General features: G+C 66.6%; 59 protein-coding genes and 2 pseudogenes (2 of these 61 running past the window's edge). 21 read left to right on the top strand and 40 right to left on the bottom strand.

Translation table 11 applies throughout. The features are described 5' to 3' along the window. The 9 genes from ACFO5K_RS25455 to ACFO5K_RS25415 all read right to left on the bottom strand — a co-directional run. Positions 1–99, bottom strand: partial view of an adenylate kinase gene (locus ACFO5K_RS25455; protein ID WP_378568063.1) — the beginning only. It extends 462 nt beyond the left edge of the window; 99 of the gene's 561 nt are visible here — the first part of the coding sequence; the start codon lies at positions 97–99; its stop codon lies off the left edge, out of view. Beyond that, a complete protein-coding gene (gene secY / locus ACFO5K_RS25450) occupies positions 96–1,418 on the bottom strand; it encodes a preprotein translocase subunit SecY (protein WP_378568061.1) in 1,323 nt (440 codons plus the stop codon). The genes ACFO5K_RS25455 and secY overlap by 4 nt, the downstream gene beginning before the upstream one ends. Positions 1,419–1,580: 162 nt before the next feature. Beyond that, positions 1,581–2,024 carry a 50S ribosomal protein L15 gene (rplO, locus tag ACFO5K_RS25445; protein ID WP_378568059.1) on the bottom strand — a complete coding sequence of 148 codons (444 nt, stop codon included), beginning with the start codon at positions 2,022–2,024 and terminating at the stop codon, positions 1,581–1,583. Position 2,025: 1 nt separating this feature from the next. Next, the gene (gene rpmD / locus ACFO5K_RS25440) at positions 2,026–2,205 is read right to left on the bottom strand and encodes a 50S ribosomal protein L30 (protein WP_071931163.1); all 180 of its coding nucleotides are present in this window, start codon (positions 2,203–2,205) and stop codon (positions 2,026–2,028) included. Positions 2,206–2,207: 2 nt separating this feature from the next. Continuing rightward, positions 2,208–2,861 carry a 30S ribosomal protein S5 gene (gene rpsE / locus ACFO5K_RS25435; protein ID WP_378568056.1) on the bottom strand — a complete coding sequence of 218 codons (654 nt, stop codon included), beginning with the start codon at positions 2,859–2,861 and terminating at the stop codon, positions 2,208–2,210. A 31-nt stretch (positions 2,862–2,892) separates the two neighbouring features. Then, positions 2,893–3,300, bottom strand: a complete 408-nt coding sequence (rplR, locus tag ACFO5K_RS25430) for a 50S ribosomal protein L18 (RefSeq protein WP_378568054.1) — start codon at positions 3,298–3,300, stop codon at positions 2,893–2,895. A gap of 2 nt (positions 3,301–3,302) precedes the next feature. Further along, a complete protein-coding gene (gene rplF / locus ACFO5K_RS25425; protein WP_378568052.1) occupies positions 3,303–3,842 on the bottom strand; it encodes a 50S ribosomal protein L6 in 540 nt (179 codons plus the stop codon). Between the two features lie 15 nt (positions 3,843–3,857). Beyond that, positions 3,858–4,256: a 30S ribosomal protein S8 gene (rpsH, locus tag ACFO5K_RS25420; protein ID WP_378568050.1), complete on the bottom strand. Its 399-nt coding sequence runs from the start codon at positions 4,254–4,256 to the stop codon at positions 3,858–3,860. Positions 4,257–4,479: 223 nt separating this feature from the next. Then, entirely contained in the window at positions 4,480–5,232 is a 753-nt protein-coding gene (locus tag ACFO5K_RS25415) for a YoaK family protein (protein WP_378568048.1), read from the bottom strand. A 324-nt stretch (positions 5,233–5,556) separates the two neighbouring features. Between ACFO5K_RS25415 and ACFO5K_RS25410 the strand changes: the two genes are divergently transcribed. Continuing rightward, positions 5,557–7,116 carry an alpha/beta hydrolase gene (locus ACFO5K_RS25410; RefSeq protein WP_378568046.1) on the top strand — a complete coding sequence of 520 codons (1,560 nt, stop codon included), beginning with the start codon at positions 5,557–5,559 and terminating at the stop codon, positions 7,114–7,116. A gap of 6 nt (positions 7,117–7,122) precedes the next feature. Here the strand turns inward: ACFO5K_RS25410 and ACFO5K_RS25405 are convergent, their stop codons facing one another. Continuing rightward, on the bottom strand, positions 7,123–7,365 hold the full coding sequence (locus ACFO5K_RS25405) for a hypothetical protein (RefSeq protein ID WP_378568044.1): 243 nt from the start codon (positions 7,363–7,365) through the stop codon (positions 7,123–7,125). Positions 7,366–7,565: 200 nt separating this feature from the next. Between ACFO5K_RS25405 and ACFO5K_RS25400 the strand changes: the two genes are divergently transcribed. The 5 genes from ACFO5K_RS25400 (at position 7,566) to ACFO5K_RS25380 (ending at position 10,633) form a co-directional block, all read left to right on the top strand. After that, positions 7,566–7,802, top strand: coding sequence for a hypothetical protein (locus ACFO5K_RS25400; RefSeq protein WP_378568042.1), 237 nt, complete (start codon positions 7,566–7,568; stop codon positions 7,800–7,802). Between the two features lie 407 nt (positions 7,803–8,209). Continuing rightward, positions 8,210–8,548, top strand: a complete 339-nt coding sequence (locus ACFO5K_RS25395) for a WXG100 family type VII secretion target (protein WP_378568040.1) — start codon at positions 8,210–8,212, stop codon at positions 8,546–8,548. Continuing rightward, complete coding sequence (locus ACFO5K_RS25390) at positions 8,548–8,847, top strand: WXG100 family type VII secretion target (RefSeq protein ID WP_378568335.1); 300 nt, start codon at positions 8,548–8,550, stop codon at positions 8,845–8,847. Before ACFO5K_RS25395 ends, ACFO5K_RS25390 begins: the two co-directional genes overlap by 1 nt. 5 nt (positions 8,848–8,852) lie before the next feature. Beyond that, positions 8,853–10,280, top strand: a complete 1,428-nt coding sequence (locus tag ACFO5K_RS25385) for a hypothetical protein (protein WP_378568038.1) — start codon at positions 8,853–8,855, stop codon at positions 10,278–10,280. After that, positions 10,277–10,633 carry a DUF6086 family protein gene (locus tag ACFO5K_RS25380; RefSeq protein ID WP_378568333.1) on the top strand — a complete coding sequence of 119 codons (357 nt, stop codon included), beginning with the start codon at positions 10,277–10,279 and terminating at the stop codon, positions 10,631–10,633. The genes ACFO5K_RS25385 and ACFO5K_RS25380 overlap by 4 nt, the downstream gene beginning before the upstream one ends. 159 nt (positions 10,634–10,792) lie before the next feature. Here ACFO5K_RS25380 and ACFO5K_RS25375 read toward each other — a convergent pair. Continuing rightward, positions 10,793–11,029: pseudogene (locus ACFO5K_RS25375) on the bottom strand (IS5/IS1182 family transposase); the annotation flags it as partial. A gap of 21 nt (positions 11,030–11,050) precedes the next feature. On the opposite strand from ACFO5K_RS25375, the gene ACFO5K_RS25370 reads away from it, so the two are divergent. Beyond that, positions 11,051–11,251 carry a hypothetical protein gene (locus tag ACFO5K_RS25370; RefSeq protein WP_378568036.1) on the top strand — a complete coding sequence of 67 codons (201 nt, stop codon included), beginning with the start codon at positions 11,051–11,053 and terminating at the stop codon, positions 11,249–11,251. A gap of 24 nt (positions 11,252–11,275) precedes the next feature. Continuing rightward, positions 11,276–11,404 (top strand): annotated as a pseudogene (locus ACFO5K_RS25365) (hypothetical protein); the annotation flags it as partial. Positions 11,405–11,489: 85 nt separating this feature from the next. Here ACFO5K_RS25365 and ACFO5K_RS25360 read toward each other — a convergent pair. From ACFO5K_RS25360 to rplN, 4 genes are read right to left on the bottom strand one after another with little or no spacing between them, the layout of a single operon-like run. Further along, entirely contained in the window at positions 11,490–11,675 is a 186-nt protein-coding gene (locus ACFO5K_RS25360; protein ID WP_056818387.1) for a type Z 30S ribosomal protein S14, read from the bottom strand. 4 nt (positions 11,676–11,679) lie between these two features. Beyond that, positions 11,680–12,243, bottom strand: coding sequence for a 50S ribosomal protein L5 (gene rplE / locus ACFO5K_RS25355; RefSeq protein WP_150404096.1), 564 nt, complete (start codon positions 12,241–12,243; stop codon positions 11,680–11,682). A gap of 2 nt (positions 12,244–12,245) precedes the next feature. Then, positions 12,246–12,563, bottom strand: a complete 318-nt coding sequence (gene rplX / locus ACFO5K_RS25350; protein ID WP_056818391.1) for a 50S ribosomal protein L24 — start codon at positions 12,561–12,563, stop codon at positions 12,246–12,248. A gap of 2 nt (positions 12,564–12,565) precedes the next feature. Then, the gene (gene rplN, locus ACFO5K_RS25345) at positions 12,566–12,934 is read right to left on the bottom strand and encodes a 50S ribosomal protein L14 (protein ID WP_378568032.1); all 369 of its coding nucleotides are present in this window, start codon (positions 12,932–12,934) and stop codon (positions 12,566–12,568) included. 303 nt (positions 12,935–13,237) lie between these two features. On the opposite strand from rplN, the gene ACFO5K_RS25340 reads away from it, so the two are divergent. Together ACFO5K_RS25340 and ACFO5K_RS25335 are read left to right on the top strand one after the other, a co-directional pair. After that, positions 13,238–13,669: a hypothetical protein gene (locus tag ACFO5K_RS25340; RefSeq protein ID WP_378568029.1), complete on the top strand. Its 432-nt coding sequence runs from the start codon at positions 13,238–13,240 to the stop codon at positions 13,667–13,669. 60 nt (positions 13,670–13,729) lie between these two features. Then, on the top strand, positions 13,730–14,080 hold the full coding sequence (locus ACFO5K_RS25335) for a hypothetical protein (protein WP_378568026.1): 351 nt from the start codon (positions 13,730–13,732) through the stop codon (positions 14,078–14,080). A gap of 370 nt (positions 14,081–14,450) precedes the next feature. On the opposite strand, the gene ACFO5K_RS25330 is transcribed toward ACFO5K_RS25335, so the two are convergent. From ACFO5K_RS25330 to ACFO5K_RS25320, 3 genes are all read right to left on the bottom strand, one after another. Then, positions 14,451–14,771 (bottom strand): hypothetical protein, encoded by a 321-nt coding sequence (locus tag ACFO5K_RS25330; protein WP_378568023.1) that lies wholly within the window; start codon positions 14,769–14,771, stop codon positions 14,451–14,453. Between the two features lie 192 nt (positions 14,772–14,963). After that, complete coding sequence (locus tag ACFO5K_RS25325; RefSeq protein ID WP_378568021.1) at positions 14,964–15,296, bottom strand: hypothetical protein; 333 nt, start codon at positions 15,294–15,296, stop codon at positions 14,964–14,966. 474 nt (positions 15,297–15,770) lie between these two features. Continuing rightward, a complete protein-coding gene (locus tag ACFO5K_RS25320) occupies positions 15,771–17,618 on the bottom strand; it encodes an ABC transporter ATP-binding protein/permease (RefSeq protein ID WP_378568018.1) in 1,848 nt (615 codons plus the stop codon). A 194-nt stretch (positions 17,619–17,812) separates the two neighbouring features. Between ACFO5K_RS25320 and ACFO5K_RS25315 the strand changes: the two genes are divergently transcribed. Together ACFO5K_RS25315 and ACFO5K_RS25310 are read left to right on the top strand one after the other, a co-directional pair. After that, positions 17,813–18,787 carry an ABC transporter substrate-binding protein gene (locus ACFO5K_RS25315; protein ID WP_378568015.1) on the top strand — a complete coding sequence of 325 codons (975 nt, stop codon included), beginning with the start codon at positions 17,813–17,815 and terminating at the stop codon, positions 18,785–18,787. Positions 18,788–18,824: 37 nt separating this feature from the next. Continuing rightward, a complete protein-coding gene (locus tag ACFO5K_RS25310) occupies positions 18,825–20,174 on the top strand; it encodes a SagB family peptide dehydrogenase (protein ID WP_378568012.1) in 1,350 nt (449 codons plus the stop codon). Positions 20,175–20,298: 124 nt separating this feature from the next. Here the strand turns inward: ACFO5K_RS25310 and ACFO5K_RS25305 are convergent, their stop codons facing one another. Genes ACFO5K_RS25305 through ACFO5K_RS25285 form a run of 5 tightly spaced genes read right to left on the bottom strand, consistent with a single transcriptional unit; the run spans position 20,299 to position 35,328 of the window. Next, positions 20,299–24,846 carry an amino acid adenylation domain-containing protein gene (locus ACFO5K_RS25305; protein ID WP_378568009.1) on the bottom strand — a complete coding sequence of 1,516 codons (4,548 nt, stop codon included), beginning with the start codon at positions 24,844–24,846 and terminating at the stop codon, positions 20,299–20,301. A 58-nt stretch (positions 24,847–24,904) separates the two neighbouring features. Further along, positions 24,905–30,052, bottom strand: a complete 5,148-nt coding sequence (locus ACFO5K_RS25300; protein WP_378568006.1) for an amino acid adenylation domain-containing protein — start codon at positions 30,050–30,052, stop codon at positions 24,905–24,907. A 14-nt stretch (positions 30,053–30,066) separates the two neighbouring features. Further along, positions 30,067–33,273: a nocobactin polyketide synthase NbtC gene (gene nbtC, locus ACFO5K_RS25295; protein ID WP_378568003.1), complete on the bottom strand. Its 3,207-nt coding sequence runs from the start codon at positions 33,271–33,273 to the stop codon at positions 30,067–30,069. Beyond that, entirely contained in the window at positions 33,266–34,579 is a 1,314-nt protein-coding gene (locus ACFO5K_RS25290) for a beta-ketoacyl [acyl carrier protein] synthase domain-containing protein (protein ID WP_378568000.1), read from the bottom strand. The genes nbtC and ACFO5K_RS25290 overlap by 8 nt, the downstream gene beginning before the upstream one ends. Next, a complete protein-coding gene (locus tag ACFO5K_RS25285; RefSeq protein ID WP_378567997.1) occupies positions 34,576–35,328 on the bottom strand; it encodes a thioesterase II family protein in 753 nt (250 codons plus the stop codon). The genes ACFO5K_RS25290 and ACFO5K_RS25285 overlap by 4 nt, the downstream gene beginning before the upstream one ends. 252 nt (positions 35,329–35,580) lie before the next feature. On the opposite strand from ACFO5K_RS25285, the gene ACFO5K_RS25280 reads away from it, so the two are divergent. After that, positions 35,581–36,240: a GNAT family N-acetyltransferase gene (locus ACFO5K_RS25280; RefSeq protein ID WP_378567994.1), complete on the top strand. Its 660-nt coding sequence runs from the start codon at positions 35,581–35,583 to the stop codon at positions 36,238–36,240. A 75-nt stretch (positions 36,241–36,315) separates the two neighbouring features. On the opposite strand, the gene ACFO5K_RS25275 is transcribed toward ACFO5K_RS25280, so the two are convergent. Further along, positions 36,316–37,605 carry a SidA/IucD/PvdA family monooxygenase gene (locus ACFO5K_RS25275; protein ID WP_378568331.1) on the bottom strand — a complete coding sequence of 430 codons (1,290 nt, stop codon included), beginning with the start codon at positions 37,603–37,605 and terminating at the stop codon, positions 36,316–36,318. 105 nt (positions 37,606–37,710) lie between these two features. Between ACFO5K_RS25275 and ACFO5K_RS25270 the strand changes: the two genes are divergently transcribed. Further along, positions 37,711–38,418 carry a siderophore-interacting protein gene (locus tag ACFO5K_RS25270; protein WP_378567991.1) on the top strand — a complete coding sequence of 236 codons (708 nt, stop codon included), beginning with the start codon at positions 37,711–37,713 and terminating at the stop codon, positions 38,416–38,418. Positions 38,419–38,491: 73 nt separating this feature from the next. Here the strand turns inward: ACFO5K_RS25270 and ACFO5K_RS25265 are convergent, their stop codons facing one another. Beyond that, positions 38,492–40,228 (bottom strand): ABC transporter ATP-binding protein, encoded by a 1,737-nt coding sequence (locus tag ACFO5K_RS25265; protein ID WP_378567988.1) that lies wholly within the window; start codon positions 40,226–40,228, stop codon positions 38,492–38,494. Further along, positions 40,225–42,063, bottom strand: a complete 1,839-nt coding sequence (locus ACFO5K_RS25260; RefSeq protein WP_378567985.1) for an ABC transporter ATP-binding protein — start codon at positions 42,061–42,063, stop codon at positions 40,225–40,227. The genes ACFO5K_RS25265 and ACFO5K_RS25260 overlap by 4 nt, the downstream gene beginning before the upstream one ends. A gap of 132 nt (positions 42,064–42,195) precedes the next feature. Here ACFO5K_RS25260 and ACFO5K_RS25255 point away from each other — a divergent pair, with 132 nt between their 5' ends. The 5 genes from ACFO5K_RS25255 to ACFO5K_RS25235 all read left to right on the top strand — a co-directional run bounded on the left by ACFO5K_RS25255 (position 42,196) and on the right by ACFO5K_RS25235 (position 47,722). After that, complete coding sequence (locus ACFO5K_RS25255) at positions 42,196–42,777, top strand: putative glycolipid-binding domain-containing protein (protein WP_378567982.1); 582 nt, start codon at positions 42,196–42,198, stop codon at positions 42,775–42,777. An 83-nt stretch (positions 42,778–42,860) separates the two neighbouring features. Then, positions 42,861–43,802 (top strand): RluA family pseudouridine synthase, encoded by a 942-nt coding sequence (locus ACFO5K_RS25250; protein WP_378567979.1) that lies wholly within the window; start codon positions 42,861–42,863, stop codon positions 43,800–43,802. A 130-nt stretch (positions 43,803–43,932) separates the two neighbouring features. Next, positions 43,933–44,664, top strand: coding sequence for a CPBP family intramembrane glutamic endopeptidase (locus ACFO5K_RS25245; protein WP_378567977.1), 732 nt, complete (start codon positions 43,933–43,935; stop codon positions 44,662–44,664). A gap of 344 nt (positions 44,665–45,008) precedes the next feature. Next, positions 45,009–45,842: an SDR family oxidoreductase gene (locus ACFO5K_RS25240; protein ID WP_378567974.1), complete on the top strand. Its 834-nt coding sequence runs from the start codon at positions 45,009–45,011 to the stop codon at positions 45,840–45,842. Between the two features lie 158 nt (positions 45,843–46,000). Beyond that, a complete protein-coding gene (locus ACFO5K_RS25235; RefSeq protein ID WP_378567971.1) occupies positions 46,001–47,722 on the top strand; it encodes a hypothetical protein in 1,722 nt (573 codons plus the stop codon). On the opposite strand, the gene ACFO5K_RS25230 is transcribed toward ACFO5K_RS25235, so the two are convergent. The 14 genes from ACFO5K_RS25230 to rpsJ all read right to left on the bottom strand — a co-directional run bounded on the left by ACFO5K_RS25230 (position 47,712) and on the right by rpsJ (position 53,648). Beyond that, on the bottom strand, positions 47,712–47,924 hold the full coding sequence (locus ACFO5K_RS25230) for a hypothetical protein (RefSeq protein ID WP_378568329.1): 213 nt from the start codon (positions 47,922–47,924) through the stop codon (positions 47,712–47,714). The genes ACFO5K_RS25235 and ACFO5K_RS25230 overlap by 11 nt on opposite strands. Next, positions 47,903–48,100, bottom strand: a complete 198-nt coding sequence (locus ACFO5K_RS25225) for a hypothetical protein (protein WP_378567968.1) — start codon at positions 48,098–48,100, stop codon at positions 47,903–47,905. The genes ACFO5K_RS25230 and ACFO5K_RS25225 overlap by 22 nt, the downstream gene beginning before the upstream one ends. Further along, positions 48,097–48,258, bottom strand: a complete 162-nt coding sequence (locus ACFO5K_RS25220; protein ID WP_378567965.1) for a hypothetical protein — start codon at positions 48,256–48,258, stop codon at positions 48,097–48,099. Before ACFO5K_RS25220 ends, ACFO5K_RS25225 begins: the two co-directional genes overlap by 4 nt. Before the next feature lie 110 nt (positions 48,259–48,368). Next, positions 48,369–48,647 carry a 30S ribosomal protein S17 gene (rpsQ, locus tag ACFO5K_RS25215; RefSeq protein ID WP_378567963.1) on the bottom strand — a complete coding sequence of 93 codons (279 nt, stop codon included), beginning with the start codon at positions 48,645–48,647 and terminating at the stop codon, positions 48,369–48,371. Further along, positions 48,644–48,883, bottom strand: coding sequence for a 50S ribosomal protein L29 (gene rpmC, locus ACFO5K_RS25210; protein ID WP_019045024.1), 240 nt, complete (start codon positions 48,881–48,883; stop codon positions 48,644–48,646). Before rpmC ends, rpsQ begins: the two co-directional genes overlap by 4 nt. After that, positions 48,883–49,299, bottom strand: coding sequence for a 50S ribosomal protein L16 (rplP, locus tag ACFO5K_RS25205; RefSeq protein ID WP_043647584.1), 417 nt, complete (start codon positions 49,297–49,299; stop codon positions 48,883–48,885). Before rplP ends, rpmC begins: the two co-directional genes overlap by 1 nt. A 3-nt stretch (positions 49,300–49,302) precedes the next feature. Further along, on the bottom strand, positions 49,303–50,097 hold the full coding sequence (gene rpsC / locus ACFO5K_RS25200; protein ID WP_378567960.1) for a 30S ribosomal protein S3: 795 nt from the start codon (positions 50,095–50,097) through the stop codon (positions 49,303–49,305). Continuing rightward, positions 50,098–50,511 carry a 50S ribosomal protein L22 gene (gene rplV, locus ACFO5K_RS25195; protein WP_378567957.1) on the bottom strand — a complete coding sequence of 138 codons (414 nt, stop codon included), beginning with the start codon at positions 50,509–50,511 and terminating at the stop codon, positions 50,098–50,100. Next, entirely contained in the window at positions 50,508–50,789 is a 282-nt protein-coding gene (gene rpsS / locus ACFO5K_RS25190) for a 30S ribosomal protein S19 (protein WP_019045020.1), read from the bottom strand. Before rpsS ends, rplV begins: the two co-directional genes overlap by 4 nt. Positions 50,790–50,804: 15 nt before the next feature. Further along, positions 50,805–51,641, bottom strand: coding sequence for a 50S ribosomal protein L2 (gene rplB, locus ACFO5K_RS25185; protein ID WP_378567954.1), 837 nt, complete (start codon positions 51,639–51,641; stop codon positions 50,805–50,807). A gap of 33 nt (positions 51,642–51,674) precedes the next feature. Beyond that, a complete protein-coding gene (gene rplW, locus ACFO5K_RS25180) occupies positions 51,675–51,980 on the bottom strand; it encodes a 50S ribosomal protein L23 (protein ID WP_230812246.1) in 306 nt (101 codons plus the stop codon). Further along, positions 51,977–52,666 carry a 50S ribosomal protein L4 gene (rplD, locus tag ACFO5K_RS25175; protein ID WP_378567951.1) on the bottom strand — a complete coding sequence of 230 codons (690 nt, stop codon included), beginning with the start codon at positions 52,664–52,666 and terminating at the stop codon, positions 51,977–51,979. Before rplD ends, rplW begins: the two co-directional genes overlap by 4 nt. Continuing rightward, the gene (gene rplC, locus ACFO5K_RS25170; protein WP_378567947.1) at positions 52,663–53,328 is read right to left on the bottom strand and encodes a 50S ribosomal protein L3; all 666 of its coding nucleotides are present in this window, start codon (positions 53,326–53,328) and stop codon (positions 52,663–52,665) included. The genes rplD and rplC overlap by 4 nt, the downstream gene beginning before the upstream one ends. Positions 53,329–53,342: 14 nt before the next feature. After that, positions 53,343–53,648: a 30S ribosomal protein S10 gene (rpsJ, locus tag ACFO5K_RS25165; RefSeq protein WP_003938093.1), complete on the bottom strand. Its 306-nt coding sequence runs from the start codon at positions 53,646–53,648 to the stop codon at positions 53,343–53,345. A 505-nt stretch (positions 53,649–54,153) separates the two neighbouring features. Between rpsJ and ACFO5K_RS25160 the strand changes: the two genes are divergently transcribed. Both ACFO5K_RS25160 and ACFO5K_RS25155 read left to right on the top strand, forming a co-directional pair. Further along, entirely contained in the window at positions 54,154–54,630 is a 477-nt protein-coding gene (locus ACFO5K_RS25160) for a hotdog fold domain-containing protein (protein ID WP_378567944.1), read from the top strand. Positions 54,631–54,694: 64 nt separating this feature from the next. Then, positions 54,695–55,303, top strand: the 5' portion of a protein-coding gene (locus ACFO5K_RS25155; protein ID WP_378567941.1) for an ABC transporter ATP-binding protein. The gene runs 270 nt beyond the window's last position; only the first 609 of its 879 coding nucleotides appear in the window; the start codon lies at positions 54,695–54,697; its stop codon lies beyond the right edge, outside the window.

Here is a 55,303-nt window from a genome sequence, read left to right as displayed (position 1 = left end):
GTCACCGGTGGAGATGTGCGGAACGCCCAGCTTCTCCGACAGCAGGACAGCCTGAGTACCTTTGCCGGCACCCGGCGGACCGAGCAGAACAACTCTCACTTGAGGAACCCTTCGTAATTTCGATTCATCAGCTGGCTCTCGATCTGCTTGACCGTGTCGAGACCCACACTGACCATGATGAGCACCGCGGTACCGCCGAACGGCAGGTTCGCAACCGCACCCGAATTGCCCATGTCGAGGAACACGTTCGGGAGCACGGCGACCGTACCGAGGTAGATCGAGCCGGGCAGGGTGATGCGGCTCAGAACGTAATTGAGATAGTCGGCGGTCGGCTTGCCCGGACGATAACCCGGAATGAAGCCGCCGAACTTCTTCATCTCGTCGGCGCGTTCCTCCGGATTGAAGGTGATCGCGACGTAGAAGTAGGTGAAGAACACGATCATCGCGAAGTACACGGCGATGTACACCGGGTTGGACGGGTTCACCAGGTACGTCTGGATGATCTCCTGCCACCAGCTCGGCTCGGTGGCCGTTGCCGACCCGGTGAGCTGCGAGATCAGGTTGGGCAGGTACAGCAGCGAGGACGCGAAGATCACCGGGATGACACCGGCCTGGTTGACCTTCAGCGGCAGGTAGGTCGACGACCCGCCGTACATCTTGCGACCCACGACGCGCTTGGCGTACTGCACCGGGATCCGGCGCTGACCCTGCTCGACGAAGACCACGGCCACGATGATTCCCAGCACGGCCACACAGACCACACTGAAGACGAGGCCACCGCGGGTGTCGAGGATCGACTTGCCGTCGATCGGGATGCGCGCGGCGATACCGGCGAAGATCAGCAGCGACATGCCGTTACCGACACCACGCTCGGTGATCTGCTCACCGAACCACATCACCAGCGCCGCACCGGCGGTCATCACCAGCACGATGATGACCATGCCGAAGATGCTGGTGTCGGCCAGGATGTCCTGCTGACAGCCCTGCAACAGCTGACCACGCGCGGCCAGTGCGACCAGACCCGTGGACTGCAGCACCGCCAGCGCGATGGACAGATACCGGGTGTACTGCGTCATCTTGGTCTGGCCGGCTTGGCCTTCCTTGCGCAACTCCTCGAAGCGCGGGATGACGACGGTCAGCAGCTGAACGATGATGCTCGCGGTGATGTAGGGCATGATGCCGATCGCGAACACCGAAAGCTGCAGTAGCGCACCACCGGAGAAAAGATTGATGAGCTGGTAGATACCGGCGGACTCGCCACCGGAAACCAGATCGACACAGTCCTGGACCGCGCGGTAGTCGACGCCGGGGGACGGCAGCGCGGCACCCAACCGGTACAGCGCGATCAACCCCAGCGTGAAGAGGATCTTCCGCCGTAAGTCCGGAGTCCGGAAGGCCGATACGAAGGCGGAAAGCACAGATCCTCCTGGCGAACGACATGGTCATGCCATGCGACTTCGGTTCTTGCGGGAAACGTCAGCCGATGACGAGCTTGGCAGACAACACTTGTTGAGACTCTAACAGTGACACCGGACGAGTACGCGACTCGTCCGGTGTCAGCTGTCGACTACACAGTACCGTCAGGCCAGTTCGGTGACGGTGCCACCGGCGGCGGCGATCTTCTCCTTGGCGGAGCCGGTCACCTTGTCGGCGGTCACCTGGACCGCCACACCGATCTCACCATCGCCGAGAACCTTCACCAGCTCGTTCTTGCGAACGGCGCCGGCGGCGACGAGCTCGGCCTTACCGACCGTGCCGCCCTCGGGGAACAGCTCCGCGATCCGGCCGACGTTGACGACCTGGTACTCCACCCGGAAACGGTTGGTGAAACCACGAAGCTTCGGCAGTCGCATCTGCAGCGGCATCTGGCCACCCTCGAACGCCGCGGGGACGTTCTTGCGTGCCTTGGTGCCCTTGGTACCGCGACCAGCGGTCTTGCCCTTGGAACCCTCACCGCGACCCACACGGGTCTTCTCGGTCTTGGAACCCGGCGCAGGACGCAGGTGGTGCAATTTGATGGTCATGTCAGACCTCCTCAACTGTTACGAGGTGGCGCACGACATTGATCAGACCGCGGTTCTGAGCGTTGTCCTCACGAACCACCGACTGGCGGATCTTCCGCAGGCCGAGGGTCCGCAGGCTGTCGCGCTGGTTCGCCTTGGCGCCGATCGTGCTCTTGATCTGGGTCACCTTGAGATCAGCCATGGTCAGGCTCCCTGTCCCGCACGCGCACGCAGCATGCCCGCCGGAGCGACGTCCTCGAGCGGCAGACCGCGACGCGCGGCAACCTCTTCGGGACGCTGGAGCATCTTGAGCGCGGCGACCGTCGCGTGAACGACGTTGATCGCATTGTCGCTACCGAGCGACTTGGCCAGAATGTCGTGAATGCCGGCGCATTCGAGCACGGCACGCGCCGCGCCACCGGCGATCACACCGGTACCGGGCGAAGCCGGACGCAGCATGACCACACCGGCCGCCGCCTCACCCTGAACCGGGTGGACGATGGTCGAGCCGATCATCGGGACGCGGAAGAAGCTCTTACGAGCCTCCTCGACACCCTTCTGGATGGCCGCGGGAACTTCCTTGGCCTTGCCGTAGCCGACGCCGACCAGACCGTTGCCGTCACCGACGATCACGAGGGCGGTGAAGCTGAAGCGACGACCACCCTTCACGACCTTGGAGACGCGGTTGATCGCGACTACGCGCTCGAGCTGGTTCTTCTCGGCCGCGTTGTCCCGGCGGTCGCCGCCACCGCGACGATCGCCGCCGCCGCCACGACGGTTGCCCTCGGGGCCACCGCTGGTGTTGTTGTTGGGTCCGGCGGGTCCGCTGCCGCCGTCACGCCGCTGACGTCCCGGCATCAGACGTTCCTTCCGTTCGAAATATCAGTCATCAGAACTTCAACCCACCTTCACGAGCGGCATCGGCCAGCGCCGCGATGCGGCCGTGGTAGTCGTGACCACCACGGTCGAACACGACGGTGTCGATACCGGCTGCCTTGGCACGCTCGGCGATCAGCTGACCGACCCGGGCACCCTTGGCGGACTTGTCGCCGTCGAGCGCACGCACATCGGCCTCGATCGAGGACGCGGCGGCGATGGTCTTGCCGACCGAGTCGTCGATGAGCTGAGCGTGCAGGTGCCGCGAGGAGCGGTTGACCACCAGGCGCGGACGCGTGGTGGTGCCTTCGACCTTCTTACGCAGACGGAAGTGACGGCGAGTCTTCGACAGACGACGCTTCGTCGAGACGTCCTTGCCCAGCGGAATCCGCTTGGCCTTCTGGTTAGCAGTTTGCGCCATGATCACTTACCCGTCTTTCCGACCTTGCGGCGAATGACCTCGCCGGCGTAGCGGATGCCCTTGCCCTTGTACGGGTCGGGCTTACGCAGTCCGTGGATGACAGCGGAGATCTGACCGACCGCCTGCTTGTCGATGCCGGACACCGAGAACTTGGTGGGCGATTCCACCGCGAAGGTGATGCCCGACGGCGCCTCGATCGGCACCGGGTGGCTGTAGCCGAGGGCGAACTCGAGGTTCGCGCCCTTGGCCTGCACGCGGTAACCGACGCCGAAGATTTCCATCTTCTTCTCGTAGCCCTTGGTGACGCCCTCGACCATGTTGGCGATCAGGGTGCGGCTCAGGCCGTGCAGCGAACGGTTGGCGCGCTCGTCGTTGGGACGGGCCACCAGGATCTGGTTGCCTTCGCCCTGCGAAACGGTGATCGGCTCGGCGACGGTGTGCGACAGGGTGCCCTTGGGCCCCTTCACCGTGACGACCTGGCCGTCGATGCTGACGTCGACGCCGGCCGGAATATCGATGGGGTGTTTACCAATACGCGACATTAGTCCAGACCTCCCTTACCAGACGTAGGCGAGGACTTCGCCCCCGACGCCCTGTTTGGCCGCTTGCCGGTCGGTGAGCAGGCCGGTCGACGTGGAGATGATCGCCACGCCGAGGCCACCGAGGACCTTGGGCAGGTTGGTGGACTTCGCGTACACACGCAGACCCGGCTTCGACACGCGGCGCAGGCCCTGCAGGCTGCGCTCACGGCTCGGGCCGTACTTCAGATCGACGACGAGGGACTGGCCCACGGTCGCGTCTTCGGTGCGGTAATCGGCGATGTAACCCTCGCGCTTCAGGATCTCGGCGATGTTCGCCTTGAGCTTGGAGTGCGGAGCCTTCACCTGATCGTGGTACGCCGAGTTGGCGTTGCGCAGACGTGTCAAGAAGTCTGCGATCGGATCAGTCATGGTCATGGTTTGACCTCGACACCTTTCTCGCTGCGGTTCCCATGCAGCACCGTCCGCGCTCGCGCGCGCCGGCCGTGGGCCTACAACAATTCGGCTGGTCCGGGCGGCACTTGCCGACCGGATGAGTTCTCTTACGAGCTCTCGGCGCCTGGCACGGATCCGCCCACGACCAGCGTGTAGCGGACACAATTCTGCCCAGGCAACCGGTCTAGTGTAGGCAATGCCGTGGTCAGGACAAAATCCGGGTTCCGCGCACCGGAGCGCGCCGGGCGCCGGTGCGGTCCCGGAACGTGATCAAGATCGCCGAGGCCGAGACGCCGGTGGCCACGATCAGCATCATCTCACCGCCGACCAACATGCTCAGCAAGCCACCGAGGAAGGCGCCGAGCGCGAAAGCCGCGTACTGCAGGCCGTACCCGAGCCAATCGCGCGAACTACCGCCGCTGACATGACTTTCGACGCCTTGACTCAGTTTCACGACGGTGCCGGTCACATAACTGAGCGGGACGCTCACCTCACCGTTCTTCACGAACGCGGTGTTCAGCGCGCCCACCGCGAAAGCGACGAACGCGATGGGGATGAACCCCACCTCCTGTCCGCCGGTGCGGTCGAGTACATGGTCGACGACGGCGGCCACAGCCAGGGCCACGGTGGTCACCACCGAGGCGCCGTAGTGCCCACTGCGCCACAGGCGCCTGCGCAGCCACGAGGCCACGAACACCCCGAGCCCGAAGGACAACAGCAGGGTGATGGCACCGGTGGCCAGCAGCCGGTCATTGTCGAACCAGCCCAGGACGGCCCGCTCGGTATTTCCGGTCATGAATGTGACGAAATATCCGGCGGAATGCGTATAAGCGGCGGCGCCGATGAAACCGGCCAAAATCGAAAGAAACGCGACCATCGGCAGCGCACCGGACGGTATGCCCCGCAAGGGCTCTCGGTGGGCCACGTCACGCGACTCGTTCTCTGTGGTCACAGTCACAATCCCACATCCTTCGAATTCGCTCGAATCAGGGATCGACTCTGACACCCACTACCTGCTGCATTTATGCGCAACGACTTCGACAGTAGCGACGGAACAAATGGGTTTCCAGCACGAAGATCACATTCGGCGGAAATGACACAGAGTCCTCAGCCGCAGGTAATCCCGTAGTAACCGAACAATTCGAACAAAATGGTGCACGACCTGGAACGGGCCGCCGTCACCGCTGTCCGCTGGTGCGAATCTCGTTCGGCAACAACCAATTTCCCGAGCACGTGTGGTAGCTTCGCGAAGTTCGTCGGATCTGTGCAGGAGGCTCGGCAGGTGTTTTCGCGCTCCGCGCGCCGTGGAACTCGCCGAGGCAGGTTCTACGCGCTGGCCGTACTGCTCGGCGTCGGCACACTCACCATTTCCACGCCCGCGCAAGCCGCCGATCCCTACGTCGACCCGCTCGCCGAAGCCGCCGCTACACCCGCGTTGAGCTGGTCCGATTGCGAAGACGGCTTCGAATGCGGATGGGCGCGGGTGCCATTGAACTATCACGACCCGCACGGCGCGCAGATCGACCTCGCGACCATCCGGCTCCCCGCCACCGACCCCGCCCGCCGCATCGGCACGCTGTTCGTGAACTTCGGTGGGCCAGGCCCCTCCGGCGTCGACCGGCTACGCGAGCGCGCCCACTGGCCGTGGCTGTTCTCGGCGGAACTGCGCGCCCGATTCGACCTGGTGTCCTGGGATCCGCGCGGGGTCGCCCGCAGCGCACCCGCGCATTGCTTCGCCACGATCGAAGAGCGAACCGAGTACTTCGCGACCTTCCCCGGCACACCCACCGGCCCCGCTGACGAGGCCGAGTTCTTCGCCAGGTCAGCTGATATCGCCGAGCGCTGCGGTCGAACGGCGGGACCGATCCTCGAACACGCCTCCACCACCAACACCGCCCGCGACCTGGACCTGTTGCGGCGCGCGGTCGGCGATGCGGCACTGACCTATCACGGCATCTCCTACGGCACCCAGGTCGGCGCGGTCTACGCCAACATGTTCCCGGGCCGGGTGCGGGCGATGGCGCTGGACGGGTCGCTCGACTTCGCGGGCAACGTGGGTGGCGCGAACCTGCCGCTCGACACCAGACAGGGCGTGGCCGACGCGATCGCCGAAACCTTCGACGCCTTCCTGCGCGACTGCGCGGCCGCCGGTACGCGCTGCGCGTTCGCCGCCGGCGACCCGAAACTGAAGTGGATCGCGCTGGCCGAACGAGCCCGGCTCGCCCCGATCGTGGTCGAGGGCGCCCCGTGGACCTACGGGCAGATCGTGGCCGCCGCGGGCAGTCTGGCCCGCCCCGACACCTACTCCGAGCTGGCGACCCTGCTGCAACAGCTGTTCGACGCGGGCACCGGGATCCCGCCGGCAGTCACCCACGATGCGGTCTTCGAGAAAGAACACCCCGGCAACCGGATCGAGGCGTTCTATTCGATCCAGTGCACCGACAGCGCGGTACCCACCGACCCCGCCGTCTATAGCCGCGTGGGCGCCGCCGAAGACCTGCGCGTGCCCTACTTCGGGCGCACCGCGGTCTTCAACGCCACCCCGTGCGCCTTCTGGCCCGTGCACGACACCGACCGCTACACCGGCCCGTGGAACCGCGAGACTGCCGCGCCCATCCTGATCCTGAACAGCAGGTTCGACCCGGCGACCCCGCTGCACGGCGCCTACGCGGGCGCCGGCCAACTGGCCGACGCCCGGGTGGTGGTCGTAGAAGGCGCGGGCCACAGCAGCATGTACGTGCCCAGCACCTGCGCCGAACGCGTCAAGCGCGACTACCTGTTCAGCAGCCGGCTCCCACCCGAAGGCTTGCGCTGCGGCATCGACCGCTCACCCTTCAGCTGAGCCGGATCATTTGAACAGGCACAGGAAATCGTAGAGCGGCGGCTTCTCCACACTGCCGGTGGCGAACAGCGCCTGCGCGATCGGCGAACAGATCAGGGCCGTCTCCGACGAGCCCGATCCGCCCGACGACCCGGAACCCCCGGACCCCGAATCGGCGATCGGAACCGTCTGGACAGGAGCGGCGGAGGCAGTCACGGGAGCCATCGAGAGCAGACCCGCCACAGCAACGGCGGTCACGATTTTCTTCATCCGCCCAGCGAACACCACCACACCGCCCCGCGGAGTGAAATGGCCGTATTCCATTCGCATCGCCCTGCCTTCGAGCCATGACGAACGGACCGCAGCGCCACGACCGCAGGCCGGTCGAGCGATGCCGGTCAGCGCGGGTTCGTAGAATCCGGCCGGGCGCACAGTGATACGCATGGTAGAGCGATAAGAGGAGATCGGTCTTGTCTGAGAGAATCGCGGGAAAGACTTTTCGATCGGAGGCCGAGGCGGCGGCAGACGACGGCAAGCCGATGATGACCGAAGCCGAACGCGTGGAATACCTGCGGCAGTTCGATGCGTTCGACGACGCTCTTCGTGCGGCTCCTTCCGGGTGGGCGCCGGTCGGCGGAAAGTTCTCCGACGATGTCGGCGAGTCGTGCCACCCCGACGGCCATGGCCATGACGAGCAGGGCCGGTGACTGTTCCAGACGTGTCATTTCGTCACCAAGAACCACGCCGCCACATGAGGTCGACTACCGCCTCCGCTGGCACTTCGGCCCTACATGACCGTCCGAGATCCTGATCCGTATTCCATTCCCGATCCGAACCGCCTGACCGGCCGGAAACGCGCGAAGGCACGGACTCTCACGCTGAGAGTCCGTGCCTTCGTTCAGTATTCGCCTAGTTGGCAGTGCTCACGAGGAGCACAGACAAACCAGGTGCTCTTGCGCACGCCCGGGAACTCACCGCAGTGCGCCAGCTCGCGATTTCGCGCACGCAGATGCGGCACAGGCCGAACTTGGTGGCCTTGCGGATGGTTGAACCTCACCTGTTGCAGCTCCACGCTGCCGTGGCTAGGCTGGCTCCGACGGCCTGAGGGGGGCACGTGGCAGGTGAAAACGATACGTCTGGAACAGCTTTCGCGATGGTACCGGGCGAGGTGACCGATGCCGGTGTCTATATCCAGCAGGTTGCGGAGTCCCTGGTCAACGGGCTCGGCACGCTCGACCGCGAAGTATCGACTGTCCTGGACAATTGGAGCGGTGCAGCGGCGGAAGCGTTCGGGGACGGCTGGACCGAAACCAAGAAGGGTGCCGCAGACGTACTGAACGCCCTCACGACGATGGGCGAACTTCTGGGCATCGCAAGCAAAGCCGTTGCCAGTCAAGACATCTCGAACTCCAACACTTTGAGCTCGCTCGACCTGCCACAGTTGAACATGTGATGGACGACTCCCGCGACTTCACCTTCGACCTCGATGAGTTGGACCAGCTCATCAGCCGCGCCAATGGATTCATCGGCTTCCTCACCGAAAGCCTCGATGGCATCAACAACCGAATCGCATCCATCCAGCAAAACTGGCAGGGGGCCGCTGCCGACGCCCAAGAGCAAGCCTACCGAGAATGGGCTACCGGGGCTGCCACGGTAATTGAAGGACTAACCCAGATGTACAACGCCGCCATCATCGCCCGCGACGCCTACAGCGCGGCACAGGAAGCCAACTTGAGAATGAGCGGTGGCTGACTTCTATGGCCGCAGTCTCGCCGCAGTCCTACGAAAGCGCGGCCACGGCATGCTACGACTTGTCGAATAAATTCCAAACCGTCTACGAAACGCCCCAAACCGTACTCTTAGAAACAAGCGCGATGGCCGGCGGCTACGAAGCAGTCAAGTCGTGGTCGAAATCCCACGACGACCGTGCCGCCGCTTTGACAATGGTCGCAACCAACTTCGCGCGAGCCCTGCAACGCTACGGGGACATACTGACTGCATCCAGTCACAACTGGAAGTCCGCAGAATACACAGCCAACCGGGGCCCCAACAAAGGCAACCCACCATCATTGCCCACCGGAATCCCGTCCGAGCTGCCCTACGGCGCGGGCGCAGTAGTCGGTATCGCGTCGTCAGGAGCCTATACCAACGGACTTCGGACAGACTGGACCGAACTGCAGGACAAGGTCACCACGCTTGTCACCGGCGGCCAAGTCCCCGATGGAGATACCGACAAACTCGCACGCGCAGCAAAAATGTGGAAGACCTTCGCCAATTCAGATCCTCTCGAATACGGCGTGGCACAACTACTAACCGTCGCTTCCGGGCTGGAACAAGGCTTCGGAACCGAAGTCCCGAAAGACATCCCGAACCATGTAGCCAACCTTCGCAAGCTCGCTGGCAAACTCCGCGAAATCCGCACCACCGCCCACGACATCGCTGACGCAGTCGAAGCCCACAACGCAGCCTTGACGAAAATGCGGGCGGACATCAGTACTCAGTTCGCAGCAGTAGTTGTCGTCACCGCGATATCGATCGGGCGTTCGATGGTAAATGTCAAAGAGCCACCGACGAAGGGAAAGACACCGAGCAAGCAACAGTCGCCCAGCGACGAAAAAGCTGAGATCGACATCGACTTCCTCAACGACGCCGCGTGGGCCATAGCCGGCCCCGCCAACACATTCCTCGCCACCCTCAGCGGCCTCTCCTTCACCACCGCTGCGCTGACAAACGGCGACCTCCTGGCTATCGTCGCACTGCCTGTATTTATCGCCACGAACGACCCCGGCAAAGACGTTACGTTCAATGATCCACGCCGGCCACAACTTGGTAGCGACGGAAAATACCACGTGAAAGAAGGGGACACAGAGATAAAGATCGAGGATCCGAATAATCTCGCCAGAACGATCACAGATATCGACAGAGTCGAGAACGGCGTCCTCTGGGAGGAGAAATCCGCTGTGAACGCGTACGACATCGACAAATGGGTTGAAAAGCAGGTGGAAAAGAAGATGACGTCCTACGTCGACGCCCGTCAGCACATAGATGGTTACGAGCAGGCTCCCATTGGGCTTCGGTTCACGACCCCAGGCGCCGACCCAGCGTTTCGGTCTGCGGTCGAAGCCGCAGTTGAGAGGACGCGCGCCAAGAATCCCGGCGTTCAAATTCTGCTAGAGTGGGCATGATGAGCTACGCATTCGAGGTCGGCGACCAAACGGTCTGGAGTCCAGCGTTACGAGTTGGCGACCTTTTCGTACGCATACATAGTGACGTTTGCTCGGTAGTGGATGTGGCTACGGGACTCACAGCGGTCGCCAACGACATGTACGAGATAGATATAGAAGTATTCAAAGAGTCCACGCAGGCCATCTTTGACGAATATTTCAGATCCAACCACCCAGAATTCAGGGCTATGGTTGGCCCAACACTGAGCCTAGGTGTGAACATCCTCAACTACTGTCAGCAGCCACTGACGCCAAGGTCCCAAGAACAGAGTGACTTTATCTCGTGGGCAAACAGCCTTAGCATGCCGAGATAAAACAGATCTCCAACTGCTCGAAAGCCGAAGCCGCAGCGCCCGCATTATTTTCGCATCAAGAAGGCCACCCGGAGGTCAGGATGCTTGCAAAGTCGTTGCTGGCGTTACTCCGGCACGCACTGGAGGTACGGGTATCAGCAGAGAAGTGTGCTGGCTGGACTCGATTCCTCTGCGGGCGATACGGACACCGATTCCTCGATCACGCACCCATCCCCGCAGTTCCTGATGGTCATAGGCCTTGTCCTCGTGCAACTTTCCGGGCTTGCGACGCCTCAGGCCACGCCGCGAGCAGACGGCGGGGATTGCTCACACCGGCGGGCGCAGAGCTTCGGCGCCGGGTGTGTTCGCGGCCGAGACCGCGACCGCGACCGGTATGCCCGAACGGTCGGACAACATGCTGGCGGCGAGTACCGCTGGATGCTGGATCCGATTGACGGCACGTCGAACTTCGTCCACGGCATCGGCGACTATGCGGTCGGGCGGAGGCGGCAAGCAAGAACGCCGAACGTCTCAGAGTCACTGCGGCCCTTACTGGTCGAGCTGAACGTATTCGGATGCTCGGCTCGGCCTCGTTGGACCTTGCTTGGCTCGCACAGGGGCGGACCGGTGTCTGCGTGATCCTGGGCGAACAAGCCGTGGGATACGGCCGCGGGTGTCCTCCTGGCGCGGGAAGCCGGGGCTGTCGTGAACGACGTTCAGGGCGAAGCTCATAGCCTGACTTCGAAAACGACTATTGGATGTGCCTTCCGGTTTCTGCCCGCCGACCTGTGAACGCGCGAAGGCACGGACTTCCCTTGGAAGTCCGTGCCTTCGTTCAGTATTCGCCTAGTTGGCAGTGCTCACGAGGAGCACTGATTCACCAGGAGCTCTTGTGCACGCCCGGGAGCTCACCGCGGTGCGCCATTTCGCGGACGCAGATGCGGCACAGGCCGAACTTGCGGTAGACCGCGTGCGGGCGACCGCAACGCTGGCAGCGGGTGTAGGCGCGGACGGCGAACTTCGGCTTGGCCTCCGCCTTGATGCGCAGTGCTTTCTTAGCCATGTGCTCAGTTCTCCTTGAACGGGAAGCCGAGGTGCTTCAGCAGCGCGCGGCCTTCTTCGTTGTTGGTCGCGGTGGTGACCACGGTGATGTCCATACCGCGCGGGCGGTCGATGGAGTCCACGTCGATCTCGTGGAACATCGACTGCTCGCTGAGGCCGAACGTGTAGTTGCCGTTGCCGTCGAACTGCTTCGGCGACAGGCCGCGGAAGTCGCGGATACGGGGCAGCGCGATGGACACGAGGCGGTCCAGGAACTCCCACATACGGTCGCCACGGAGGGTGACCTTCGCGCCGATCGGCATGCCCTCACGCAGCTTGAACTGCGCGATCGACTTGGTGGCCTTGCGGATCTCCGGCTTCTGACCGGTGATCAGCTCGAGGTCCTTGACAGCGCCGTTGATCAGCTTCGCGTCGCGGGCGGCGTCGCCGACACCCATGTTGACGACGACCTTGACCACGCCGGGGATCTGCATCACGTTGGCGTAGTCGAACTCGCTGTTGAGCGCGTCCTTGATCTCGGCGCGGTAGCGCGCCTTCAGCCGGGGCTGAGTCTGCTCAGAAGTAGTCATGTTCAGATGTCCTTCCCGTTTTTACGGGAGATCCGGACGCGCTTGCCGGACTCTTCGTCGGTGCGGTAGCCGACGCGAGTCGGGTTACCGTCGGAATCGACGACCATCACGTTGGAAACCTGGATGGGGGCTTCCTGAGTGACGATGCCACCCGAGGAGGCGCCACGCTGGTTCGCGGAATCAGCGACGTGCTTCTTGATCCGGTTCACGCCTTCGACGAGAACCTTGCCGGTCGCGGGGAAAGCCTGAATGACCTTGCCCTTCGCGCCCTTGTCCTTGCCCGAGATGACGAGCACGGTGTCACCCTTGTGCACCTTCATAGTCAGAGCACCTCCGGGGCCAGCGAAACGATCTTCATGAAGCGCTTGTCACGCAGCTCGCGGCCGACGGGGCCGAAGATGCGGGTGCCACGAGGGTCGTTGTCGGGCTTGATCAGCACGGCAGCGTTCTCGTCGAACTTGATGTAGGAACCGTCCGGACGACGGCGCTCCTTGACGGTGCGCACGATGACGGCCTTGACGACGTCACCCTTCTTCACGTTCGCGCCGGGGATGGCGTCCTTCACGGTGGCGACAATGATGTCACCGATACCGGCATAGCGACGCGACGAGCCACCGAGCACGCGGATGCAAAGGATTTCCTTCGCCCCGGTGTTGTCGGCGACGCGCAGTCGCGACTCCTGCTGAATCACTTCAGCACCTCCTGGACCTGGATGTATACGTACGCCGGATTGCCGACCCGACGTACATGGTCAGTCACCCTCCGAACGCGCGCCTGCCAGCGGTTTCGACAACCACTGGGGGTTCACGGCCGGATTGCGGGCGCAGAGCTCCCGCAGGCAACCGGTCTAGTGTAGGTGAACCCCCAGGTCGACCCAAATCGGGGGGCCGTCCAGATATTTGAAGCATATATGTTTCAAACTGCCGTGCGGGCGGGCTCCTCGTTGCTACGGTCCCCCTGCCCGTCGCGGGTACGGGCTGATGAGGAGCCACCCATGAAGTTCACACGTCGCCTCGCGACCACCGCCACCGCCTTCGCCGCCGCACTCACGGTACTCGCGCCCCAGGCCGCCGCCGGCCCGGTGATCGACATGCTCACCGACACCCTCACCGTCGGCTGCACCGCCAAGATCGACGTCGTCGGCCTCGACGACTACGTCGGCGCCCAGGTCGACTTCCTCGCCAACGGCAAGTTCTTCGCCAGCGACACCGTCGACCTGGAGGTGAACGTGGCAGGCGTGACCGTGGCCAAGGCCACCGCCTTCTACCACGTGGAAACCGAGGTCGAAGTACAACTGTCCCTGCTCCTGCACGCCACCGGCACACCGCTGGTCACCAAGCGGGTCCCGACGGTCATGAAACTCGTGAACGCGGGCAGTGGCCTGGCGTGCGACCTGGCGACCGGCAGCTCCGGAATCTCGTCCTGACCGACCGTTCGCCACTCAGCTCCCGAGCAGGTCATCATCTTCTGACCCGAGGAGCACCTCGTGATCGACGAGCACACCGATACGAACACCACTGTCACCGGCGCCGCACCATCGGTCGCCGTTGCGCTGAAGCGCGCGGCGGCCATCGCCGCGACCAACGGCAGGGACTGGTTCGGCGTCGAAGATCTACTGGCCGCACTGCTCACCAGCGCAACCATCACACCGCTGGAATTGCACTGGCAGCAGCGTGACCTCGGCGCCCTGACCTTCCCGGAGCTTCGGGAGCTGGCGGCTGCACTGGTTCCGAGCGAAACGCCACGGAACGACGGGCCGAAGGAACCCGCCACTGTGACATTTCGCGCGACAGGACCGCTGGCCGGCGAATACACCGCACTGGTGAACAACTCCTGAGAAAACCTGTCAGGTAGCGACGCGCCCGCTTGTAGTGCAGGCTCCGTCGTAGCAGCTCCATGGATCGTCCACGAACAGCTGTGCGCAGTAATCGAACCGCTATTGTCGGTCAAGGCGCCAGGAACGCCGGACCAGCGCGGATGAACGACCGGCTTGTCCTGCAACGAATTTTGTTCGTGTTGATCACCGGCATCGGATGGGAGAACCTGCGCTAGGAGTTGGCTTCGGCTCTGGCATGACCTACTGTCGCCGGCCACGCGGCTGGCAGACCGCCGGGGTGTTCGAGTTCATGCATTGTGCGTGAAGACCACAACCCTGACCCGGTCTCTCCATGAGATCGGCTATCAGAGCTTCACAGTATGGCCGGATACTATTCAGGTGGTTCAATACCCGGCGACGGCTTCAGCTTGGCATTTTTCTCGTCCACCCACCAATTCCACGTTTCATACATCAGCGACTTCGCCGTGTCCGCCGGCGCATTGTGGTAGAGGATATCGTAGCCCGTAAATCGAAGTCCCTTATATGCGACATTCACCCGGGCGACCGCTTCTTCTTCTGAGACGCCGAAAGAATCACACATAAAATCGATCACCTCGTCGAAATATGCACAACCCTCGCTATCGGCCTCGAAGGAATATGCGAGCCATTCCTCGCCGCCCCCATCCTCGTAGGCAATATCAGATTCATCCATTTGAACTCCCCAACCGACCCGATTTTCGACACGATACCCGACTCCTCGATGAGCACAAGGTGATCCGGACTGGCGAACCCGACGTAGGCCAGCTCGTACCAGGTCGGCGGATCGGTCGGTCGGTGGCGGACAAGATGGCTCAGGCCGGCGCGAATCGCGTCACCTACGGACAGGCGCGTCGGTTCTGGTCGTTCACTTGGCCGCTTCTGAACGAGTTTCGGCGACCACTCCGGGCGGGGGCCGTCCATTGCCAGGGGCATAGATCGGCTCCGGACGATCGCCGAACAGATAGTCGTAGAACGCTGTCAGATACTCGTCCAGCTCATCTTGGTCAAAGAACTCTGTATCGGTGCACCGGGCCCATTCGACCGGGTTCGTCCCGCGGCCGATGATATAGTCCAGCGCTTCGCGCACCATGCGCCGATAGACCGGATCCTCGTCGAGTTCAGTGCGCAGGATCGGCGCGAATCGCCACATCTCCGCGCCGCACTCCTGGCCGTGCATGCCCACGATCGGCCACTCCACGTGATGGAGATTCGGGATGCTACGCCACCATTCCATCATCGATTGCTTGCCTTCCTTCGAGTCCTCGACTCAGAGGGCCCAACTATTTTCAACCCGTCGACACATCCATTCAACATTCTTGGACACCTTTGGTCATGGTCCATCAACTCTCTGGCACGCCATAGAGGAATCACCCGGCCCGGACCGCGACTTGCAGACAAATTCGGAGGCCTTTGAACTCGATTTCAACGAGCCAGGTACCGAGGACCATACCGATTAGGATGGCCACGCCAAACACTCACAGACCAGCCATGGAATCTCCGTGGTGCACCACAAACCGGCCTGAAATCAGATCCTCACCACGACCAGGCGAGCTAGCTGTCATTAGCCCATGGATGCGCTAGGTTCGCCGACAAAGCGCCGGCACTGTCGACAGGCCCACCGACGCCGTCCGACACCTGCCAATCCACACTCGAAGGGCGACTAAATTTCGCCTCAGCCCGTGATCGGAGCCAGCTGCCACGGGCCGGACCCGCCGAGCTCGAGACGCTGGGTGTGATGCTGATCGACGGTGCTGCGATGCGCGACGCTGACCAGCATGGTGTCGGAGACCTCTGTGCGGACCAACGCGTACAGCGAGTACTCGAGACCCTCGTCGACAGCCGATGTCGCCTCGTCGAGGAAGACGACCTTCGGCCGGATCAACAGAATCCGCGCGAACGCGATGCGCTGCTGTTCACCTGGTGAAAGGATCGCCGACCAGTCGGCTTCCTCGTCGAGGCGCTGCACCAAGTGGCCGAGGTGCACCTTGTGCAAGGTTTCACGCAGCAGGTCATCGGTGAACTCGTCCGGCCGGGCCGGATAAGCGATCGTGGTGCGCAGATCACCCAGCGGGAGATACGGGATCTGGGACAGGAACAGCGTGTCGTTGCCTTCGGGACGCTCGATCATGCCGTCGGCATAGGGCCACATCTGGGCGAGCGCCCGCAGCAGGGTGGTCTTGCCGCTACCCGAAGGACCCTTGACGACCAGTGCGTCACCGGGTTGCAGGCCGAAATCGAGTTCGTCGATGAGCACGGTGCCATCGGGCTTGCGCACATTCACCTTGTCCAGACGTACCGCGTCGGACAGCTTCTGCATCGCCAGCGCGGGCAACTCGCGAGAGTCGTCGGCGGCGATCACCAGGCCATCGAGGCGCACGAGCGAGGCGCGCAGAGCCGCGAACTGGTCGTAGGCCTCGCGGAAGAACGAGAGCGAATCATGGATCTCGCTGAACGCGCGCGAGGATTGTGTCAGCCCACCGAGGCTGACCTGCCCGGCGAAGAAGCGCGGAGCCTGGATTATCAGCGGGAAGACGACCGCGGTCTGATTCACGGTGAGGTTCCAGCCGCTGAACTTCAGCATCCGGATGACGATCGCCCAGTACACCCGGATCACCTCGGCGAAACGTCCGAGCAGACCGCGTCGCTCCACGCCTTCGCCCTGGTAGAAGGCGACGTTCTCGGCGTTGTCACGCAGCCGGACGAGGGCATAGCGGAAGTTGGCGGTGACTTTCTCGTACAAGAAGTTCAGCCTGATCAGCGGGCGGCCGATCCAGAACGCGATCACGGTGGTCAGCAGGACGTAGATCAGGACGAGGAACACCATCGCCCGCGGGATCTCGACGTCGAACAGCGTCAACGGCCCGGACAGGTCCCACAGGATCTTCGTGAACGACACGACGGTCACCACCGAGCTCACCGCACCGAGGGCGAGAGTCCTCGCGTACAAGACGAAATCGGTGATGTCCTGCTGGATACGCTGGTCCGGGTTGTCGATGGTGTTGTCGATGAACCGCGCCCGATAGAACGCTCGTTCCCGGAGCCAATCTGTGGTGACGTGTTCGGTGAGCCACTCCCGCCAGCGGATCTCGAAGGCTTGACCGAGGTAATAGTCGACCAGGGCTCGGGTCACGTGGATCGTCGCGAGCACCGCGAACACGACGATCGAGCTCCAGAATGCGGCCTTCGCGGCATCGAGCCCGGCAGCGTTGCCGCCGCTCATGGCGGCGACCCCATTCTGCAGGGCGGTGAACATGTCATTGCCCTGATAGGAGAACAGGACGGCCATCCGGACGGAGAACACCGTCATGAACAGCAGCAACGCGGCGAAAGCGATGGTTTTCCATGCCTCCGGCCCGCGAAAGAATCCGCCGGTCAGGTGCCAGAATTGCCGGCCCCACTTGGTGAGGGCCAGCATCAGCGCGACCACTACCGTGAACACGACCGCGGTGACCGAGAAGGCGATCGCCAACCACTGCACCGTTGCCAGAAGCTCGTTGCCCCAGTCCCTAGATGTTTCCACCGAGCTCCCAATTCCCTACCGACATGCCGAAAGTCGGCGAAGTCTAACCCGGCGTGTACATGTTCGCCGCTCGTACGGCACCCCGTCGATTGACACCACCAAAAGAAGGTAGGTTAGCCTTGGCTGACTTATGCTGGAACCCGGCTCACGTGGCCGATCGAGGAACAACTCCTCGATGAAGGAGGGACGCAACGATGACTGCTCGCACTTCACTCCGGTGGCGACGCACGGTGGTGGCCGTCCTCGCGGGCGCGCTCGCCTTCGGCGGCACCGCCTGTGGTTCCACCGAGCCCGAAGCCGGTTCGGGCGAGGCGGTGACCATCACCCACGCCCGTGGCGAAACCACCGTCACCGGCACCCCGAAGAAGATCGTCGCCCTCGGTAACCAGTGGCTCGACACCTCGCTGGCGCTCGACGTGGTCCCGGTCGGCTACATCGACAATGTTTCCGCGCTCTCCAAGAGCACCCCGCCGTGGACTCCGGAGAGCTTGCAGTCGGCGAAGTCGCTCAGCAGTACGGGCAGTGTGGCCGAGCAGGTCGCCGCGCTGGAGCCGGATCTGATCCTGGCCGACGCGTTCATCGCCGACCAGAAGACCTACGACGACCTGTCCAAGATCGCCCCGACCCTGCCCGCGCTGGGCGCCGACGCCGTCACCCCGTGGCAGGACCAGGTCACCGCGCTGGGCAAGGTGCTGCACAAGGAGTCCGACGCGAACGCGGTCATCCAGCGGGTCGACGACAAGATCGCCGCGATCACCGCCGCCAACCCCGGGCTGGCGGGCAAGACCTTCGCCAGCACCTGGCTGGCGAGCCCCGCGCAGCTGATGGTGCTCACCGACCCCGAAGACGGTTCGGCCAAGGTGTTCACCCAGCTCGGCATGAGCATCCCGGAAAACCTCACGACGATGCCGGCCAATCAGGGCCGCCTCGCACTGTCGCCGGAACGGGTCGACGAGCTGACCGCCGACCTGCTGCTGGCCGGCTACTCCCCCGGTCTCGACGAGAAGTACCGCGAGCTGCCCGGTTATGCCGAACTGCCTTCGGTGCGCAAGGGTTCGGTGGTGTTCCTGACCACCCAGGAGATCAGCGCGATCAACCAACCCAGCGCGCTGTCGGTGCCGTACATGCTGGACAAGCTCGAGCCCGCGTTCGCCGCAGCGGCGAAATAGGCTCTGCCCCAGCCCAGTTCTACCCCGAGGATTCACCGTGCTCGCCTCCACGTACCCCGCCCAGACCCGATTCGCCCTCCGTGCAGGCGTCACCTGCCTGACGACCCCCGCCGGCGCGGTACTGCTGAATCCGCCGCGCAACGAGAAGCTGACGGGTCTGGGCGCGGGGGCGTTGCAGGCGTTGAAAACCCTCAACCAAGGTCCGGCGACGGCCGCGGAAATGGCGACCGCCGCGGCCGGCGACGACATCACCGCCCTGATGCGCAAGCTCACCGACGGCGGTTGGCTGGCGGTGACGGTGCGCGACGGCGGCCGCGACCTCTACAGCATCCGCCCGTTCACCCAACCCGCCCCCCGCCCGGAAACCGCGCTGCCCACCTGGTCGGCGACCCTGTCGAAGTTCGCTGTCCTGCACCGTGATGCGCAGGGCTTCGTGCTGGAACATCCGCGCGGCTGGTGCGATCTGCGCATCCACGACCCCCGTCTGCTCGCCCTGCTGGACGGCCCGCTCGCCGCCGACTCCCCCGTGTCGGCCGCGGTGAAAACACAGTTCGTGGCCGATCTGCAGTGGTGCGGTTTCCTGGTCGACGGCGAGGAAGAAGAACGCGAGTTCACCACCCGCTCCTGGAACACCCCCGACCTGTGGTTCCACCGCCGCAGCACCCTCGGCGCCCGCACGGTCACCTGGGACGACTTCGGCCCCACCCGCTGGGCCGAGGGCCAGTTCCCCGAATTGCCCGCGCGCCGTCCCGCTTTCGCCGGTGCGCCGATCGCTCTCGCCGAGCCCGACCTCGTCGCGCTGCGCGTGTCGGACCCGAGCCTGTCGGCCACCATCGAAGACCGCGTCTCCACTCGCGCCTTCGACGAGGCCACCCCGATCACCTCGGTTCAGCTGGGCGAGCTGCTGTTCCGCACCGCCCGCACCCGCGAGGACGGCTCCCGCCCCTACCCCTCCGGTGGCGAAGCCTACGAGCTCGAGGTCTACCCCGTGGTGCGCAATGTCGCCGGCCTGGAAAACGGGATGTATCACTATGATTCGGCCGACCACACGCTGCGCCCCGTCGCGCCCGCCGAGTCCCCCGCGGTCCGCAAACTCCTGAAGTCCACCTCCGCCACTCTCGCCGGCGGCGCGGAACCCCAAGTGCTGCTGCTGGTCTCCGCCCGCGCGGGCCGCGTCATGTGGTCCTACGAGCAGGTCGCCTACGCCAACATCCTCAAACACGTCGGCGTCTTCATGCAGACCGTCTACCTGAGCGCCACCGCGATGAACCTGGGCGTAGTAGCCCAGGGCTACTCCGACACCGCCGCCTTCGCCGAAGCCACCGCCCTCCACGAACTCGAAGAGTGCAACGTAGGCAGCATCATCATCGGCACCCCCACCCCCTGACCACCTGGACGTTCGTTCATCAGGCTCTCACGTGAACATCGCCCGAGTAGCTTTCTGCACCAGAGCCTGATGATCTTGATCCGCACCGGGTTCCGGTGACGTTCGCGGGTGGCGACGGGTGAAGCTACCGGTTCAGGCTGTCGGCGAGGGTGTTGACGGACTGGGTCCAGAGGTCGGCGAGGCGGGCTGCTTCGGGCTCGGTGAACAGGGCGGTGCTCCAGCGGAAGTTGGTGGTGAGGGCGGGGCCTTCGGGGGTAGTGCCGATGCCGGCGATGACGTCGACGGCGTAGCGCAGGGGGAGATCGGGTTCCGGATCGAGAGGTAGGGCGGTGTCGTGGGCGCCTACCAGCAGGGACCAGGGGTCGTTGTTGTTGCCGCTCAAGTCGATTCGGCCGAGGTAGTTGAACTCCACTTGGGGTTCTGCGGTGCGGAGTTCGGGGACTCGGTTCACGTAGCGGAGCAGGCCGTAGTCGAGGCCCTGGTTGGGGATTTCGCGTAGGTGGGTGGTGACGGAGTCGAGTAGTGCGCGGGTGGCGGTCGGATCCGCTTGGGCGCGGCCGACGTCCACGGCTCGGTCGCCGGTGCCGAGGCGCACCGGGAACACGCTGGTGAACCAGCCGAGGGTGTTGGCGGTGTCGGTGCCGAGTTCGGTGTCGGCGCGGCCGTGGCCTTCCAGCGCGATCAAAGCGCCTGCGGCCGGGTCGTTTCCGTTGGCAGCGTGCAGGGACGCCAGGGTCATGGTGAGGGCGGTGAGGAGGAGTTCGCGGACGCCCTCCTCCTTGCCGACGTGGTTCAGCAGGCGTTCGGTGACCGCTACCGGGGTCGCGACCGTGCTCACGCGCAGGGTGGACCAGGTGTCGGTGGCCGGGTCGGGGTGACGGGAGCCGAGGGCCGCGTCGGGTTCGCTGACCTGTGTGGCCCAGTATTCGCGTTGGGCGAGCACCTCCGGTTCGAGGGCGCGCTGCCACATCGCCTCGGACCACTGCCGGTAGGAGGTGAACTCGGGCAGCATCTTCGGCGTCGCGCCTGCGCTGACCTGCTGCCAGGCGGCGGCCAGGCCGTCGAGCATGATGTGCCAGGACACGACGTCGACGGCGAGGTGGTGCACCGCGAGCAGCAGGATGTCGCCGGTTGCGGCGGCGGCGGACGCATCGAACTGCGTGGCCGGGAACCACACGGCGCGCACCATCTCGCCTGCGCGCGGATCGATGGCATCGTTGGCTGTGCGCGCGAATTCGGTGATCGCCGAGTCCAATTCGGCGGTTTCGAGACCACGCGGCGCCTCGATGACCAGGTCGGCCGCGTTCACCACGCCGGGGGCCCTGGTGACCAGGCGCGGCCCGTCGGCGGTGTCGGTGAGCACCGCACGCAGGGTGTCGTGTGCGTCGATCAGCGCTTGCAGCGTGGACGTCAGTGCGGCGCGGTCGATTCCGCTCGGCAGCCGCAACAGGGCGGCCTGAGTGAAGCGACGGTAGTTGCCGTACTCGTACATCCACGAGACCACCGGTAGCGGCGCGACCTCACCGTAGGCGTCGGCACCGGACCGGTCGGCGGCGACCGGGGCATCGTCGACGGCGGCAGCGAGTTCGCGAATGGTCGGGCAGGCCAGCACCATGCGCGGGTTGAGGGCGATGCCGCGGCGGCGGGCCTTGTTGACCAGGGAGATCGCCACGATGGAGTCGACGCCGAGTTCGTAGAAGTCGGCGTCGATGCCGGGGGCACGGCCGTCGAAGAGTTCGGCGAAGACCTCGCTCAGCGCGACCTCGGTGGGGGTCTCGGCGGCCGCGTTGTTGTCGGCGGACGACAGTGCCTGTTCGGCGAGTTGATTCAGGGCCGGGGCGTCGAGTTTGCCGTTCACGTTCACCGGCAGCTGGTCGAGCACGATGATGCGGGCGGGAATCATGTACGTGGGCAGGCGTTGCGCGAGATCGGTGCGTACCCGGCTGACGACCACCGCGCGACCGGACTTACCGACGACGAATCCGACCAGCGACGCACCACCGGCGCGACGCACCACCGTCACCGCGGCGGTGTCGATGTCGGCGGAACGCCGCAACGCGGTCTCGATCTCGCCGACCTCGATGCGGTAACCACGCACCTTCACCTGGGCGTCGGCCCGGCCGAGGTAACCGAAGCGGCCGCCGGGGAGCCTGCGCACGAGGTCGCCGGTGCGGTACATGCGTTCGCCGGTGCGGTTCGGGTCGGCGACGAAACGGTCGGCGGTGACGGCGGGTTTGCCCAGGTAGCCGCGGGCCAGCTGCACACCGGACAGGTACAGCTCGCCCACGATGCCCGGGGGCACCGGCCGCAGCCGCGAATCGAGCACGTAGCCGACCATGCCACCGTTGGCGGTGCCGATCGTGGGAATGCCGGAGGTGGCGACGGGCGCGACCACGGCTTCGACGGTGGTCTCGGTGGGGCCGTAGCAGTTGTACACAGCTGTCCCCGGTAGCGCACGCAGTCGCGACCACAAGGCGGTGTCGATGGCCTCGCCGCCGAGCGCCAGCACCGGCAGTTCGCGGTCGAGCAGACCGGCCGCGGCCAGCTGGGCGAGCATCGACGGCGTGGTGTCGATCATGTCGATGTCGAATTCGGCCATGCTGGAGACGATTCGGTGCGCGTCGCGCATTTCGTCGGCGTCGAACAGGTGCAGGGCTTGGCCGGCGAACAAGCCGACCATGGGCTGCCAGGAGGCGTCGAAACCGAGCGACCAGGCGTGCGCGATACGCAGCGGGCGGCCGAGTTTCGCCATCGCGGGGCGGTAGAAACGTTCGAGGTGATCGGCGAAGTACCCGGCGAGCGCGGCGTTGGTGCCGACGACGCCCTTGGGCTCGCCGGTCGAGCCGGAGGTGAAGATGATGTAGGCGCTGTGGTCGGGTTCGCGGCGCACGGCGGGGGCCTGCGCCGGGCGGGTGGCGATTCGCTCGACGACTGCGGGATCGTCGAGCGCAACGGTCGCCACGCTGTCCAGCAGGCTCTGATCGGACTCACGCACGACGGCCAGTACCGGATTCGACTGCCGCAGAATGGTTGCGACGCGCTCCTTCGGCAACGTGACGTCGACCGGGACGTAGGCGGCGCCCGTGGCGAATGTCGCCAGGATCGCCACGATCGAAGCGGTACCGCGCGGAAGCGCCAGGGCGACAACGGTTTCCGGTACGACACCGTTGGCCGCGAACTCATCCGCCAGGCGGCAAGCTTCATCGTGCAGCGCGCGGTAGGTGAACACCTCGCCCGCGGTGGTGGTGAGGGCGATCGCGTCCGGGGTGGCGACAGCTTGATGCTCGAACAGCTCCCAGGGGGTGAGCGTCGGTGCTGCGACGACATCTCTTGCGGCACTGCGTAGTTCGTCGTGTTCGGCGACGGTGAGCAGGTCGATCGCGTCGATGGTCGCGGTGGCGTCGAGGGTGGGCAGGGTGCGCAGGATGGTGAGCATGCGCGCGCCGAGGTCGGCGGGGTCGAGGTGGCCGAGCAGGGCCGGGATCGCTTCCACGAGCACGAGGAGTTCGCCGTCGCTCAGGTGGGACACGACCGTGAGCGGGTAGTGGGCGAGGCTTTCCATCTCGACCGGGCGGAACTGGGCGCCGTCAGGGGCGGTCACCGTCTGGATGGCGTCGTCGATGGGGGCGTTCTCGAAGACGAACAGGGTGTCGAACAGGGCGCCGTGGCCGGCGGCGCGTTGCAGGGTCGACAGGCTGAGGTAGCCGATGTCGCGCATGGTGGCCGAATCACGTTGCAGGCGCGCGCATTGTGCGACAACGGGTTCGGCGGGGTCGAGACGGTGCACGACCGGGACGGTGTTGATGAACAGCCCGACCATGCCTTCGACGCCCGTCAGCTTCTCGGGGCGACCGGAGATGGTGGTGCCGTAGACGACGTCGCGGCGGTCGGTGATCCGGCCCAGCAGCAGCGTCCAGGCGAACTGGACGGCGGTATTGAGCGTCATGCCGTTGGTGCGTGCCCACTGCTGTAGCTGCTCGGTTTCGGCCGCCGACAACCGGAGTCGCGTGGTTCGGGGCACGGTGGAGCCGCGCTCACCGGCGCCGTCGGCCAGCACCAGCGGCGCGCTGACCTGCTGCAAGTACTCCGCCCAGCGCTCGGCGGCGGCCTGGTGGTCCTGGCTGCCGAGCCAGCCGATGTAGTCGCGGTAGGGGCGCGGGGCGGGCAGGTTCTCGACAGCGCCGCCCGCGCGGTAGACGTCGAGGAGTTCTTTGAAGAACACCGCGACCGCCCAGCCGTCCATCAGGATGTGGTGTGCGGTGAGGATCATCCGCTTGCGCGGCTGCGGTGCGTCGGTGACGTCGAGCAGCAGCACCCGCAGGGCGGGGCCACGGCTGAGCGCGAACGGGACGCGCCGTTCGGATTCGGCGATCGAGTCGAATTCGGTGGACCGCGCGGCCCGTTCGGACCATGGCAGTTCGGCGTGCGAGGGGATGATCTGCACCGGTTTGGGCACGTCGGTGTCCCAGAACGCGGCGCGTAGGTTCGGGTGCCGGTCCAGCATGGCCCCGGCGCTGCGCCGCAGCAGGTCGGTGTCGAGCGGACCTTCGATGTCGACCACGAATTGCATGGTGTAGAGATCGATTTCGGCACCCGCCAGCCGCGACAGGGAGAACAGGCCCTCTTGCAGCGGGCTCAGCGCGAGTACGTCTACGATCTGCGGCGCACTCATGCTGCGTCCCTTCCTAACTGCTGTTCGTGCCGCGCGGGTCGGCACGGTGTGCGATGGGTCATGTCTGGGCGGACCAGGCGGCGGTGAGCGCGGACAAGGCGTCGGCTTCCAGCCCGGACGCGCTCATCGGCGCGTGCGAGATCTGTTCGGCCGCCGCGGCTTGCGCGGCGTCGACGGCAGCCGCCAGTTCGGTGATGGTGGCGCACTCGAACACCATCTGGGGGGTGAGTGCCAGGCCGAGCGCGTCGGCGCGGGCCGACCACTGGATGGAGATCACGCTGTCGCCGCCGAGCGCGAAGAAGTTGTCCTCGCCGGTGACCTCGTCGATCTCGAGCAGCTCCTCGATCAGGGTGATGAGGATGCGTTCGGTGTCCGAATCCGCGGTACCGCCGGCCGTCGCGGTGGCGGCCGGCGGTTCCGGTACCGCGAGCAGCCGGTCGAGGTCGGCCTGCGGCAGTACCCGCAGGTCGTCGACCGGCAGGTCCGGTGTTTCGGCGAAGGCGCGCAGGGTGGCGGCCAGGGCATCGGCGATGAGCGCGGCGGTGGCCGGGTCGTAGAGGTCGGCATTGACCACCACGCGCACGTCCATACCGCCCTCGGTGGTGACGTTCAGGCTCAGGTTCAGATCCAGGAACGACACGTCGAAATCGGCGGGCACCACGGTGACGGTGCTCTCCCCCGAGGAGGCGAACGGCAGGACCGCGGGTGCCCAGTCGGCGCCCCGGAAGTGGATCATGCTCTGGAACAGCGGGTTCCGCGAACGCGAACGGCGCGGATTGAGCGCCTCGACCAGACGCTCGATCGGGAGCTCCTGGTGGGCGTTGGCGTCGAGAACCACGTCGCGGGCCCGAACCACGGTGTCGCGCAGCGTCGGTGCGTTCGACAGGTCGTTGCGCAGCACCACCATGTTGGCGAACAGGCCGATCAGGTTCGTGGTCGCCGGATCGGTACGCGCCGCGACGGGCGTGCCGAGGGTGATGTCGGTACCACCGCCGAGGGTGTGCAGCAACGTCGCCACAGCAGCCTGGCAGACCATGAATTCGGTGGCGCCGCTACGCTTCGCGAGTGAATCGAGCCCCGCGCGCACGGTGGGCGGCAACGAGAAGGTGACCACCTCACCACGCTTGCCGAGCACCGGCGGACGCGCACGATCGTGGGCGACCGAGATCTCGTCGGGAACATCGGCGAGCTGCGCACGCCAGTAGTCGATCTGGGACAGCGCGAATTCGCTCGGCGCGGCCTGGTCGAACAGCTCACGCTGCCACAGGGCGTAGTCGGCGAACTGGATGGGCAGCGGATCCCAGCCCGGTGCCGCACCCTGCTCGCTGCGGGCCCGGTACGCAGTGGTGAGGTCGTCGAGCAGCACACCGAAGGACGCGTGATCGGCGACGATGTGGTGCACCAGCAGGGACAGCACGTGGGTGTTCGTGTCGAGTACCAGCAGTTCGGCGCGGACCAGCGGTTCGCCGTCGAGGGTGAAGTGGTAGTCGGCGATCTCGGCCAGTTCGGCGGTGAGCCGGCCGGCGGGGACCTCGCGGATCGGCAGCGGCACTTCGGTGGCGGGGTGGACAACCTGGTAGGGCTTGCCCTCGTGCTCGGGGAAAGTGCTGCGCAGCGACTCGTGGCGAGCCACCACATCGGTGAGCGCCGCGCGCAGGGCGGCGATATCGAGGACGCCGTCGAAGCGCATGGCCAAGGGCAGGTTGCCGACCGCACCCGCGCCGTCCATGCGGTACTGGAACCACATGGCCAGCTGGGAGTAGGACAGCGGGATGCGTTCACCCCGCGCACGGCCACCGATCGCGGGTCGAGCCGGCTTCTGTGCCGAGGTTGCCCGGCCAGCGTGCGCCTTCGCGGTTTCGGCGCGCGAATCAGCACCGCTGCCGCCCGAGACAGCGGCGGACACGGAGTCGGCGGCTACCGAGGCGGCGGGCGCGGGCGCCGGGTCCTGCGTCAACACCGGCGCGTCCTCGACATCGTTGTCCACCGCGTCCAGGTCGATGTCGAACTCCGCCAGGAAGCGGGCGACCAGGTTGGCGGCCAGCGCCGCCGGGGTGGGGCTGTCGAAGACCACGCGCACGTCGAGTTCCACACCGAACTCCGCACGCACCTGGGCGACCAGGCGGGCCGCGAGCAGGGAGTGCCCGCCGAGCTCGAAGAACGAATCCTCGGCGCCGACCTCGTCGAGGTCGAACAGCGCGCCGAACAGGGCGCAGACCTTGCGCTCGGTGGCGGTGGCCGGGGCACGGTGGGTGCGTACCACGGCGGGAGTGGCGGTTGGCAGCGCACGCTTGTCGAGCTTGCCGTTGACGGTGAGCGGAATCTCCGGGATCACCGCGAACGCGCTGGGCACCATGAATTCCGGCAACCCGCTCGCCGCGAAGGCCCGGACCTGTTCCAGGTCGACGGTCGTTTCGGCGGGCACGACGTAGCCGGTGAGCATGGCCCCGATGGCCGGGTCCTCGGTCACCACCACCACACAGTGCGCGACGGCGGGGTGCGCGGTGATCGCGGCCTCGACTTCGCCGAGCTCGATGCGGAAACCGCGCACCTTCACCTGTTCGTCGGCGCGACCGATGAACTCGAGTTCACCGAAGTTGTTGCGGCGCACCAGGTCGCCGGAACGGTAGAGGCGGGCGCCAGGGTTGAACGGGTCGGCGACGAAACGCTGGGCGCTCAGGGCGGGCCGGTCCAGGTAGCCGCGCGCGAGCTGGTCACCGCCCAGGTAGAGCTCACCGACCACACCGTCGGGCACCAGTTGCAGCGCCTCGTCGAGGACGTAGGTGTAGACGTTGCGGTTGGGGATGCCGATCGGCACCACACCGGTGCCCTGCGGTCCGGCCACCGGCATATGGGTGGAACAGACCACGGCTTCGGTGGGGCCGTAGTGGTTGCGCAGTTCGGCGTCGAGGGTGGCGGCGAGCCGGTCGGCCACCTCACCGGGCAGCGCTTCGCCGCCTACGGGGATCTTGCGCAGCGACTGCCATTCGCTGATCTCGGGCAGCAGCAGGAAGGTGCTCAGCATCGACGGCACCATGTGCAGCACGGTCACCTGGCGGCGGCTGATGAGATCGGCGACGTAGCGGACGTCGCGGAAAGCGTTGGGCTTGGGCACGATCAGCTGCGCGCCAACGGTGAGGGTGAGGCCGATATCGGCCAGCGAGGCATCGAAACTCACCGACGAGGACTGCATCAGCCGGTCGGCGTCGGTCATGTTCCAGTCGGCGGTGAAGCAGATGATGTGCTCGGCGATCGCGTTGTGCGGCACCGGAACACCCTTGGGTTTACCGGTGGACCCGGAGGTGTAGATGACGTAGGCGAGGTTGGCGGGCAGCAGCGGGCGCAACCGCTCGGCATCGGTGGGCGCGGTCGCGGGCAGCTCGGCCGCCGCTTCCTCGGCCGCAGCCAATTCGACTGCGCCGAGCAGTAATCGGGGGTCGGCGTCGTCGACGAGGTATTCGATCCGGTCGTCGGGGTAGACCGGGTCGATCGGCAGGTAGGCGCCGCCGGCCTTCAGCACGGCGAGCACGGCGACGATGAATTCCACCGAGGTGCCCAGGCGCAGGCCGACGATGTCCTCGGTGCCGATGCCCTGGCCGATCAGCCAGTGTGCCAGCCGGTTCGCGCGGGCGTGCAGGGCGGCGTAGGTGAGTTCGGTGTCGTCGGAGACCAGCGCGAGCGCGTCGGGAGCCGCGTCGGCGGCCGACTCCAGCAGGGCGACCAGGGTGGTCGCGGGCTCGTCGACGAGCAGCCCGTGTGAACGCTGCAGCAACGCGACACGGTCGGCTGCGCCGAGCATGTCGAGGTCGCCGAGCCGGCGCCGCGGGTCGCGCAGCGCGCTGTCGAGCAGCTGACCGAAGTGCACCAGCAGCTGGTCCACGAGTGCCTCGGACAGCACGTCGGTCTGGTATTCGGCTTCGACCACCGCGGTGCCGTCGTTGTCGAGCACCACGGCGAAGGCGAGCGGAACCTGCGCGCCGGCCGCACCCAGTTCGAGCTGAGTGGAGGTGATGCCGTCGATGGCGAAACCGTCGGCGCTCTTGCGCACACTGAAGCCCAGGCGCACCAGCTGATCGAGGCCGTCACGTCCGGCGACCCGGTCCGGGTTCGCCTCACGGACCACCCGGTCGATGCCGACGCCGCGACGGGCGAACGCCGCGGTGCAGGTGTCACGCACGGCGGCGACGAGGGCGGCGAAGTCGTCGCGGTCGCCGATGCCCGCGCGCAGCAGCAGCGTGTTGCCGAAGTAGCCGATGAGCGCTTCGGTGCCCGCGGGGCGATCGGTGACCGGGATGGAGACCAGGAAGTCGTCGGCGGCGGTGTAGCGGTGCACGAGTGCGTCGAAACCGGCGAGCAGCACCATGAACGGGGTGGCGGCCTGTTCGCGCGCGAATTGTTCGGTGCGGGTGACGATGTCGGCGGGGAGGCGGTGCGTACGGCGTTCGGCGTGCCTGCGCGGGTTCGCGGCGGCCGAACCCGGCAGCTCCAGGGGCTCGGGTAGCGGGCGCAGGGCTTCGCGCCAATAGGCGACGTCGTCTTCGGCGGGTTCGGCGGTGGGTGCGAGTGCGGCGAACTGCACGGTGTCGGCGGCCGCGGCGGTGCCACCGCGGTAGGCGGCGTTGAGTTCGGTGAAGAACACCGCCCACGAGTCGTCGTCCCAGCAGATGTGGTGGATGGTGAACAGCACGACGTGTTCGTCGGCGCCGGTGCGGATCAGCGACGCGCGCAGCGGCAGGTCGGCTCCCAGGTCGAACGGGCGGGCGAACTGACGTTGAGCCAGCACCTCCACCCGCAGTTCACGGGCTGATTCGGCCAGCTCGGCGAGGTCGTGGGCCGACCATTCGGCGCGGGTGTCGGTGGTGAACACCTGGAACGGCGTGCCGTCGGTGTCGGCGCCGTAGGTGGTGCGCAGGATGTCGTGGCGGGCCACCACCGTGTCGAAGGCGGCGTGCAGGCGATCGGCGTCGAGTGGGCCGGTGAGGCGGTAGGCGACGCAGATATTGAGGGCGGTGTCGTCGGTGTCGCGGGTCTGCAGGAACCACATGCGTCGCTGACCGGGAGTGAGCGGGCGCCGCTCCCCCGCCGGAATGCGCGGTACGGCAGCGGGTTCGGCGGTGGTGGCGGCCATGCCGCGTTCCCGCAGCTTCTGTTGCAGCAGCAGCTTGCGGCGTTGCGCGACGGACAGGGTGGCTTCAGTGTCTGACATGTTCTTTCGGCCCCTCAGCCCTGGTTGGTGTTCTGTGCCATCAGCAGCACGACATCGTCGAGTGACGCGCCGCCGAGGATCGCCGCGACCGGCAGGTCGCGATCCAGTTCCGCCTTGACGCGCTTACGGAAGTCCAAGGCCTGCAGCGAGTCCAGGCCCAGCGCGACCAACGGCATGGTGGCGTCGATGGTTTCGGCACTGTCACCGCCGATTACCTTCAGCAGCTCGGTGCGCACGCGCGAGTCGAGCGCCACGTTGTCGTGTGCGGCCGGGGCGCCCGGATCCGCGGAAACGGGTGGGTCCTGTGCTTCGACGGGCCCGGCGGCCGCCGGGATCGCACGCTGTTGCTGTGGGCGGACGCTCGACTCGAGGCCGGCGATCACCGTGTCCTGTCCGAACGCGCCGAGGATCTCCCGCAGGAAGTCCCAGTCCGCGGCGATGATCATGCCGTCACGGACCGGTTCGGCCAGGCCGGCCTCGATCGCGTCGGCGGGCACCATCGGGAACACCCCGGCTTCTTCCACCCGCGCGAATCCGGCGTCGTCGAGCGGGCCGGCCACACTCCACAGGCCCCACTGCAGGCTCGCCGCGGCGACCCCGCGCGCACGCAGACCGCGAGCGACCACGTCGAGCATCCGGTTGGTCACCGCGTACAGGATCTGTCCGCGCCCGCCGAGGGTCGCCGCCATCGACGAGCACAGCAGCACCCGGCAGTTCTCGGTGCGGGCGACGGCCGCGAGCAGGTTGTCCAGGCCGCGCAATTTGGCGCTCGCGGCGGTGTGCACGGCAGCGGCGGTGACCTCGTCGAGTTCGGCGTCCACGTAGTTCACGGCGGCGTGGATCACCAGGTCGACGGGACGGTCGGCGATCTCGGTACCGAAGGCCGCCGCGGCGTCGGCGTCGCTGACATCGCAGGACCGCACGATGATCTCGGTGGCCCCCAGACCGCGCAGCCGCGCCAGTTCCGGGGCCAGCGCCTCGGTTTCGCCGCTGCGGCTCAGCAGGGTGACGCGGCTCGCGCCGGTGCGCGCCAAGTGGTCGGCGAATCGCAGGCCCAACTGGCCGGTGCCGCCGATGATGACCACATGGCCGAGACCCGTTCCGATCGAACCGGTTTCGGTTGTCGAATCGACAACCAGGCGCTTCGCGAACAGCTTGCCCGCGCGCAGAGCCAACTCGGCTTCACCATTCGAGTGCACCGCGGTGACGATCCGGGCGGCCTGGGCGGTCGCGTCTTCGCTCACGGCGAGGTCCAGGTGCCGGAAGCGGATGCCGGGGTGCTCGATACCGACGCTGCGGAACCCGGCGGCCACACCCGACTGGAACAGGCCCGGGATCGGGTCGCTGTCGTGCACGACCTCACCACCGGCGGTCAGCAGCCAGCACTCGCCACCGGGACGCAGCGCGGCCAATACTGGGGCCCAGGCGCGCTCGGCGTAGAACTTCGTGAGCGCGTCGATCGCGGTGGCGGTGTCATCGACGGTGGTGGTGGGGAGCAGGATGACCACGGTGTCCACGGCGACGGCGCCGGGCACGGCACGAGCGTCGGCGAGTTCCACCGGGCCCAGCACGCGGGCTTCGGCACCGTGGCGGTCCGCTGCGGTGACCAGCGCGGCGGCCAGATCGGCGCATTCGCCCGTGTGATCCACGATCACCAGGTTGCGCGGTGCGGTGAGCGTGCGCCGCTGCAGTGGCGTCCACTGTTCCACCAGCCGTTGCGGTTTCGGCGTGGTGACTGCGAGCTCGGCGGGGGTTTCGTGGGTGCCGAGCGAGGCCCAGAGCCGCTTGGGGGCGGTGACGGTGTGCGGGAAGTCGCGCAGTGGCAGGGTGACGCTGTCGTCGACCCGCAGTGCGTCCCAGCGATAGTCGGCGTCGAGAACCGCCACCTGAGCCAGATTGCGGGTGAACTCGGACAGGCCGGCCGCCGTGCGCAGCGAGGTACCCAGCACGCGGAAGTCGCGAGGCGGCAGGCCGGGACGGTTCGGGACCAGACCGAGGTTCTCCTGCAGCGCCAGTTGCAGCACAGGGTGTTCGGCGACCTCGATCAGCAGGTCCACGCCGTCACTACCCGCGGCGATCACGGCGCGGTCGAACCGGACGCGGTTACGCAGGTTCCAGTACCAATAGTCCTGGTGTTCCAGGTCAGTGGTGATTGCGGTGCCCAAAGTCGCACCGTAGCAGGGGATTTCGGACTCGGCGAAGTGCGCGCCGCTCATCTCGTCACCGAGCATGTCCTCGAAATCGGCGCGCAGCTCTGCCACGATCGAGGTGTGCGCCGGGTAGGCCACACGGATCTCACGCGCGAACTGGCCGCGTTCGGTGGCGGTGGCGACCAGGTCGAGGATGGTCTCGCGGTCACCGGAGATGGCGAGGATGTGCGGGGAGTTGATCACCGACAGCTCGGCCCAGCCCGAATGGCGGGCCAGCAGCGCCTCCACACTGTCGCGGTCCATGCCGAGCACGGCCATCGAGTATCCGCGCGGGGAGATGCGCTCGACGAGGTGTGCGCGGTGGGTGACGGCGAGGACCGCGTCGCGCAAGGTCATCACGCCCGAGACCGCGCCCGCGGCGAGCTCACCCTGGCTGTGGCCGATGGTCGCGTGCGGGTCCACTCCGGCGCCACGCCACAGGGCGGCCAGGCCGGTCATGTGGAACATCAACGCGGGCTGCACTTCCCACACCGTGTCCTCGAACTGCCCCTCGTTGCCGAGTAGGTAGTGCAGCGGCTGGGAGTGCCCGAAGCGTTCGGCGTGGATGGCGGCGCACTCGTCGACGACATCACGGTAAGCCTGGGACTGCGCGTAGAACAGTGCGCCCATGCCGGGGCGCTGACTGCCCTGACCGGGGAAGACGAAACCGATCCGGCGTGCGGTCGCCGGGGCGTCACCCGCCACGACCAGGTCGTGGTCGGCACCGTTCGCGATGGCATCGAGAGCCGCCCGCAACCCTTCGGTCGCCGACACGTTCTCGTCGAGGCCCGTCGGGGATCCGTTGCCCGCGGGCTGCCGCGAACCCATCGCTGTCGGCCGAGCGAGGATCAGCGCCCTTCGCCGGCGCGGCACGCGGGTACGGAAGAGCATGTCCGCCAACCGCTCCGGTGTCACACCGGGGTGGGCATCGAGGTAGTCGCGCAGGGCGGCGGCCTCCGCGCGCAGTCCGTCGGCGCTGTCGGAGGACAGCAGGACGGGAACGGTCCCGTCGGGCATCCGGTACTCAGCCATGGTTGGTCTCCTCCAGCACCGGCAGGCCGACAATGGCGTGCGCGTTGGTTCCCGCGACACCGAAGGACGACACCGCGGCACAGCGCAGCCCGTTCGCACGCGGCGCCCAGGCAGTGGGTTCGACCGCGAGCCGCAGACTCGTGGCCGCCCAGTCGATATCGGTGGTCGGGGTGTCGGCCCACAGGCTCGGTGCGATCGTGTCGTGCGCACCGCACAGCAGCACCTTGATCAGGCCGAGCATCCCCGAAGCCGCTTGGGCATGGCCCACATTGGATTTCACCGAGCCGAGCAGTGCACCGGTGTCACGGTCCGGGTTGCCGTAAGTGGCTGCCAGGGCGCGCAATTCGAGGGGGTCACCGACCGCGGTGCCGGTGCCGTGCCCTTCGATGAGGTCGATGTCGTCGGCGTCGACCCCGGCCGCGGCGACGGTCGACTCGATCAGCCGCTGCTGGGCGGCCGCGCTCGGGACCGCCAGCGCCGCACCGGCGCCGTTGTGGTTCACCCGCGAACCCAGCAGCTGCCCGTAGATCCGGTGCCCGAGCGCCTTCGCGCGCGATTCCCGTTCCAGCACGATGACGCCCGCGCCCTCACCCCACAGGGTGCCGGTCGGGTCGGCCGCGTACGAACGGCAGTGACCGTCGGTGGCGAGCGCGTTGTTCTTGGAGAACTCGTAGAACGCGCCGGGTGAGCCCATCACGCACACCCCACCGGCCAGCGCCCAGTCGCACTCGCCCGCCCGGATCGCCGAGGCCGCCTGGTGCACCGCGGTCAGCGAGGACGCGCACGCGGTGTCCACGCTGATCGACGGGCCGACCAGGCCCAGTCCGTGCGAGATCCGGCCGGCCACCGCACCGAGCGCGGTGCCGGTGGCCCGGTAGCCGCTGTACTCGCTGACTCCCGTCGCCCGCGGCCCGTACTCGATCACCGAGACACCCATCCACACCCCGGCCGCATCGCCGTCGAGTGCACCGGGATTGATACCGGCGTGCTCGAGCGCGCGCCAGGCCACCCGCATGCCCACTCGCTGTTGCGGGTCCATCGCCACGGCCTCACGCGGGGTGATGCCGAAGAACTGGGCGTCGAATTCGGCGGCGCCGTCGAGAAAGCCACCCGCGTCGCGCACCGGCGCCCAGCCGTCGAGTCTGCCGAGGGCGAAGATTTCGGCCAGTGGCCAGTCCCGGTCGCGCGGGAACGGGCCGATCAGCTCGCGGCCACCGGCCAGTGCGGACCAATACGCGGGCAGGGTATCGATACCGCCGGGGGCTTCGATCCCCATGCCGACGATGACGATGGGGTCGGCGCTCATCGGTTGATCGCCTGTCCGGCCAGTACCTCGGCGATGCCGTCGATGTTCTCGTCGATGTAGAAGTGACCGCCCGCGAACAGGTTCACCTCGAACTCGGCGGTGCTGCTGTGTTCCCAGCCGTAGAGGTCGCGGGGCCCGACGAACGGGTCGTCGTCGCCGCCCAGTACCAGCACGGGCGCGTCGATGCGCACGTCGGCGCCGCAGGAGTAGGCGTCGAAGGCGCGGTAGTCGGCCTTGAGGACCGGCAGGGCCATCCGCATCACTTCGCGGCTCGACATCACGTCGGCGCCGGTGCCGTTGAGGGCGGCCATGTGGTCGAGCAGCTCTTCGTCCTCGGTGGGATGGCCGGGCAGTTCAGCGATCCGGTGCGGCGCGGCCGCAGCGGAGACCACCAGCAAACGCACGGTCAACCCCGCGGCCTCGGCCAGCCGGGCGAATTCGAACGCCACGATCGAGCCCATGCTGTGGCCGAACACGGTGAGCGGGGCGCCGATGTCGTGCGCGGAAGCGCGGAAGGCTTCGAAGGCGCCCGCGGCCAGCTCGGGCAGGGTTTGCGCGACGGGCTCACGCAGCCGGTCCTGGCGGCCCGGATACTGCACGATCATCGTGTCGAAGTCCTGGGCCATCCGCTTGGCGAAGACCCGGTAAGCGGAAGCGCCCGCACCCGCGTGCGGGAAGACGATCAGTGGTGGGAGGGAATCGGTCCGGGGGGCCTGGAATTGCCTGATCCAGCCGAGTTCTCTTGCCATGTTGCTCTCCCTCACCGGCCGCACAACACTGCGCTACCGTTAGCACTATCTCACCGTGGCAGGCACGGGTCAGCCCGGCACAGCTCGTCCGGGCTGGGGCGAATCCTGTTGTTCCCGAACATCACCGGTTCGGGCAACATCCCGGCAACTACCGGGCGATCGGTCGGGTAACAGTAACACCCGGCCGTTAGTATAGGCTAGCCTTACAAACTGAGGTGACCAAGGTAACGATCGAAACGGAGCACCGAGCAGATGAACCCCGCCGGGACCCCAACCGCACTACCTCGTGAGCGGACCGACGCGCCCACCGAAGTAGCCGCCGCCCCCGCGCCCGTCCTGCCGGTGTTCGCCGCCCCTTTCACCCTGCGCATCGCCGACCCCGACGGCACCGACCCCGAACTCATGGCCGAATGGATGGCCCGCCCGCACCTGCTCGAGTCCTGGGAACAGAACTGGGACGCCGAGCGGCGACGCGCCAACTTCCGCGCCCAGCTGGCCGGAACCTATTCCCGTCCCTGCATTCTCAGCCTGGACTTCGCCGTGCTCGGCCAGCCGGAACTGGGCGTTCGCGATATCGCCTACCTCGAGTTCTACCGGGCCGCCAAGGACGAGATCGGCGGTTTCTACGACAGCGATCCCGGCGACATCGGCTTCCACATCGCCACCGCCGACCCCGCGGTGATCGGCAAGGGCATCATGTCGGCCTGGATCTCCACCATGACCACCGCCGTCTTCGCCGCCGACGCCGCCTGCCGCCGGATCATGGGCGACCCCGACCACCGCAACGTCGCCATCGCGCGCAGCCTGGCCAAGGCCGGATTCCAGCGGATCGCCGAGATCGACGTCCGCCCGGACCGGCGGATCTCCCTGCACGCACTGCCCCGCACGCCCGCGGATCTGCCGGTCGTCTGATCGACCAGACGTAATCGTGCGATCGGCCTTCGCCCGGTCAGCTATCTGACTGCCGACCGCATGATTACGCCGAACTCAACGAGCAGCGACCCGCCCCGCCCCGGCGCGTGCCCGCGCCGGCTCGCTCTGCAGCACCCGATCCGAAAGCTCGCCCAGGCAACTGAGGTTCGGGAAGCCGGGCCCCTGCGACATCGCGGCCATATTGGGCAGGTACAGCTTTCCGGCGAGACCGGTGACCGCCAGGTCGTAGCCGATCGACGATTCGATCCGGCGCTGCGTCAGCGATCCGCCGACCGCGAGCTCGAGCAGATCGGCGGTCTGCTGGTCGAACATGTCGAGGAACCACAGCGGCTGACCGCCCGTCGCGTCCACCACCAGGTCGAAGTTGTGCACCTGGTCGGCGCGTAGCTCGTTGCTCAGCGTCAGAGCCAGCGACTCACCCTGAGGCGCGATCTTGGTGACCCGGCCCTGTAAGTGGTGCACCCGGTTGTCGCCCAGCAGGCTTTCCTGCACCCGCACCGAGAAGACGCCGCGGTCGGTGCGCCGGATGACGTCGCGACGCTCTTGGATGCTCAGCGCCGCCCACTTCACCGGGTCGCTGAACAGGGAGTTCTCGAAGTAGCTCTCGCCACGGGTGTAGAGGGTGGCCAGCGGCGAGATCACCGAGATGGTGAGCATCTCGTGCCGGACCAGTTCGTCGAGGGCCGATCCGCCGGTCTCGCCGCCGCCGATCACCGCGGCGCGGGAGGCGGCGGGCAGGGCTCGCCTGCCCGCCCGGTCCCAGAATTCGGCGATGCTGAGCACGCGCGGGTGGTCGAGCAGAGCGCGGGTGCTGCGGCCGGGGCCGGTGATCATCAGACCGTCGGCGGTGAGCTCGGTGCGGGCACCGTCGGCGTCGACCACCTCGACCTGCCACTGGTCACCGATGCTGTTGCCGCCGTGGCCGATGCGTTCCACGCGGCCCAGTACCAGCTCCAGGTCGATGGATCTGGCGACCCACTGCAGGTACTTTGCCCACACGTGGTGCTGCGGGCTCGGTCGGCCGCGGTCGATCCACTCGGCGTAGGTACCGTGTTCGATCAGGAAGGTGTTCCAGCTGAAGGCGGCCATCGCGTGGTCGATGTCGCGGTTGCGGCCGCGCGCCCAGGTGGAGTGGTACGGAAAGCCGATGTCCTTCTCGGGACTGGTGCCGAGGCGATGCTGCCCGTCGGTCCAGCCGCCGGTGGGCAACCAGTTGCCGCCGACGGCGTGCGCCTCGACCACGATCACGCGCGGCGCTGCCATGCCGAGAGAACGCAGAACATGCGATTTCGCCGCCACGGCAAGAGCCTTCGGTCCCGCGCCGACTACCAGGAGGGTTTCCACCGGTTCGTTCTCCACTCTCTCACGCACTGCCCTATATTTGCATAGGCTTACCTTAATCAGCCACCGGGGGCAGACAAGCAAGTTCCGTTAGGCTAACCTAATGTCATGGGTAAGGGACTGAACGGCCTGATGGTCAAAGCATGGGGCGGCGCGGATTACCGGCTGACAGTGACCGCCAACGAGCAGATCACCGACAAGTTCGTGCGGATCAGCTTCACCGCGGGTGGACTGCTCGCCGATCACCCGGTGCATCCCACGCAGTGGATCCGCCTGTGGATCCCCGACGCCGACAGCGACAAGCTGCACCACCGCGGTTACACACTGGTCAACCAGAACCCGCTCGACGACACGGTGAGCATCGATTTCGCCCTGCACGACGGCCCCGCCGCCGACTGGGCCCGCCGCGCCGCACCGGGCGACCCGCTCGACGCGACAGTCCTCGGCTCGGACTTCCAGCTGCCCGAACCCGCACCCTGCGAATACGTCCTCTTCGGTGACACCGCCTCGCTGCCTGCCATCAACTCGCTGCTCGACGCCATCGGCGACACCCCGGCGCGTGTCTGGCTGGAGTGGCAGTACGAGTCCGACATGACCATCCCGGTCCACAACAAGCCCCACCACACCGTGACCTGGGTGCAGCGCATCGACGACGGGCGCCTGCTCCGCGAAGCCGCCCAGGAAATGACCTGCCCCGCCGAGGCCTTCGCCTGGGTCGCCTGCGACGGCCACACCACCCGCTCGATCGTGAAGACCCTCAAGCATCAGCACGTGCTGCCCAAGACGTCGATCAAGTCGCAGGCGTACTGGAAGTGAACTCACCCCCTGAGCCCCGGCACCGCGCAGCGGTGGTCCGGGGCTCAGTGCTGTGGCCCCGGACCACCCTGGCTCACACCGTGGCCGGTTCCAGGCGCCAACCGGTGGCCCGCTCGCGCTCGTTCCAGAAGGCCGCGTAGCGACCGTCGCGGGCGAGGAGTTCGGCGTGGGTGCCACGTTCGGTGATGCGCCCACCGTCCAGGAACAGGATCTGGTCGGCGTGGGCGATGGTGGTGAGCCGATGGGCCACCACTAGGACAGTTTTGCCCCTGGTGAGTTCATGGATACCGCGCACCACCACCGCTTCGCTGTGCGGGTCCAAGGCGCTGGTGGCCTCGTCGAGCAACACGATGGGCGCGTCCTTCAGCAGCGCGCGAGCGATCGAAACCCGCTGACGTTCACCGCCGGACAGGGAAGCGCCGCCCTCGCCGACCGTGGTGTCGAAGCCGTCCGGCAGGCGCTCCACGATCTCGTCGACCCGGGCCGCGACGGCGGCGCGGGTGAGTTCGGCGTCGGTGGCGCCGGGCTTGCCGATACGGATGTTGTCGGCGACCGAGCGATTGAAAAGGTAGACGTTCTGGAAGACCAGGGCGAGCTGATCGAGCAGAGTGTCCGACGGCTGGTCGCGCACATCGTGTTCGCCCACACTGACGACGCCGGAGTCGACGTCGTAGAAGCGGGCGGCGAGCCGGAGCAGGGTCGTCTTGCCCGCGCCGCTTGGTCCGACGATGGCGGTGGTGGTGCCCGCCGGAACCGTGAAGTTCAGGTCGGTGAGCACGGATTCGCCGGGGCGGTAACCGAAGCTGACGGCGTCGAACACCACCGCGGGCGCGCCGGGGGTGACCGGCTCGGTGGCAACGGGCAGCGTGGGTTCGGCCAGTAGTTCGGTGATGCGATCGGCGGCCGCGGCGGCCGAGCGCAACGCGGCGCCGAGCTGGGCCGCCTGATTCACCGGTTCGATGAAACGCGAGCTCACCGCGATCAGGGCGATCGCGGCGGCGGCCGAGATCGAACCGCCGGTCACCTGCACCACCGCGATGTAGGCGAGCACCAGGAACACCGCTTGCACGAACAGGGCGAACACGATCAGGCCCGGCACGGTGGCGATCATCATCTTCCGCACCGCCGCGCGCTGGCGGACCAGCGCCGACTCCAACGCCTTGTTCCCGGCCCCGACCGCGCCGAACGCCCGCAACACCGGCTGGGCCTGGGCGAACTCGACCACCCGCGAATCGGCTTCGGCCGCGGCGGCGTGCAAGCGCGCATCGGCGCCGGTGTAGGCGCGATTGGCGAGCTGGTTCACCAGGTACAGCACGGGCGCGGCCGCCAGCATCGCCACACCGATGCGCCAGTCGATGAACAGCATGCCCACCGCGACCACCACCGGCACGATCACACCGGTGAGGACCTTGGTGAGCAGATAGGCGATCAAGCCCTGGGTCTCACGCACCTGCTCGACCACCACCCGCGAGAGCGGGCCGGCGTCACGACCCTCGAACCAGCCCAGCGGCAGCGCGTTCAGCTGATCACCGAGCCGGGTCTGCAGTCCGCGCTGCATCCCGAGGCCGATACGCAGCCCGATGACGGACTGCAGATAACCGAAGACGACCACGCCGAGAACCGCCGCGCTCATGCCCAGCGCCCACAGCCACGCGCCGCGCAAATCGTCATCGAAGACAGCTTCGAGCACCGGGACCAACAGCAGATAGGCGATGGCCTGACACAGCGCCTGCAGCACGATGGCCGCGAGCAGGCGCGGGATCAGCGGGGCGAACTCGTCGGGGACGAGGCGGAAAACCTTGCGAATCATCGTGCTTCCTCCACCAGGGCCAGGGTGCCGAGCGCGGCCTCGTTGATTTCCCACAGTCGCTGATACAGCCCACCGGCGGCACACAACTGCGCGTGCGTGCCCTGTTCTACGAGGACTCCGTCGTCGAGCACCAGGATTCGGTCGACACCGGTGATGGTGTGCAGACGGTGTGCGATCACCAGGACGGTGCGACCGGCCACCAGGGCGGCCAGCGCGTCCTGCACAGCCGCCTCGGATTCGGGATCGGCGAAGGCGGTGGCCTCGTCGAGGACGAGTACCGGAGTGTCGGCCAGCAGCGCCCGAGCGATCGACAGACGTTGCGCCTCACCGCCGGACAGGGTGGCGTCGGCGCCGATCTCGGATTCGTAGCCGCGCGGCAGCGCCATGATCCGGTCGTGGATCTGGGCGGCACGGGTCGCGCGCTCGATGTCGGCCTGCTCGGCACCGGGGCGGGCCAGCAGCAGGTTCTCACGGATCGACCCGCGGATCAGCCGCACATCCTGGAAGACGAAACCCACTGTGCGATAGAGCTCCTCGCTGCTGAACTCGCGAATGTCGCGACCGTCGATGGTGATTCGGCCCGCGCCGACGTCGTAGAAGCGTGGCAGCAGCTTGGCCAGGGTCGACTTGCCCGAGCCACTCGGACCGACCAGGGCGGTGATGGTGCCCGGTGTGAGTTCGAGGTCGATGCCGCGCAACACGTCATGGCCCGCGCGATAGGCGAATTCGACACCCTCGAAGCGGACGACTCCCTGCTGAACGGGGATCGGTGCGGTCGATTCGGCGAGGTCGAGTTCCGGGGTCTGCTGCAACTCGTGCAACCGCAGCGCGGCGGCGCCACCGGCGCGCAACGCCTGCGAGCCGTAACCGAGGCCGAGCAGCGAACTACCGATACCCAGGCCCACCAGCAGGAACGGCAGCAGATCCAGGGGCTGCACCCAGCCGAGGCCGATGAAGCCGAGCCCACCGAGAACAACCACCAGCATCACGAACACCGGGGCGACCACGATGTCGGAAGCCGACTGCACCCGGATGATCGGCATCTTCATCCGGTGCGCGGCGTTCACCTGACCGTCGACGGCATGCTGGAACTCGGTGTGCGCCTTGCCCGCCTGGCCGAAGGCCCGCACCACCTGGATGCCGTCGACGAACTCGATGGTGGCCTCGGCGGTGCGGCGCTCCCAGCGGGTGTAGACCGCGAGCCGGTCGCGACCGTCGCGGTCCATGATCTTGCCGAACAGCACGAAGTAGGCGATCAGCGGAATCAGCAGCACCAGGGTGAGCCGCCAGTCGACAGTGCACAGGTAGCCGAGGGTCACCAGCGGGACCACCAGCGCGCCGACGAACTCGAGCCGGGCATGGGCCACCAGGTAGTGCAGCGCCTCCACGTCGTCGCGCAGATAGGTCTTCACCGCACCAGAACTGCGCTCACCGAACCAGCCGAGCGGCACCCGGGTGAGTTTGGCCGCCAGCAGCCGGCGCAGCGTGAGCTGGTAGCCGGCGTCGACGGTGTGCGACCAGGTCAACGCCACCGCCTGCAACAACGCGCGCACGACGAGCACCACCACGGCCGCGCCGAACAGCCACCAGACCCGGTCGGTGTCGACCGGGGTGGCGAGCAGTTCCCGGCAGGCCTGCACGATCAGCAGGAACGGCACCACGGTGCACACCGAGGCCACCGCCACGAGCAGGCTCGCCAGAGTGAGCATGCCCGACACCGGGGCCAGAATTTCCTTGCGCGCCAGCGCTTCTCGTTGCTTCTGCGCTTTCGCGGCCGCCTTGGTCGGCCGGTTGCCCGACTCCACCCCCGGCGGCGGCGCTACCTGCACCGTCATACGTTCTCGCCCTCTCGACCTGTTCACGGCAACTCGCCTAGGGTAGGTTAACCTAAGTTACCTGGTGGTGGTCGGGTGGAAACGTTGCTCGCGCCGACGATTGACTGACGATATTTCGGGAATGCCCCACTCGTGTTCACTCCACTGCCTACCTCAGCCGCCTGGGTACACCGCGAGGCGCGCACCGGATTCGAAGTGACGTACTTCCGCGACGGTGATCGTGGAGTGCTCGTCGAAGGGTGCGCGACCGGAGTCGAGGACGGAGCCACCTGGGCCATCGACTATCGACTACGACTCGATGGCAGCTGGCACACCCGCTCGGCCCAGATCACCGGCCGCTACCCCGACGGCAGGCGCACACTCACCGTGCACTGCGACGGGCTCGGCCGCTGGCAAGTCGACGGTGAGTCCACACCCGAACTCGACGGCTGCCTCGACATCGACCTCGAAGCCTCGGCGTTCACCAACGCGCTGCCGGTGCACCGCCTCGGCCTGTCGGTGGGCGACTCGGCCGACGCCCCGGCGGCCTACGTGCGCACCGGCGACCTCACGGTGACCCGGCTGCCGCAGCACTACCGCCGCATCGTCGACGACACCGACACCGGCCCGCGCTACGACTACAGCGCGCCCGACTCCGACTACCGGGCCACCTTGAACTACGACGAGTCGGGCCTGATCGTCGATTACCCGGGCCTCGCCACGCGCGCTTCCTGAGCGGCCCGGTCACCGCGGGCCCGACCAGCCGGTTCCCAGGGGCACTGTGCCCGTGGCGCGGGCCACCGACCACACTTGTCGGTATGCGACGCAGGCAGCAGCCGCCGCTGCCCAAGCGGCACGGCCTCGACCCGGCCCGGCTCCGGCTGCCCGAAGATGGGCACTGGGCCACCGTGCGCGCGCACCTGGTGGATCGGTTGCCGCGGGTGGACCCGGCGCGGATCGACGAGATGCTGCTGGCCGGAGAAATCGTCGACCTCGACGGGCCGCTCGCGCCGGACGCGGCGTATGTGCCCGGTGGCGCAGTGTGGTTCCACCGCGACCTGCCCGTCGAGAAAGAAGTACCTTTCGACATCGGCATCGTGCACCGCGACGAGGACATTCTGGTGGTGGACAAACCGCATTTCCTGGCGACCATCCCGCGCGGGCAGCACATTCTGCAGACCGCCCTCGTACGGCTGCGCCGCGAACTCGACCTGGCCGAGCTCATTCCCGCGCACCGACTGGACCGGGTCACCGCCGGCCTGATCCTGTTCGTGGTGAACCCGGCGCGGCGCGGCGCCTATCAGACGATGTTCGGGCACCGGACCGTGCGCAAGGAATACGAGGCGATCGCCCCCTATGATCCGGCGCTGGAGCTGCCGCGGGTCGTGCGCAGCCGGATCGTCAAGGAGAAGCAGGTGCTCGCCGCCTACGAGGTCGCGGGGGAACCCAATGCCGAGACCGAGGTGGAACTGCTCGAGCACCGCGACGGGCTCGGGCGGTACCGGTTGCGCCCGCACACCGGGCGAACCCATCAGCTGCGGTTGCACATGAACGGGCTCGGTGTGCCGATTCTCGGTGACGATTTCTATCCGGTGATCACCGATAAATCGGTCGACGACTACTCGCGGCCGCTGCAACTGCTCGCGGCCTCGCTCGAATTCACCGACCCCGTGAGCGGTGCGCCGCGACGTTTCGAGACGCGGCGCAGTTTGCAAGCATGGACCGATTTGCCCGGATGGTCGGAATCGATTGTCGAGTAGCTCACTGCCGGGATGAACCTTGTCGATCTTTCCGACCGTTCGAACAGCCTGCTAGCCGTGGAGAATCGGGTGGTCGAGCGGCGTTCACCGGGCCGTTTCCATTCCGTGATATTTCCGTAGACTCGTGCAGGTGCCCGTACCCGCCGCCGAATCCCGGCCGAAGCTGCATGCCTACCTCGATCTGGTCGTGGTCGTCGCCGTGCTCGCGGGCACGAATCTGATCGTCCATTTCACCACCGCGTGGGCCAATATCGTCACCGTGCCCGTCGCGGCGATCGCCCTGCTGGCACTGATGCGCAAGCGCGGACTCGGCTGGTACGAACTGGGCCTGTCGCCCCGGCACTGGCGACGTGGCACCGGCTACGCGCTCGGCGCGGTCGCGATCGTGCTCACCGCGGTCGCGATCGGCGCGCTACTACCGGTGACCAGGCCGTTCTTCCTCGCCGACCGATACGCGACGATCTCCGGCGCACTCATCGCATCGATGATCGTCATCCCCTTGCAGACGGTGATCCCAGAAGAACTCGCCTTCCGCGGAGTGCTGCACGGCACCCTCGACCGGGTCCTCGGGGTACGCGGGTTGTTCGCGGCGGGATCGCTGCTGTTCGGCCTCTGGCACATCGCGTCGTCGATGGGTTTGACCAGCGGCAACCAAGGACTCACCGGCATCGTCGGCGGCGGAGTGCTCGGCCAGGTCATCGGTATCACCCTCGCGGTAGCGGCCACCGCGGCGGCGGGCGTGGTCTTCACCTGGCTGCGGCGGCGCAGCGGCAGCCTGCTCGCGCCGATCGCGCTGCACTGGTCGCTCAACGGCGCGGGCGCGCTCGCGGCGGCCATCGTCTGGCATACCGCGATGAGTTGAGCCCGCTTACGCGCGTGCTCGCTGAGTTGAGTCCGCTTACGCGCGTGCCCGCGGGCGCGGACCCTCGGTCGGCCTCCTCGGCCCGGCGGCCCCCTCGGGTGGCAGGTCCTCGGGTGGCAGGTCCTCGGGCGGCAGGTCCTCGGGCGACAGATCCTCGGCCGACAGATCCTCGGCCGACAGATCCTCGGCCGGCAGGTCCTCGGGCGACAGTTCCTCGGCCGACAGGTCCTCGGGCGACAGATCCTCGGGCGGCGGATCCTCGGCCGGCGGAACCCGGCCCCGCGCACGATTCTGACCTACGATCAGTTCGGAATTTGGACGTGGTTATCGAAAGGCCATTGCGCGTGAAACGTACGCCCGTCGGGTTGGTCGTCGCTGTCACAGGTGGGGCCGCAGGGATCGGCAAGGAGATCGCGCGACAGCTCGCCGAGGCGGGGGCGCGGGTCTGCATCGGTGATCTGTCGGGAAAGGCGGCGCGGGAGGCCGCGGCGCAGTTGCCCGGGACGGTGCACGGCTGCGAACTCGACGTGACCGACGCCCGGTCGTTCCACGACTTCCTGGCCACCACCGAAGCGCTACTCGGCCCGGTCGACGTACTGGTCAACAACGCGGGCGTGATGTGGGTGGGTCCGTTCGACCTCGAACCCGAAGCCGCGACCGCCCGGATGCTCGCGGTGAACCTGCACGGCGTGATACGCGGGGTGCGGCTGGCCGCGCCGGCGATGCGGGCGCGCGGCAACGGGCACATCATCACCATCGCCTCGCTCGCGGCGAAGCTGTCGCCGGCCGGCGAAGCCACCTACGCGGCCACCAAGCACGGCGTGCTCGGCTACCTGACCGGCGTGCGCGAAGAACTACGCGGCAGCGGGGTCCGGTTGACGGCGATCATGCCGGGAGTTGTCGATACCGAACTCGCCGCGGGCACCGCCACCGGTTCGGCGCCGCTGTTGCAGCCCGCTGATGTCGCGCGGGCCGTGCTCGACGCGATCGAGCGGCCTCGTTTCGAGGTGACACTGCCCGCCCAGGTCGGGTTGCTGTTGCGGTTGGCCGGGGTGCTGCCGCAGCGGCTCCGCGATGCGGTGCTGCGGCGGACGGTGCCGAATCAAGTCGCGGCCGTCGCCGGTTCGCCCGTACGCCGGGAGTACGAAAAACGGGCACTCGGTGACGCCGGCTCCTGACTCCGCGAGCGCAACGGGCACCCGCGGCACCGCCACACCGCGATCGTGGCACTGCTCGAGCCGTTGTCGTTGACCGGGGCACGGTCGGCGTTTACGCTCTCTGGCAATCACACATATGTTCGATAGTCCATATGTTCGAGTGACGCGGAAGGCGCGAGATGTCCGACGATCGGTCGATCGACCCTGCCGACACCGAGATCACCGCCCTCGCCCAACAGGTCGCCACCGCCCGCGGCAAACTGCCACTGCAACACGACACCGCGCTCTACGACGCCCTCTCCGACGCCGAAATCCGCGCCGAACGCGAACTGGCCGAATGGATTCGCGAGCAACGCCGTAAACAGCGGCGGCGCGCGGTGGCCGATGAACTCGCCGCCGAGCAGCGAGACCGGCGCACCGGGGCACTGATCCGGCGCACCGATGAGGCCGACGCCCGCTGGCATCGCAAGGCGCTGGCCGCACGACGCCGGGTGTCGAGCGCCGACGCGCGCCTGGCCCAGCTGTACCGGCGCGCCGAATGGTCCTCGCGCGCACTGATCGGGGTGGTCGTCCTCGGAATGGTGTGGGCCGGGGTCAATGTGCAACGGAACCTGGTGCCCAGCGGGGACATGAGCGACCCGCTCTACTGGCTCAGCTACGGCATCGAGGCGATGATCTCGATCCCCATCATCGTCATCATGGTCACCGCCACCACTGCCGCCCGCTGGGGCCGTGAACTCGAACGCGGGAAGGTGATCCTCTTCGAGGTCGCCCTGCTCGGCACCACGGTCGCCCTGAACGCGGGCCCTCACCTCGCCACCGGATCATTCGGCCGCGCAGCCGAATACGCGATCGCACCGGTGATGGTAGGAGTGGTGATCTGGTTACACGCCTGGGTCGCGGCACGGTATGCGCTGTTGATCGAGAGCGCGTCGGTGCAGGTGCCCGGGGACGCGAGCTACTCCCCCGCCGACCGGGTGGATTCCGTTGCGGCGCCGGTCCAGCAGAACGATGCTCCGGCCGTGATGGGTTCAGATGAGACCGCTTCGGGGCCGGATCAGCGTAGTGGTGCCCTGAACGCTGGTGAGAGCTCGCCGGTGCGGCCGACAGCCCGGGAACAGAACGGTGCGCGGGACGAGGAACCGCTGCTCGCCGTGCACCGTCCGACCACCACCGCAGCCGATGAGCGCGGCCACTCGCGCCGCCCGTCCACCGACAAGATGACCGCCCCCGGCACGCTCGGACTGCTCCACAAAACACCCGCCGACCAGCACCGCAACGGCAGCACCAACGGGGTGAACCCGGCGTCGCGGCGAATACCGGTCACAGCCGCCGCGCAGGCCACTGCGGGCGAGGCCACCGGTACCGACCCGGTTCCCGAGGCGACGGTGCACGCCGACACCGTCGCCCGTGACCTCAACGGCGACACGTTTGCCCCCACCCCGGTGGTCGCGCACAACGAACCACAGCCTCTGGCCGACGAACCGGAACAACTCACCCTCACCGCGCACACAGCTGAGCAACTGTCCTTGCCCGAAGAGCCGGACCCCACACCCACCACCCCGAAGGCGACGGCGCTTCCCCCGGAGCCGGCCACCCCGGAACCCGATTCGGATGCCCTCACCGACGAGCCGTCGAATCCCGAACCCGAACCCGAGCCGGACACTCCCGTCGACGAATTCGACTACGAGGACACCGAAGTCCGCGCCCTGGCCCGCCAGATCGCCGCAGGCAGCCCCCTACGCCTCACCCTCGACCAGATCGAACAGATCCTCGAACTCACCGACCAGTCATTGTCGGCCCGCAGCGTCGGCGCCGAGGTGGGCGTCTCCGGCCCCACCGTCACCAACATCGTCGACTACGCCCGAAAACTGCGCCACCCCTACGCCTTCACTGGTTGAGAACTCGAGCCCTTTCCGCCCAGAGCTCCAGGCTCCTCGCTATCTCCGAGATGTCCACATCGCCGACGGCGATGCGGTTCATCATCTCCTCCTGCTCATCGGACAGTGGGCGAACCCGGTATCCGTTCAGTCGGAGCATGGCGACACTCGAGACGAATGCGGGTCGCTTGTTGCCGTCGATCAGGGCGTGGTTTCGCGCGATCGAATGCAGGAGAGCAGCGGCCTCGAGGAACAGCCGGGGTACACCTCCTGGCCGAATACGGTCGCCTTCGGCCGCTCGACAGCGCCCGCCAGCAATCCGATGTCGGCCACGGCATGCGGGGTCTTGTTCACCGCACGGGCAATGGCGACGACCTCAGCGAGATCGAGGTAGATCACGCAAGACGTCGCATCAGCTCGGCGTGCTCGTCCATGATCGAGTCGATCATCGACCCGAACGCCTCTGGGACCAAGTCCTGTTCACGCCGGCCGAGCCACTCAGCCAGCTCAGTCAGCCGCCGGTCATCGTCCCCATCGAGCCGCAAAGTCATCGCCATGACTTCATGGTACGAGCCAGGTATCAGCTGGCCGGCGTCACGACGAAGGCCCGCTTCCCAAAGGGAAACGGGCCTTCGTAGCAACGATCTCGATGGATCGAGGAGAAACCTTACTTGGCCTTCTCCAGGACCTCGACCAGACGCCAGCGCTTGGTGGCCGACAGCGGGCGGGTCTCCATCAGCTGAACGTGGTCGCCGACACCGGCGATCTCGTTCTCGTCATGCGCCTTCACCTTGGAGGTGGTGCGAATGATCTTGCCGTAGAGCTTGTGCCGGTGACGGTCTTCCAGCTCGACGACAATCGTCTTGCTCATCTTGTCCGAGACGACGTAGCCGCTGCGTACCTTGCGGCTGTTGCGCTCTTCTGCCTTCTTTGTGGGCTCGCTCATGCCGCATCTCCCTTGCCAGCGGGTGCCGTGGCCAGGCCGAGCTCGCGCTCACGCATGACCGTGTAGATGCGCGCGATCTCGTGACGGACGACGCGCAGACGGCGGTTGTTGTCGAGCTGACCCGTCGCCATCTGGAAGCGCAGGTTGAACAGCTCTTCCTTCGACTCGCGCAGTTTGGCCACGAGCTCTTCTTCGTTGAGCTCGCGGAGCTCTGCGGCCGGTGTTCCGGTAGCCATCAGAACTGCTCCTCCCTGGTCACGATCCTGCACTTCATGGGGAGCTTGTGCATCGCGCGGCGCAGGGCCTCACGAGCGGTCTCCTCGTTGGGGTAAGACATCTCGAACATGACCCGTCCGGGCTTCACGTTCGCGACCCACCACTCCGGCGAACCCTTACCGGAACCCATGCGGGTTTCGGCCGGCTTCTTGGTGAGCGGGCGGTCGGGGTAGATGTTGATCCAGATCTTGCCGCCACGCTTGATGTGGCGGGTCATCGCGATACGCGCCGACTCGATCTGACGGTTGGTGACGTAGGCGGGCTCGAGAGCCTGGATGCCGTACTCACCGAACGCCACCGCGGTGCCGCCCTTGGACATGCCGGAGCGACTGGGGTGGTGCTGCTTGCGGTGCTTGACCCTACGGGGCATCAGCATGCGTCAGCCCTCCTGCTTTTCTGCCGGAGCCTCCGCCACTGCGGTGGCGGCGCGCCCGACCTCGGTGCTGGTCGCGGTGGTGCCGGTGGACCCGGAACGACGCGGACGGCTCGGACGCTCGCGGCGCGGGCGCTCCGGAGCGGTGGTGGCGGCGGTCAGTTCACGACGACCACCGACGATGTCGCCCTTGTAGATCCAGACCTTCACGCCGATGCGACCGAAGGTGGTCTTGGCCTCGTAGAGGCCGTAGTCGATGTCGGCACGCAGCGTGTGCAGCGGAACGCGACCCTCACGGTAGAACTCCGAGCGCGACATTTCGGCGCCACCGAGGCGGCCCGAGCACTGCACGCGGATGCCCTTGACGTTCGGCGAACGCATGGCCGACTGGATGGCCTTACGCATCGCACGACGGAACGCCACACGGTTGGACAGCTGCTCGGCCACACCCTGGGCAACCAGCTGCGCATCCGACTCGGGGTTCTTGACCTCGAGGATGTTCAGCTGAACCTGCTTCTTGGTGAGCTTCTCCAGCTCGGCGCGGATGCGATCGGCTTCCGCGCCACGGCGACCGATCACGATGCCGGGACGCGCGGTGTGGATATCCACACGGACGCGATCACGGGTGCGCTCGATCTCGACCTTCGAGATGCCGGCCCGCTCCATGCCAGTGGCGAGGAGCTTGCGGATCTGAACGTCTTCCTTCACGTATTCCGCGTACTGCTTGTCCGCGTACCAACGCGACTTCCAGTCGGTGGTGATACCGAGGCGGAAGCCATGGGGGTTGATTTTCTGTCCCATTTACTTTGCCCCTCCCTTCCGGCGGCTACGAGTGGCAGCGCCGGCAGTGGGCACGCTCTCGACCTCGATGGTGATGTGGCTGGTGCGCTTGCGAATCCGGAACGCACGACCCTGGGCCCGCGGCTGGAAACGCTTCATGGTGGCACCCTCGTCGACAAAAGCAGTCGAGATGACCAGGGTGGCCGGGTTGAGGCCGAGGTTGTTCTCGGCGTTCGCCGCGGCCGAAGCCACGACCTTGGCCACCGGTTCGCTGGCAGCCTGCGGGGCGAACCGCAGGATCGCCAGCGCGTCCTCGACACGCTTGCCGCGGACCAGGTCCACGACGCGACGCGCCTTCATCGGGGTGACCCGCACGTGCTTAGCGGTAGCGCGGGCAGTCGGGTTCTGAACCGTTTCGGTGTTGGTTTCAGTCATCGCCGCTTGCTCTTCCGGTCGTCCTTGACGTGGCTCTTGAACGTCCTGGTCGGCGCGAACTCACCGAGCTTGTGGCCGACCATGTTGTCCGAGACGAACACCGGGACGTGCTTGCGACCGTCGTGGACGGCGAAAGTGTGACCGATGAAGTCGGGAATGATGGTCGAGCGACGCGACCAGGTCTTGATGACCTGCTTGGTGCCCTTTTCGTTCTGGACGTCCACCTTCGCGAGGAGGTGGTCGTCGACGAACGGGCCCTTCTTGAGGCTGCGTGGCATTTCTTACCTCCTCCTTTAGCGCTTCTTGCCGGTCTTGCGACGGCGGACGATGAGCTTGTCGCTCGGGCGGTTGGGCTTGCGGGTACGGCCTTCGGGCTGGCCCCACGGGGAGACCGGGTGGCGACCACCGGAGGTCTTACCCTCACCACCACCGTGCGGGTGGTCGACCGGGTTCATCACGACACCACGGACGGTAGGACGACGGCCCTTCCAGCGCATACGGCCGGCCTTGCCCCAGTTGATGTTCGACTGCTCGGCGTTGCCGACCTCGCCGACGGTGGCGCGGCAGCGCACGTCGACTCGGCGGATTTCACCGGAGGGCATACGCAGGGTCGCGTACGGCCCTTCCTTGCCCAGCAGCTGAATGCTCATGCCTGCGGCACGGGCCATCTTGGCGCCACCGCCCGGACGCAGTTCCACGTTGTGAATCGTGGTACCGGTCGGGATGTTGCGCAGGGGCAGGTTGTTACCCGGCTTGATGTCGGCCGTGGGGCCGGACTCGATCGGGCTGCCCTGCTTGATGCCCTTCGGCGCGAGGATGTAGCGCTTCTCGCCGTCGGCAAAGTGCAGCAGTGCGATGTTGGCGGTGCGGTTGGGGTCGTACTCGATGTGAGCGACCTTGGCCGGGATGCCGTCCTTGTCCAGTCGACGGAAGTCGATGACGCGGTAGGCACGCTTGTGACCGCCACCACGGTGACGAGTGGTGATGCGACCGTGCGCGTTACGACCACCGGACTTGGTGAGCGGGCGCAGCAGCGACTTCTCCGGCGTCGACCGGGTGATCTCGGCGAAGTCCGAGACACTCGAGCCACGACGGCCCGGTGTTGTCGGCTTGTACTTACGGATTGCCATGAGTTCTTCTCTGCTTTCTGGATCGCCAGTCGCTTACGCGACCGGTCCTCCGAAGATCTCGATGGGCTTGCTGTCGGCCGAGAGGGTCACGAGCGCGCGCTTGGTGTCCTTGCGCTTGCCGTAACCGAAGCGGGTCCGCTTGCGCTTGCCCTGACGGTTGGCGGTGTTGACGCTGGTCACCTTCACGCCGAAAACCTTCTCGACGGCGATCTTGATCTGCGTCTTGTTCGAATCCGGGTGCACCAGGAAGGTGTAGGTGCCTTCCTCGATCAGCCCGTAGGACTTCTCCGAGATGACCGGTGCGAGCAGGATGTCGCGGGGGTCGGCGATGGTGGTCACTTGCTCTCCTCCTGGGCCGACTCGGCGGGACCGTGAACGAAGGCGTTCAGGGCCTCGACGCTGAACACCACTTCGTCGCTGTTGAGCACGTCGTAGGTGTTGAGCTGATCCGGGGCGATCGGCAGCACGTTCTGCAGGTTCGCCACGCTCTTCCACGCGGCGAGGTCCTCGCGGCCGACAACGACGAGGAACTTCTTGCGGTCCGAGAGCTCGGCCAGGAAGTCCTTGGCGTTCTTGGTCGACGGGTTCTGACCCGAGACCAGTTCGGTGATCACGTGGATACGCTCGTTGCGGGCCCGGTCGGACAGGGCACCGCGCAGGGCGGCGGCCTTCATCTTCTTGGGGGTCCGCTGGCTGTAGTCGCGCGGCTGCGGGCCGTGGACGGTGCCACCACCGGCGAACTGCGGTGCACGGGTCGAGCCCTGACGGGCGCGGCCGGTGCCCTTCTGCCGGTACGGCTTCTTGCCACCACCGGAGACCTCGCCACGAGTCTTCGTGGAGTGGGTGCCCTGGCGAGCGGCGGCCAGCTGCGCGATGACGACCTGGTGCATCAGCGCGACGTTGGCGGTCACGTCGAAGATCTCCGAGGGGAGTTCGACGGTGCCTTCGGTCTTGCCGCCTGCGGCCTTGACGCTCAACGTGAGGTTGGCGGACTTCTTCTCCGTGTTCACTGCGGAGCTGGTCATGCGTGCGCACCACCCTTCACGGCGCTCTTGACGATCACGACGTTGCCCTTGCGGCCGGGGATCGCACCCTTGACCAGGAGCAGGCCGTTCTCGGCGTCGATCTTGTGAACCGAGAGGTTCTGCGTGGTCACGCGGTCGTTACCCATACGGCCCGACATGCGCATGCCCTTGAACACGCGGCCGGGAGTGGCGCAACCACCGATGGAACCCGGGCGACGGTGCACAGCCTGCGCACCGTGCGAGGCGCCCTGACCGGCGAAGCCGTGACGCTTCATGGTGCCGGCGAAGCCCTTGCCCTTGCTGATTCCGGTCACGTCGACGTAGGTGCCTTCTTCGAAGACGTCGGCGGAGAGCTCCTGGCCGACCTCGAAGGTGGAGGCATCCGCGACGCGGATCTCGGTGACGTGGCGGCGCGGGGTGACACCGGCCTTGGCGAACTGACCGGAAGTCGGCTTGTTCACCTTGCGCGGGTCGATGGCGCCGAAAGCGATCTGAACGGCCGAGTAGCCGTCGCGCTCCACGGTGCGGATCTGGGTGACCACGTTCGGGCCCGCCTTGATGACGGTGACCGGGACGACGCGGTTCTTCTCGTCGAAGACCTGGGTCATACCGAGTTTGGTGCCCAGGATGCCGGCTGCGGGCCGGTTCTTGTTGTCAGTCATATCTCGAGTCCCCGTCACTGAATGTTGACGTCGACGCTGGCCGGCAGGTCGATACGCATGAGCGCGTCAACCGTCTTCGGCGTCGGGTCGAGGATGTCGATGAGGCGCTTGTGTGTACGCATCTCGAAGTGTTCGCGCGAGTCCTTGTACTTGTGCGGCGAACGGATGACGCAGTACACGTTCTTCTCTGTGGGCAACGGCACAGGCCCGACCACACGGGCGCCGGTGCGGGTCACCGTCTCCACGATCTTGCGCGCAGACGCGTCGATCGCCTCGTGGTCATAGGCCTTGAGCCTGATGCGGATCTTTTGTCCCGCCACGCTAAGTGTCCTTTTCTCCGCTTTCCTTCGTGGTCACAGGAGCTAGCTCCCGCACCACCCTTTTTTGCACAGCCCGAACACATGTTGTTGAGATTCTCAGTCGAGACCGCGACCGCGCACCAGAAGGCACTGCCCGTCTTCGCCGCTGTTCATCTGTCATGGTTCTCCGGTCCACGCGGTCGGGCGTGTCGCCTTTTCGCTCATTCTCCAGCCCTGGTCACGTACTCACCAACGGCCGGGAACTGTGGTCCCGAACGTATCCACGCCGGCGAACCGGCGGGATACAAACTACTGCTCGCCTCGCTCGACCCGCTCGCTCCGAAGAGAGAACTGTCCTGCGCAAGGCAACCCGAACAGTATGCACCATGCCGACGACGCTCTTCAAATCGGGGGCCGTGAGGTATGGGACACGCTGCGGGCTGTACTCGGTAATGGTAGCTGGCGCGACGCCCGCGCTGGTCGGGGGTGGGTTCCGCACTACCTTACTTTTCAGTAAGATACGGGGATGACACAGGAGACCGCGACCTACCGTGGCTGGAAGAAGCTGCCCGACAATCGCATCGGCCACACGCTGTTCTCACTCGGCATGGTCGCCCGAGTGCCCTACTTCGGCACAGTGCTGCCCCGAGTGGTGCGCCTCGAGCCCGGCCGCTGCGAGGTGACCTCGCCCAAGTGGTTCGGCATCCACAACCATCTGGGCACCTTCCACGCCATCGCGGCCTGCAATCTCGCCGAGGTGGCGATGGGCATGCTCAGCGAGGCCACCGTCCCGACCACCCACCGCTGGATCCCCAAGTCGATGAACGTGCAGTACCTGGCCAAGGCCGAATCCGGATTGCGGGCGGTGGCGGAACTGGCCGAGATCCCGGATTTCGCCGCCCTCACCGAGGGGCGCGAGCTTGTTGTGCCCGTCGCGGTCTACGACCGCGACGGCGTGGAAGTGGTGCACGCCGAGATCACCACCTGGGTCACTCCCCGCTGACCACTGGCGGGGACGCCGCGAATCGGTACGGTTGTGGGCGAGCTCACGACAGATGGGGAATCCGATGCTGGAAGTCGCGCACCTGGTCCGCCGCTTCGGCGACAACGTGGCCGTCGACGACGTGTCCTTCGGGGTGGCGCCGGGAACCCTGACCGGATTCGTCGGCGGGAACGGGGCGGGCAAGACCACCACCATGCGAATGATCATGGGAGTCTTGGCCGTCCACGCCGGCGAGGTCCGCTGGGATGGCCGGGCGGTGACCGCGCAGGACCGGCGCTCGTTCGGGTACATGCCCGAGGAGCGCGGGTTGTATCCGAAACAGCCGGTGCTCGATCAGCTGGTGTATCTGGCCCGGTTGCGCGGAATGACGGCGGACACAGCCCGATCGCGAGCCCAGGACCTGCTCGAACGGTTCGGGTTGGCGCAGCGGGGCAAGGACAAACTGGAGTCGCTGTCGCTGGGTAACCAGCAGCGCGTCCAGATCGCGGCGGCGGTGATCGCCCAGCCCTCGGCCCTGATTCTGGACGAACCGTTCTCCGGGCTCGATCCGGTGGCGGTCGACTCGATGGCGGAACTGTTGCGCGAGTACGCCGATCAGGGCGTGCCGGTGCTGTTCTCCTCGCACCAGCTGGATCTGGTGGAGCGGCTGTGCGACCGGCTGGTGATCCTCGCC

The sequence above is a fragment of the Nocardia halotolerans genome (assembly GCF_042650145.1).
Lineage (GTDB): Bacteria > Actinomycetota > Actinomycetes > Mycobacteriales > Mycobacteriaceae > Nocardia > Nocardia halotolerans.
This window is presented reverse-complemented; position numbering and strand designations above follow the sequence as displayed.

What these genes read in the sequence shown, in the direction of transcription:
- rplO (WP_378568059.1), bottom strand. Translation starts at nt 2,024, where the DNA reads ATGACCATCAAATTGCACCACCTGCGTCCTGCGCCGGGTTCCAAGACC.
- rpmD (WP_071931163.1), bottom strand. Translation starts at nt 2,205, where the DNA reads ATGGCTGATCTCAAGGTGACCCAGATCAAGAGCACGATCGGCGCCAAG.
- rpsE (WP_378568056.1), bottom strand. Translation starts at nt 2,861, where the DNA reads ATGCCGGGACGTCAGCGGCGTGACGGCGGCAGCGGACCCGCCGGACCC.
- rplR (WP_378568054.1), bottom strand. Translation starts at nt 3,300, where the DNA reads ATGGCGCAAACTGCTAACCAGAAGGCCAAGCGGATTCCGCTGGGCAAG.
- rplF (WP_378568052.1), bottom strand. Translation starts at nt 3,842, where the DNA reads ATGTCGCGTATTGGTAAACACCCCATCGATATTCCGGCCGGCGTCGAC.
- rpsH (WP_378568050.1), bottom strand. Translation starts at nt 4,256, where the DNA reads ATGACCATGACTGATCCGATCGCAGACTTCTTGACACGTCTGCGCAAC.
- ACFO5K_RS25405 (WP_378568044.1), bottom strand. Translation starts at nt 7,365, where the DNA reads ATGAAGAAAATCGTGACCGCCGTTGCTGTGGCGGGTCTGCTCTCGATG.
- ACFO5K_RS25390 (WP_378568335.1), top strand. Translation starts at nt 8,548, where the DNA reads ATGGACGACTCCCGCGACTTCACCTTCGACCTCGATGAGTTGGACCAG.
- ACFO5K_RS25385 (WP_378568038.1), top strand. Translation starts at nt 8,853, where the DNA reads ATGGCCGCAGTCTCGCCGCAGTCCTACGAAAGCGCGGCCACGGCATGC.
- ACFO5K_RS25380 (WP_378568333.1), top strand. Translation starts at nt 10,277, where the DNA reads ATGATGAGCTACGCATTCGAGGTCGGCGACCAAACGGTCTGGAGTCCA.
- ACFO5K_RS25370 (WP_378568036.1), top strand. Translation starts at nt 11,051, where the DNA reads ATGCTGGATCCGATTGACGGCACGTCGAACTTCGTCCACGGCATCGGC.
- ACFO5K_RS25360 (WP_056818387.1), bottom strand. Translation starts at nt 11,675, where the DNA reads ATGGCTAAGAAAGCACTGCGCATCAAGGCGGAGGCCAAGCCGAAGTTC.
- rplE (WP_150404096.1), bottom strand. Translation starts at nt 12,243, where the DNA reads ATGACTACTTCTGAGCAGACTCAGCCCCGGCTGAAGGCGCGCTACCGC.
- rplX (WP_056818391.1), bottom strand. Translation starts at nt 12,563, where the DNA reads ATGAAGGTGCACAAGGGTGACACCGTGCTCGTCATCTCGGGCAAGGAC.
- ACFO5K_RS25340 (WP_378568029.1), top strand. Translation starts at nt 13,238, where the DNA reads ATGAAGTTCACACGTCGCCTCGCGACCACCGCCACCGCCTTCGCCGCC.
- ACFO5K_RS25330 (WP_378568023.1), bottom strand. Translation starts at nt 14,771, where the DNA reads ATGGATGAATCTGATATTGCCTACGAGGATGGGGGCGGCGAGGAATGG.
- ACFO5K_RS25315 (WP_378568015.1), top strand. Translation starts at nt 17,813, where the DNA reads ATGACTGCTCGCACTTCACTCCGGTGGCGACGCACGGTGGTGGCCGTC.
- ACFO5K_RS25305 (WP_378568009.1), bottom strand. Translation starts at nt 24,846, where the DNA reads ATGAGTGCGCCGCAGATCGTAGACGTACTCGCGCTGAGCCCGCTGCAA.
- ACFO5K_RS25300 (WP_378568006.1), bottom strand. Translation starts at nt 30,052, where the DNA reads ATGTCAGACACTGAAGCCACCCTGTCCGTCGCGCAACGCCGCAAGCTG.
- nbtC (WP_378568003.1), bottom strand. Translation starts at nt 33,273, where the DNA reads ATGGCTGAGTACCGGATGCCCGACGGGACCGTTCCCGTCCTGCTGTCC.
- ACFO5K_RS25290 (WP_378568000.1), bottom strand. Translation starts at nt 34,579, where the DNA reads ATGAGCGCCGACCCCATCGTCATCGTCGGCATGGGGATCGAAGCCCCC.
- ACFO5K_RS25285 (WP_378567997.1), bottom strand. Translation starts at nt 35,328, where the DNA reads ATGGCAAGAGAACTCGGCTGGATCAGGCAATTCCAGGCCCCCCGGACC.
- ACFO5K_RS25280 (WP_378567994.1), top strand. Translation starts at nt 35,581, where the DNA reads ATGAACCCCGCCGGGACCCCAACCGCACTACCTCGTGAGCGGACCGAC.
- ACFO5K_RS25270 (WP_378567991.1), top strand. Translation starts at nt 37,711, where the DNA reads ATGGGTAAGGGACTGAACGGCCTGATGGTCAAAGCATGGGGCGGCGCG.
- ACFO5K_RS25265 (WP_378567988.1), bottom strand. Translation starts at nt 40,228, where the DNA reads ATGATTCGCAAGGTTTTCCGCCTCGTCCCCGACGAGTTCGCCCCGCTG.
- ACFO5K_RS25260 (WP_378567985.1), bottom strand. Translation starts at nt 42,063, where the DNA reads ATGACGGTGCAGGTAGCGCCGCCGCCGGGGGTGGAGTCGGGCAACCGG.
- ACFO5K_RS25250 (WP_378567979.1), top strand. Translation starts at nt 42,861, where the DNA reads ATGCGACGCAGGCAGCAGCCGCCGCTGCCCAAGCGGCACGGCCTCGAC.
- ACFO5K_RS25235 (WP_378567971.1), top strand. Translation starts at nt 46,001, where the DNA reads ATGTCCGACGATCGGTCGATCGACCCTGCCGACACCGAGATCACCGCC.
- ACFO5K_RS25220 (WP_378567965.1), bottom strand. Translation starts at nt 48,258, where the DNA reads ATGGCGATGACTTTGCGGCTCGATGGGGACGATGACCGGCGGCTGACT.
- rpsQ (WP_378567963.1), bottom strand. Translation starts at nt 48,647, where the DNA reads ATGAGCGAGCCCACAAAGAAGGCAGAAGAGCGCAACAGCCGCAAGGTA.
- rpmC (WP_019045024.1), bottom strand. Translation starts at nt 48,883, where the DNA reads ATGGCTACCGGAACACCGGCCGCAGAGCTCCGCGAGCTCAACGAAGAA.
- rplP (WP_043647584.1), bottom strand. Translation starts at nt 49,299, where the DNA reads ATGCTGATGCCCCGTAGGGTCAAGCACCGCAAGCAGCACCACCCCAGT.
- rpsC (WP_378567960.1), bottom strand. Translation starts at nt 50,097, where the DNA reads ATGGGACAGAAAATCAACCCCCATGGCTTCCGCCTCGGTATCACCACC.
- rplV (WP_378567957.1), bottom strand. Translation starts at nt 50,511, where the DNA reads ATGACTGAAACCAACACCGAAACGGTTCAGAACCCGACTGCCCGCGCT.
- rpsS (WP_019045020.1), bottom strand. Translation starts at nt 50,789, where the DNA reads ATGCCACGCAGCCTCAAGAAGGGCCCGTTCGTCGACGACCACCTCCTC.
- rplB (WP_378567954.1), bottom strand. Translation starts at nt 51,641, where the DNA reads ATGGCAATCCGTAAGTACAAGCCGACAACACCGGGCCGTCGTGGCTCG.
- rplD (WP_378567951.1), bottom strand. Translation starts at nt 52,666, where the DNA reads ATGACCAGCTCCGCAGTGAACACGGAGAAGAAGTCCGCCAACCTCACG.
- rplC (WP_378567947.1), bottom strand. Translation starts at nt 53,328, where the DNA reads ATGACTGACAACAAGAACCGGCCCGCAGCCGGCATCCTGGGCACCAAA.
- ACFO5K_RS25160 (WP_378567944.1), top strand. Translation starts at nt 54,154, where the DNA reads ATGACACAGGAGACCGCGACCTACCGTGGCTGGAAGAAGCTGCCCGAC.